A 55911-nucleotide genomic window follows, 5' to 3' on the forward strand; every position below is an offset into this window, starting at 1 on the left:
TGGGCATTTCGTGGGGCGGCTTCAACTGCCTGCAGGTGGCGTCTAAGCAGCCGCCGGCGCTGAAGGCGGCCATCAGTCTCTGTTCGACGGTCGACCGCTATGCCGACGACATCCACTACAAGGGCGGCTGCCTGCTGATCGAGAATTTCGGCTGGGCCTCGACCATGCTGTCCTATTCGTCAAGGCCGCCGGATCCGTTGCTGGCCGGCGACAACAGATGGCGCGACCTGTGGCTGACCAGGCTGGAGAACCAGCCATTCCTGGCACCGCTGTGGCTGAAGCACCAGCATCGCGATGCCTATTGGAGGCGCGGCTCGATCTGCGAGGACTATTCCGCCATCCATGCCGCGGTGCTGTCGATCGGCGGCTGGCATGATGGCTATCGCAATACGATTTCCCATCTCGCCGTCAATATCGAGGCGCCGGTCAAGGGCATCGTCGGCCCGTGGATCCACAAATACCCGCATTACGCCGCGCCCGAACCGCGCATCGGCTTCCTGCAGGAGGCCTTGCGCTGGTGGGACCGCTGGCTGAAGGACATCGACACCGGCGTCGAGGCCGACCCCGCCTACCGCGCCTATGTCATGGACAGCGTGCGTCCGGCACGCTGGCATCCCGAGCGGCCGGGCCGCTGGGTCGCTGAATCGGAATGGCCGTCACCCAACATCAAGACGCAAGAGGTTGAGCTTATCGCTGAAGGCAACCACGCTATCGTCGCTTCGCCGCAAAGCTGCGGCCTCGCCGGCGGCGAATATTTCCCCTTCACCTTCGGCCCGGAACTGCCGGGTGACCAGCGCCCCGACGATGCGCTGTCGGTGTGCTTCGACCAGCCGGTGCTGACCGAAACGGTCGACATTGTCGGTGCTCCCGAAGTTGTGGTCAGCGTCTCGTCGGACCGGCGCCAGGCGAACATCGCGGTTCGGCTGTGCGACGTCCATCCGGACGGGGCATCGGAGCTGATCTCGTACGGCGTGCTCAACCTGACGCATCGCAACTCGCACGAATTTCCCGAAGCGCTGGTGCCCGGCGAAACCGTCAGCGCCCGGGTGGTGCTCGACCAATGCGCCTATCGCGTGCCGGCCGGCCATCGCTTGCGCGTTGCCGTTTCGAACGCCTACTGGCCGATGATCTGGCCGTCGCCGGAGCCGGTCCGGCTCGAATTGTCGGCCGCGACATTGATGCTGCCGGTACGCCCGCCGGCGACAGGCGACGAGGTCACCTTCCCCGCTCCCGAAGGTGCTGCGCCCTGGGCAACGGAGACGCTTCGGCCCGCCAATTCCGAGCGTCATGTCGATCGCGACGAAAAGACCGGAATGATTACGCTTTCCATCGTCGACGATTTCGGTGAGGTGCGCGACCTGGAGCATGGCCTCGCCAATGGCAGCATCGCCAGAGAGACATGGGCGATCCATCCCGACAATCCGCTGTCAGCCTCGGGCAAGACGCATTGGACCCAGACGCTGTCGCGAAATGGATGGTCGGTGCGCACCGAAACCTTCGCCGAAATGCGGTCCGACGCGCAAAGCTTCGTGGTTAGCGCCAGAATCGAAGCCTACGAAGGCGAAAAACTGGTCTTCGAGCGCAACTTCGAGGAGAAAATCCCGCGCGCACTGCTTTGAGCGCTTATAGCGATTGGTCCAATTGCGACGCACGATTTACGCCACGGCATGTCGCATTCGGTCTTGCTTACCGCTTTCCCTTACGGTCATTATTCTCCCGATAGAAATGAGAAAAACGACCATAAGGTCGGACCAGCAGAGTGAGGAACTCAACATGTCAAACGAACTGGAATATCTGAGCCGGCGCGTTGCGTCCGGCAAGCTGAGCCGTCGCGATTTTCTCGGCCGGGCAGCAGCGCTTGGCGTCACCGCAACCATCGCCAATTCGCTGCTATCCAGCGCTTCCCGCGCGGCGGGTCCGGTCAAGGGCGGCACGCTCAAGGCCGGCCTGGTCGGTGGCGAGTCCACCAACAGCCTCGATCCGGCGCTGTTTATGACGCAGGTGCCGTTCGCCTTCGGCAAGATGTGGGGCGAACTGATCGTCGAACTGTCTCCCGAAGGCAAGCTCGAGAACCGCATCGCCGAGGAGATCGGCTCGTCGGACGACGCCAAGACCTGGACGCTGAAGATCCGCGATGGCGTCGAGTTCCACAACGGCAAGAAGGTGACCGCAGAGGACGTGGCCGCCACCCTCGAACGCCATTCGGACGAGAAGTCAAAGTCCGGTGCGCTCGGTTATATGAAAGGCATCGAGAGCATCAAGGCCAGCGGCAAGGAAGTGGTGCTGACGCTGAAGGAGCCGAATGCCGACCTGCCCTACCTGCTTAGCGACTATCACCTGATCATTCAGCCGAATGGCGGCAAGGACAAGGCCGATGCCGGCATCTCGGCGGGTCCTTACAAGGTCACCACCAACGAGCCCGGCGTGCGCCATGGCGGCGAGCGCTTCGCCAATTATTGGCAGGGCGACAAGATGGGCCATGCCGACCAGATAGAGATCATCGTCATCAACGACGCCACGGCGCGCACGGCCGCCCTGCAGGGCGGCCAGGTCCACATGATCAACCGCGTCGAGCCGAAGATCGTCGATCTGATCAAGCGCGTGCCCGGCGTCACCATCCGCAACCATTCGGGACCCGGCCACTACGTCTTCATCATGCACTGCAACACCGCGCCGTTCGACAACAACGATTTGCGGATGGCGTTGAAGCTGGCGATCGACCGCGAGGAGATGCTGAACAAGGTGCTGCGTGGCTATGGCTCGCTCGGCAACGACTTCCCGATCAATGCATCGTACCCGCTATTCACCGAAATCGAGCAGCGCAAATACGATCCCGACAAGGCCAAGTTCCACTACAAGAAGTCGGGCCATGACGGTGCCGTCCTGCTCCGGACGTCGGACGTCGCCTTCCCCGGTGCCGTCGATGCTGCACAGCTGTTCCAGCAGAGTGCTGCCAAGGCCGGCATCACGCTGGAGATCAAGCGCGAGCCGGGCGACGGCTATTGGTCGGAAGTCTGGAACAAGCAGCCCTTCTGCGCCTCCTACTGGGGCGGCCGGTCGACGCAGGACCAGATGTACTCGACTGCCTATCTGTCGACGGCCGACTGGAACGACACACGGTTCAAGCGTCCGGATTTCGACAAGATGGTGCTGGCGGCTCGCGCCGAGCTCGACGAGGCCAAGCGCAAGGCAATGTACCACGACATGGCTGTGATGGTGCGCGACGAGGGCGGCCTGATCCTGCCGATGTTCAATCAGTTTATCGACGCGACGGGCGCCAAGGTTGCCGGGTGGGTGGATGATCCGCATCAGGAGTTGATGAACGGATATGCTCTGGCGAAGTGCTGGCTCGAAGCCTGAGCCCGGCCTTGCGGATATGTCCTCACCCATCGTGAAACTGGTGGCCCAGCGCATTGCGCTGGGCATTCTGCTGCTGTTGGCCGTTTCGGTCCTGATCTTCGCCGGCACCCAGATCCTGCCCGGCGACGTCGCGCAAGCCATCCTAGGACAGTCGGCGACACCGGAGTCGCTCGCCAATCTGCGCGAGCAGCTCGGCCTCAATGATCCCGCTTACATCCGTTATTTTCGCTGGCTCGGCGGCATTCTGACCGGTGATCTCGGCACGGCGATGTCGAGCGGTCAGGATATCGCAACCTCTATCAAGGGAAGGCTGTGGAACACGCTGTTCCTCGCCTTCTGGGCGGCGGTCGTCGCGGTGCCGCTGGCGATCATCCTCGGGCTGATCGCGGTGCGCTACCGCAATGGCTGGGTCGACAAGCTGATCTCGGGACTGGCGCTGGCCTCGACGTCCTTCCCGGAATTCTTCGTCGGCTATGTGCTCGTCTTTTTCTTCGCGGTGCAACATCAATGGTTTCCCGCCATTTCCACTGTCTATGACGGGATGCCTTTCGGCGAACGCATTCAGGCCATCGCACTGCCGGCGGCGGCGCTGACCCTGGTGGTGCTAGCCCATATGATGCGCATGACGCGCGCCGCGATCCTCAATGTCATGCAGTCGGCCTATGTCGAAACCGCCGAACTCAAGGGGCTTTCGGCCTTCGCGGTCATCCGCAGGCATGCCTTCCCCAATGCCATTGCGCCGATCATCAACGTCGTGATGCTCAATCTCGCTTACCTGATCGTCGGCGTCGTCGTGGTCGAAGTTATCTTTGTCTATCCAGGCATGGGCCAATACCTCGTCGACCACGTCACCAAGCGTGACGTGCCGGTGGTGCAGGCGGTCGGGCTGATCTTCGCCGCCGTCTACATCAGCCTGAACATCATCGCGGACATAGCGGCGATCATCGCCAATCCGCGCCTCAGACATCCGAAATGAGGGGGGCGGGTATGCTCGTCATCAAACGCATCCCCATCCCGGCATTGGTCGGCATCGTGCTGACGGCGCTGTTCGTGCTGGCAGCAATTTTTGCGCCGTGGATCGCGCCGCATGGCAATGCCGAGATCGTCAGCGACGTCCCTTGGGAACCGATGTCGGCGGCGCATTGGCTGGGCACCGACAATCTCGGCCGCGATCTGTTGTCGCGCATGATCTACGGCGCCCGAATCACCCTGTTCATCGCGGTGCTGGCGACCGCGCTGTCGTTCTCGCTCGGTGCCATCCTCGGCTTCTCGGCCGCGGTGTTCGGCGGCTGGTTCGACACGCTTCTGTCGCGTCTCGTCGATCTCCTGATGTCGATCCCGACATTGATCATGGCCCTTGTCGTGCTGTCGGTGCTGCCATCCAATCTGGTGACGCTGATCCTGGTCATGGGCGTTCTGGATTCGACCCGCGTCTACCGCCTGTCGAGGGCGGTCGCCGTCGACATCAACGTCATGGATTATGTCGAGGCGGCCAAATTGCGCGGCGAAGGCAGCGGCTGGATCATCTTCCGCGAGATCCTGCCCAATGCGCTGTCGCCGCTGGTTTCGGAACTCGGCCTGCGCTTCATCTATGCCGTACTGTTCCTGTCGACGCTGTCCTTCCTCGGCCTTGGCGTGCAGCCGCCTAGCGCCGATTGGGGCGGCATGGTCAAGGAAAACAAGGACGGCATCGTCTTCGGCATAGGCGCCGCCCTCATTCCGGCGGCGGCGATCGCAGCGCTGGCGATTTCCGTCAATCTCGTCGCCGACTGGGTGCTCAACCGCACGACAAGCCTGAAGGGAGGACGCGGGTAATGGCTGACAAGCAACCGAAGCCCGGGCAACCGAAGCCCGGGCAACCGAAGTCCGGCGTGCTGCTCGACATTCGCAATCTGCGCATCGAGGCCACGGTATACCCGCCGGGTGAGGCGCCGAAGAACATCGTGCTGGTGCACGATGTCTCGCTGACGCTGGAGAAGGGCAAGGTGCTTGGCCTGATCGGCGAGTCCGGCGCCGGCAAATCGACCATCGGCCTGTCGTCGATGGGCTACGGCCGCGGCGGCGTGCGCATCACCGGCGGCGAGGTCATCCTCAATGGCCGCGACATCCTGAAGGGCGGCAACGAAGGATTTCGCAAATTGCGCGGCCGCGAGGTCTGCTATGTCGCGCAATCGGCGGCAGCCGCCTTCAATCCGGCGCACAGGCTGATGGACCAGGTGGTCGAGGCAGCACTCCTGCACGGCACGGCGACGCGGGCCGAAGCCGAAAAGCGCGCCGTGGCGCTGTTCAAGAAGCTCAGCCTGCCGAACCCCGAAAGCATCGGCGAGCGCTTCCCCCACCAGGTCTCGGGCGGTCAGCTGCAGCGCGTGATGACGGCAATGGCGCTGTGCTCGGAACCCGACCTGATCGTCTTCGACGAGCCGACCACGGCGCTCGACGTGACGACGCAGATCGACGTCTTGGCGGCGATCAAGGATGCCATCCGCGACACGCATGTCGCGGCGCTCTACATCACTCACGACCTTGCCGTCGTCGCCCAGGTCTCGGACGAGATCATGGTGCTGCGCCACGGCCGGCTGGTCGAATGGGGCGGCACCCGCCAGATCATCAAGGAGCCGCGCCAGGAATACACCAACGCGCTGGTTTCGGTGCATGAGATCGAACACCAGGAGCAGAAGCCTGGCACGAGCCCGTTCCTGTCGGTCAAGAACATCACCGCCGCCTATGGCCGCAGTCACATCAAGGTGCTGAAGAACGTCTCGATCGATATTTTCCCCGGCCAGACGCTGGCGGTGGTCGGCGAGTCCGGCTCCGGCAAATCGACACTGGCGCGCGCCATCACCGGCCTCTTGCCGCCCGAACAAGGCACCGTCACCTTCGACGGACGGCCGCTCGCCAACCGGCTTGCCGACCGGCCGAAAGAGGATCTTCGCCAACTGCAGATGATCTACCAGATGGCCGACGTGGCGATGAACCCGCGCCAGACGGTCGGCACCATCATCGGCCGGCCGCTGGAATTCTATTTCGGTCTGCGCGGAAGGCAACGTGACGCCCGTGTCGCGGAACTGCTCGACAAGATCGAAATGGGCAAAGGCTATGTCGACCGCTATCCGGCCGAGCTTTCGGGCGGCCAGAAGCAGCGCGTCTGCATCGCCCGCTCGCTCGCCGCAAAGCCGAAGCTGATCATCTGCGACGAGGTGACCTCGGCGCTCGATCCGCTGGTCGCCCACGGCATACTGGAGCTGCTCCTCGGGCTGCAGAAAGAGGAAAACGTCGCCTATCTGTTCATCACCCACGACCTGGCCACGGTCAAGTCGATCGCCGATTCAATCGCCGTGATGTATCGCGGCGAAGTGGTGCGCTACGGCGCCAAGAGCACCGTGCTGACGCCACCCTTCGATGCCTACACCGATCTTTTGCTATCGTCGGTGCCAGAAATGGAGATCGGCTGGCTAGAGAAAGCGATCAAGGGACGGCGCATGGCCAGCGCGGGGAACTAGCGGGCCGCCCTTTGCGCCCGACGATCCTGTCCGGGCGTGGATTGAACGGCAGGCCCGCCCTGACTTTTCCGATTAAGCCGCATGGAGGCGCCCTTGGCGCTCAACACAAAACTATTGCTCATCATCCTCGACGGCGTGCCTTACCGGAACTGGCGACGGCTGATGGGCAATCTCGAAGGCTGGGTGCAATCAGGCGAAGCCCGCGTGTGGAAGATGCGCTCCGTGCTGCCGTCGACCTCGGCATCCTGCTATGCCTCGATCCACACCGGCGTGCCGCCTCAAGTGCACGGCATCCTGTCGAACGAGAACCGGTTTCGCGTCGAACAGCCGGACATCTTTTCCGAAGTCAGCAGGGCCGGCGGCAAGACCGGTGCGGTCACCCACTCCTACTGGTCCGAATTCTTTCGGGCCTATCCGTTCGACCTGGTCGAGGACATGGAGTTCGACCAGCCGGGCAGGCCGATCAGCCATGGCCGGTTCCACACCATGACCGGCTACAATGCCAGGAACCAGATGACGCCGAGCGACGTCGACCTGTTCGCGACGTTGACCATGCTGACCAGGCGCTACGGCATCGACTACGGCATCCTGCACAGCTGCACGCTGGACTCGATGGGCCACCGCTTCGGCCATGACTGCCACGAGATGGATCATGCCGTCTATGCAATGGACGCCATGCTCGCCGGCTTTCTGCCGCGCTGGCGGGAAGCCGGCTACGAGGTGATCGTCACCGCCGATCATGGCCAGACCGATCGCGGCCATCATGGCGGCCACGACGAGGAGATGCAGGATTTCGCACTTTACTACTTCGGATCCGGCGAGGGTCCGGAAGCCAATACGCTGCTCGATCAGCTGCAGCTCGCGCCGACGGTGCTTGTGCGCCTCGGCGTGCCGGTGCCGGCGACGATGAAGGCCGAGCCATTCCTGAGCTGAGCGCGCGCCCTCTTCTCCCTCTGGCAACGCTCCCGCTCTTCAGTTAGCCTCCGCAAATATACGGGCGGATGCGGTGAACCTTTTTGGGCCGATCAGCGACAGAGCAGGCAGGAGCCAGGCGGCTCGACCGGCGATGACGGCCGCGGAGACCGATCGCGCGCTTGTCGAGCGGGTCGCGAAAGGTGACCGTGCCGCCGTGCGGCTCCTGTTCATGCGCCACCACGCGCGGGTCTACCGCTTCGTGGCACGCCAGACGGGATCGGAACTGATGGCCGACGATATCGCGAACGAGGTGTTCCTCGAACTCTGGCGGCAGGCACCGGCCTTCGAGGGGCGCTCGGAGGTCTCGACATGGCTGCTCGGCATTGCCCGCTTCAAGGCGCTGTCCCTGCTGCGCAAGAAGAAGGAAGACTGGATCGACGACGATGACGCGGCCCGGGTCGCCGACGGCGCCGACACGCCGGAAGTCGTGACGATGAAGGAAGACAAGGCCGCCGCCTTGCGACGCTTTATCGATGCCATGCCGGAAGAGCACCGCACGGTGATCGACCTTGCCTATTATCACGGGCAATCGGTGAGCGAGATCGGCGAGGTACTCGGCATCCCGGTCGCAACGGTCAAGACCAGGATGTTCTACGCCCGCAAGAAACTCGGCGAAGCCCTCAAGGCCGCCGGTTACGACAGGGGGTGGCCATGAGCGCCGCTGAAAAAATGTCACGCCGCGACGAAATGGAAATGCTGCTGCCGTTTTATCTGAACGGCTCGCTGGAGGGCACCGAGCTCGAAGCCATCGAGGAATGGCTGGCGAGCGATCCGGCGGCGATGGCCGCACTAGGCGAGGCCGAGGCCGAATTCTCCGGCACCGCTGCCGCAAACGAGGCAATCCGCCCGCCGGCCGATGCGCTCAGCCGCTTTGCCAAGGCGCTCGACGCCGAGGCCGGCCCGTCCCGCGCGCCTGCGGCATCGTCCTGGCTGGCGCAAGCCTGGAGCCGCTTCATGGCGGTGCCGGTCGGCGTCGCCTGGGCCGCGGCCGCGGTGCTGCTGGCCCTGGTCGTCGCGCAATCCTTTGTGCAGACCGGCAACAGAGGTGGCGATTTCGAGATTGCCGGATCGGAAGACGACCTGGCCAAAATGCCGTTTGCACTTGTGAAGTTCAAACCGGATGCGAAGCTGTCCGACATCATCGCTTTTCTCGACCAGAACCAATTGAAGATCGCCGGCGGGCCGACCGCCGACGGTGTCTTCCGCCTCGGCGTTCCGGCCAAGACCGCCGCCGACTATCAGAAGCTGCTTGGCCTTATTGCCGCCCAGCCTTTCACCGAAGCTGCGCTGGAGGGAAGGAAACCGGCTGATGGCGGCTAAGGCGGTCATTCGATTGACGGCAGCGATGACAATCTTCGCCGCGTCCGCAATGGCGCAGACCAATGACCCGAACCTCACCCAGGCTGAGATCGACTGCCTGAACCGGGGAAATGCTGCCAACGCCGACTGCGCCAAGGATGGCGGCGCCGTGAAGGATGGCGGCAAAGCGCTGGCTCCTGGAATAACGGGCGCGGTGTTTCTTCCGGACTTGATTGTCGACCTGTTCCCCAATCCTGCCGTAGTCACCGAGGCGCCTATACCTCCTGGCAATACTGCAACCCCACCCGCCGTCGCGCCGGCAATACAGGCTGCCGCGCCGGGCGGTCCGGTCGTAGCACCCACCGATCTTGTCGCAACCGAGCCGCCGCGCGCCGTGATCGGCGATTTCGTGCCCGACGAGGTGCTGGTCACGGTCAATGGCGATGCCGGCGCGGTCCAGCAGATCGCGGCCTCGTTCGGCCTCGAGATACGCTCGCAGCGGCAGTCGCGGCTGCTCGGCAACACGCTGGTGCGCTTCGGCATTCCCGATGGCCGCCCGGTCGGCGTCGTGCTGGCGCAACTTGCCGCCGACGGCCGTACTTTGCGGCGTGAGGCCAACCATGTCTACTCGCTGCAGCAGGCGGCCAGCATCGTCAATTATGCGTTCGAGCGCATTGCGCTCGATGCCGACAAAGCCAGCGGCGAGAATGTGCGCGTCGGCGTCATCGACACCGGCATCGATGACGGCAATCCGGCGCTCTCCGGCGTCATCGCCGGGCAGTTCGATGCCATGCCCGACGTGCCGATCAAGGCGCGCGACCACGGCACTTCGGTCGATGGACTGATTGCCGGCACCGGCGCGTTCAAAGGCATGGCGCCGGGTGCCAGGATCTATCACGCCCGCGCCTTCGAGGGCGGCAAGTCGACCATGGACGTCATCCTTTCGGCGCTCGACTGGGCGGCGGAGCAGGATGTCCGCATCATCAATATGAGCTTCGTCGGTCCGAAGAACGACCTGCTCGGCATCGCCTGCCGCAATGCGCGCGCGTTTGGCATCGTGCTGGTTGCGGCCGCCGGCAATAACGGACCGAAGGCGCCCTATGGTTATCCGGCCGCCTTCGACGGCGTGATGGCGGTGACGGCCACCGATGCCAAGGACGGGCTGATGCCGCAGGCCAATCGCGGCGCCTATGTCTTCATCTCCGCTCCCGGCGTCGAGATGGTGGCGCCGAGCGGCGCCGGCTCGGACGTGGTGACCGGGACGTCCTTCGCCGCAGCGATCGTGACCGGCGCCGTCGCCAACCTGTTCCATGCCGCACCCGACCGTTCGGCCGACTGGGTCGAGAAAGCACTTGCCGCCACCGCCAGGGATCTCGGCCCCAAGGGGCGGGACAATGATTTCGGCTTTGGCCTGCTGAATACCAAGGCGGCCGAGGCGGCGAAGGAATAGCCCGCTCAAGTCGCGTTTTGCTGAGGACGTAGCAGAAAATAGAATGCGGCGATGTGCGTTATCATCAGCAGCGGTACGTAGATGATCGGGATCGCGTAGGTGGTGCCCAGTTCGCCTGCGCGTGCAGGAAGGCCGATCTGGACGGCATGGTAATAGTCGACGATGAGGTCGACCGTCCCTGCGACATTGAAGGCGACGACCAACGGCCAGAAGAGCGGGCGTATCCTCACCGTGAGCAGCGCCAGCATGGCCAGCACGCCAGTCGCGAAATCGCCGTAGGCGGCGAATACGGCGAAGTCGGTGGGCAGATTGGGGCTTACGACACCTGGAACCATGAAGACGAGCCCGAAGAAGCGGAAGCTGTGCAGCGTAGCGATGGCGCGTTGCGCCGCGACCCGGTCCATCGACCTGAGCCACGGCAAACCGTACGCGCCGAAGCAAAGCAGCCACGCGACATAGCCGAGAGCAAGATGGGTTTGGAACACCATTTCCGTGGACATTTGGCCTTCTCTCAACAGTTGATTCACGCGGCTTTAAGCCCGCTACCGCAATTCGACTATCCGGTGTAATCACAACAACCTATGAAGCAGAACTACACAGTCCGACATGGTGCGCTGGAGGGCGTCGAGGCGTTCCTGGCCGTCGCCAGGCGCCTCAGTTTCCGCCGTGCCGCCGCCGATCTCGGCGTGACGCCATCCGCCGTGAGCCAGACGGTGCGCGCGCTGGAAGCCCGCCTGGGCACGGCGCTGTTCGTCCGCACGACGCGGAGCGTTGGTTTAACCGAGCCTGGCCAGCGGTTCCTCGACCGTGCCGGCCCGGCGTTCGAAGAGCTTGTCGCGGCCGGCGAGGCCGCCCGCGATATCGGCCAGCGGCCGACCGGTCTGCTGCGCCTGTCTGTGCCCCGCGCTATCGTGCCGCTGATGTTGGAGCCGCTGATCGCGTCGTTCTGCCAAGCCTATCCTGAGATCGAACTGGAGATCGCCGTGAGCGACCAGATGGTCGATCTCGCGACCGGCGGGTTCGATGCCGGCATCCGCCTCGGCCAGCTCATCGCCGCCGACATGGTCGCGGTGCGGCTGACAGCGCCGTTCTCGTTCGTGGTCGTCGGCAGCCCTGACTATTTTGAGCGCCACGGCCGTCCCGAGCGTGTCGACGACTTGCGCCACCACGCCTGCTTACGCTTGCGCCGCTCGAATGGCAGCATCGCGCCCTGGTCGTTCATCGACGGCAACGGCGCGATCGAAGCGGTCGTCTCAGGCCCGCTGATCGCGCACGACTATTCGACGTTGGTCGGGGCTGCGATGCGGGGCGTCGGGCTGGCGCAGACACCGCGACCACTCGCCGAAGGTCTGATAGCCGAAGGAAAACTCCAGTCGGTGCTGGACAGCGTCGCCACGACGACGCCGGGTGTCTTCCTTTATCATCCCGGCAAGCGCCAAGTCCTGCCGAAGCTGCGCGCCTTCATCGATCACCTCAAATCCGCGGCCTGAGACCAGGACGCACCCGCTGGTGCTGGCCAACAGCCGCCAAGAGTCGACCTCGGCCGTTCAGAGTGATTGCCTCTAGGCCGGCGCGCCGGCGACCGATCCCCTGACCACCAGGTCGACCGGCCAGACTTCGCCGCGAGCGCCCTCCTCCAGGCCGGAAATCCGCGCCGCCAGCCGTTCGGCGATGCGCGCGCCGGCGAGGCGGATCGACGAACGCGTCGTCGACAGCGGCACCGAAAAATTTTCCGGCTTCAGCCAGGGAAAGACGTCGTCATGGGCGATCAGCGACAGGTCGCCCGGAATGGTCAGGCCGAGATCGCGCACCGCGCGCACCACGCCGAGCGCCATGATCAGGCTGGAGCAGGCGATCGCCGTCGGCGCGTCACTTTGTTCCAGCAAGCGCCGGGCGGCGCGGTAGCCGTTCTCCTCGGTCATGGTGAGCGAACAGACATGCTGATCACGAAGCACCAGGCCGCTCGCCGCAAGCGCGCGGCGCACGCCGCGCTCGCGATGGATGGCGAAGGTCTCGCGATCGTCGCCGTTGATCAGCGCCAGACGCCTATGACCGAGCTGAACGAGTAGCCGCGCCGCCTCGTGGAAGGCGCCCTCATTGTCGATGTCGGTGAACGGATAGTCGAAATCGAAGCCTTCGCTGCGGCCATGGACGATGAAAGGAATGCCGAGCGTATTGACCAGCGCCACCCGCCGGTCGGCCGGCCTCGGCGACGAGATATAGACCGCGTCGACCTGCCGGTTGGCGACAATGCGGCGGTACGTCGTCTCCTGGTCGTCGGCATCGGCCGGTGACAGCACCAGGTCGAGCTCGTGCGAACGCGCATAGTCGCCGAGGCCGGACAGGAACTCGACGAAATGCGGGTCGATGTCGACGGTCGTCCCCGTCGGCAGAACATAGCCGATCATGCCGGTCTTGCCGGTCGCCAGCCGACGGGCGCTCGGATTGGGGCGATAGCCGTGACGCTTGGCGGCATCGACCACCCGCCGGCGCGTTTCCTCGTTGACTTCGGGGTAGCCGTTCAATGCGCGGCTCACCGTAGTCTGCGAAAGCGCCAGCATGTGGGAGAGCTGCTTGAGGTTCACCGGAGGCCTCCAAACCTCAAAGCGCTTTTAATCTGAATCGAGCTGGCCGCTACGAACCGCGTTGCCGAGCGCACTGACCATACGCACGGTTCGGACCGGTTTGAAGCCGAATTTGCTGCTGCACCGCCAGAAAACTGTGCTGCAGCGCACTTTTGCCGGCACTCGGCCGCAGAAATTAAATCGATTAGTCTGGCTTTCTCTTGACTCCGGATCAATTCAGTGGCGTGATCAAAATCACCAAAGCGCTTTGGAAGACTCTACGAAAGGTTGCAGTTCCTTTCCGACTGAGTCACAGTCCTGCAGCGCCGGCGGACGGAATGGAGGTTTCGTTCGGTGTTTGTCACCACTGGGAGGGAATACCGATGAAGAAAATGCTTCTGCTGGGCGCTGCGTTTGCCACGCTTGCGCTCGCCATGCCGGCGCAAGCCGAATTGAAGTTCAAGCCGGGCGAAGATCCCCGTTTCAACTGGGCGAACTACGAAGAGCTCAAGAAAGTCGACCTCAAGGGCGAGACGCTGACGATCTTCGGACCGTGGCGCGGCGAGGACGAAGGGCTTATCCGCACCGTCCTCGATTACTTCTCCGAAGCCACCGGCGCCGAGATCAAGTACTCCTCGTCGGAGAATTACGAGCAGCAGATCGTCATCGACACGCAGGCCGGCAGCCCGCCCAACATTGCCGTGCTGCCGCAGCCGGGCCTGATCCAGGATCTGGCATCGAAGGGCCTTTTGACGCCGCTCGGCGACGACACGGCCAACTGGGTCAAGGACAATTACGGCGCCGGCCAATCCTGGGTCGACCTCGGCACGTTCAAGGACAAGGACGGCAAGCCCGGCTTCTTCGCCTTTCCGTATAAGGCCGACGTGAAGTCGCTGGTCTGGTACTCGCCGGACAATTTCGAGGAAGCGGGCTACAAGGTGCCGAAGACGCAGGAAGAGCTTGCCGAGCTCGAAAAGAAGATCATCGCCGACGGCGGCACGCCATGGTGCATCGGGCTTGGTTCGGGCGGCGCCACCGGCTGGCCGGCGACCGACTGGGTCGAAGACATCATGCTGCGCACCCAGACGCCCGAGACCTACGACAAATGGGTGAAGAACGAAATTCCGTTCAACGATCCGGCAGTGGTCAACGCCATCGACATTTTCGGCAAGATCGCGACCGACGACAAGATGGTCGAGGGCGGCGCCAAGGCGGTTGCGGCGACCGATTTCCGTGACAGCCCGAAGGGCCTCTTCTCGGTGCCGCCGAAATGCTATCTGCACCACCAGGCATCGTTCATCCCGACCTTCTTCCCGCAAGGCACCAAGATCGGCGAGGATGCCGACTTCTTCTATTACCCGCCCTACGCCTCCAAGCCCGAGCTCGGCACTCCGGTGCTCGGCGCCGGCACGCTGGCCATGATCACTAAAGATAGCAAGAGTGCCCGCGCGTTCATCGAATTCCTGAAGCTGCCGCTCGCTCATGAGATCTGGATGGCACAGGGCGGCTTCGTGACGCCGTTCAAGTCGGTCAACAAGGACGCCTATGCTAGCGACGCGCTGAAGAAGCAGGGCGAGATCCTGGCCAACGCCTCGACCTTCCGCTTCGACGGGTCCGACCTGATGCCGGGCAAGATCGGCGCCGGTGCGTTCTGGACCGGCATGATCGACCTGGTCGGCGGCAAGTCCGCCCAGGACGTCGCCACTGACATCCAGAAAAGCTGGGACGCGATCAAGTAAGCGGCCGGCTTGAGTTCCCAATGTGATGTGGTCCGGGCCTCAAACGGCCCGGACCTTATCCGGTGCTTGGCGTCGCGTCGATTGTCGTGAGTACAACGCATTCCGGCATGACGCGCGCCCAGTGACCTGCTTTCCGGCTGGTCGCGCTCCAGACAACTGAATCGGCGCATGATCCCGTCGCCAAAGCCATTCTCGACTGGCGGATCCGTGCGCAGGGGGAGGGACCCATGGCGGCTCAGATTTTTTCGGCGATATTCGTCATCATCATCGGCGTGGGCGGCTGCGTCGCCTATTTCTGGGGCGCCAACAAGGCACTCGACACGATCTTTCCGGCACGCGGCGTTTCCGGCAAGGCGGCGATTAACAATCTGCGCCGGCAGGGGGTGATCCGACCCTGGCTCTTCGTCGGCCCGGCGATGATCATCCTCACCATCTACCTGATCTACCCGGTGGTGGAGACGCTGAGGCTGTCGTTCCTCGATCGCGGCGGCGCCCATTTCGTCGGCTTGGCCAACTATCAATGGGCGTTCGGCGACCGCGAGTTCCGCAACTCGATCCTCAACAACATCATCTGGCTGGCGGTGGTGCCGGCCGCCTGCACCTTCCTCGGGCTGATCATCGCCGTGCTCACCGACAAGATCTGGTGGGGCACCATCGCCAAGAGCCTGATCTTCCTGCCGCTGGCGATCTCGTTCGTCGGCGCCAGCGTCATCTGGAAATTCATCTACGAATATCGCGGCGACGGGCAGACGCAGATCGGTCTGCTCAACGCCATCATCCAGTATTTCGGCGGCCAGCCGCAGGTCTGGATCTCGCTGCCGTTCTGGAACAACTTCTTCCTGATGGTCATCCTGATCTGGATCCAGACCGGCTTTGCCATGGTCATCCTGTCGTCGGCCTTGCGCGGCATTCCGGAAGAGACGCTGGAAGCCGCCGTCATCGACGGCGCCAACCCTTTCCAGATCTTCTGGAAGATCATGGTGCCGCAGATCTGGGGCACCATCGCCGTGGTCTGGACCACCATCACCATCCTGGTGCTGAAGGTTTTCGACATCGTGCTGACCATGACCAACGGCCAGTGGAACAGCCAGGTGTTGGCCAATCTGATGTTCGACTGGATGTTCCGCGGCGGCGGCGATTTCGGCCGCGGCGCCACCATCGCCATCATCATCATGATCGCGGTCATTCCGATCATGGTCTGGAACATCCGCCAGGCGAACAAAGAGACGGAAGGGCATTGAGATGGCCGCGTCGACCGGAAAGTCCTTTGTCAGCCGTTTCGGCGTCCACATCGCCGTCTTCATCTTCGTTGCGATCTGGACGATCCCGACGCTCGGCATTCTGGTCTCGTCGCTGCGCGACAAGGATCAGATCATCGCTTCGGGCTGGTGGAACTCGTTCACCAGTTCCAGCCAGACGGAAGCCGGCCGGCTGCCGCCAGCCTCGGCGCAGGTCGAGAAGGAGGGCAAGTTCGTCCTGCAAGGCAATATCTTCGGCGACGGCCCGGCCCGCAACATCAGCGCCTTCGGCGTCAAGTCGGCCGCGCCGACGCAATATCCCGCCGGCACGACAGCCGATCTCGGCGACGGCGTCACCCTGCAGCTCAATGCCGACGGCAGTTTCGTCATGACCTCGCCGAAGGCTTTCGAAAGCGAACGCGGCCAGCGCGTCTATTACGCCTCGTCGGCGCCGCCGAAATTCACCACCGACAATTACGACACGGTGCTGTTTTCGGAAGGCATCGGCCGCTCCTTCATGAACTCGCTGACCGTCACCATTCCGGCGACCGTCATCCCGATCCTGATCGCCGCGTTCGCCGCCTACGCGCTGGCCTGGATGCGCTTTCCCGGCCGGGCGCTGCTCATCGCCGTCATCATCGGCCTCCTGGTCGTGCCGCTGCAGATGTCGCTGATCCCGCTGTTGAAGCTCTATAACGGCGTCGGCAGCTTCTTCGGCGTGCCGTCGAAGACCTATCTCGGCATCTGGCTGGCGCATACCGGCTTCGGTCTGCCTTTCGCCATCTATCTGTTGAGGAGCTATATCGCCGGCCTGCCACGCGAGATCATGGAGTCGGCGCGTATCGACGGCGCCAGCGATTTCGAGATCTTCGTCAAGATCGTGCTGCCATTATCGTTCCCGGTGCTGGCCTCGTTCGCCATCTTCCAGTTTCTCTGGGTGTGGAACGATCTGCTGGTGGCGATGGTTTTCCTTGGTACCGAGGGCGACCAGATCGTGCTGACCGCCAAGCTCAATGCGTTGCTCGGCTCGCGCGGCGGCGACTGGGAGATCCTGACGACATCGGCCTTCGTCACCATCATCGTGCCGCTGATCGTGTTCTTCTCGCTGCAGCGCTATTTCGTCCGCGGGCTGCTTGCCGGCTCGGTGAAAGGAGGTTGAGATCATGCAATCCGCTTTGAAGGCCACCCCGAAGCCAGATCTCGCTATAGATCGCGACTGGTGGCGAGGTGCCGTGATCTACCAGATCTACCCGCGCAGCTATCAGGATTCGAACGGCGACGGCATCGGCGACCTCAGGGGCATGATCGGCCGGTTGGCCTACATCGCCTCGCTCGGTGTCGACGCCATCTGGATCTCGCCATTCTTCAAATCGCCGATGAAGGATTTTGGCTACGACGTGTCGGATTATTGCGATGTCGATCCGATGTTCGGCACGCTGGCCGACTTCGACGCGCTGACCGCAGAGGCGCATCGGCTTGGCCTCAAGGTGATGATCGACGAGGTGCTCTCGCACACCGCCGACATCCATCCCTGGTTCAAGGAGAGCCGCTCGAGCCGGAGCAATCCAAAAGCCGACTGGTATGTCTGGGCGGATGCCAAGCCGGACGGCACGCCACCCAATAACTGGCTGTCGATCTTCGGCGGCTCGGCCTGGCAGTGGGACACCAGCCGCCAGCAATATTACCTGCATAATTTCCTGGCCGAGCAGCCCGACCTCAATTTCCACAGCCGCGCGGTCCAGGACGCGCTGCTCGACGTCACCCGCTTCTGGCTGGAGCGCGGCGTCGACGGCTTCCGCCTCGATACCATCAATTTCTATTTCCACAGCCAAGGCCTGGAAGACAATCCGCCGCTGCCACCCGAGCAGCGCAACGACCAGACGGCGCCGGCCGTCAACCCCTACAACTACCAGGACCATCTCTACGACAAGAGCCGGCCTGAAAACCTCGGCTTCCTCGAACGCTTCCGCGCCTTGCTCGACGAATACCCGGCGACGGCCGCGGTTGGCGAGGTCGGCGATTCGCAGCGTGGGCTGGAAGTGGTGGCGGCCTATACGGCCGGCGGCAAGCGCGTGCATATGTGTTACTCCTTCGACTTCCTGGCGCCGGAGAAGATCAGCGCGGCAAAGGTACGCTCGGTGCTGGAAACCTTCGGCAAGGTGGCCAGCGACGGCTGGTCGTGCTGGGCCTTCTCCAACCATGACGTGATGCGTCCCGCCTCTCGCTGGGCAGCCGGCGAGCCCGACCCGACCGCCTACCTCAAGGTCATCTCGGCGCTGCTGATGTCGTTGCGCGGCTCGGTCTGCATCTATCAAGGCGAGGAGCTCGGGCTCAGCGAGGCCGAGCTCAGCTTCGAGGATCTGCAGGACCCATACGGCATCCGCTTCTGGCCTGAATTCAAGGGACGCGACGGCTGCCGTACGCCGATGGTTTGGGACGGCGCCGCCCGCAATGGCGGCTTCTCGACGGCAAAGCCCTGGCTGCCGGTGCCCAGCAAGCACCTTGCGCAAGCCGTCAATGTGCAGCAAGGCGACGACGGCTCGCTGCTCGAGCACTACCGGCGCTTCCTGGCTTTCCGCCGCGCCCATCCGGCACTGGCCAAGGGTGATATCGAGTTCATCGAAAGCGAGGGCGACACCGTCGCCTTCACCCGCCGTGAAAGCAACGAGCAGATCGTCTGCGCCTTCAATCTCGGAGCAAAGCCGGCCGAAGTCGATCTTGGCGGCCGCTCATTGCAGCCCTTGCCGGGACACGGGTTTTCGGGACAGACTGGCGCCGGCACTATCCGCCTCGGCGGCTACGGCGCCTGGTTCGGGCGTATCGACTGAATTCAAGGAAGAACTGGAGGGTACACCATGGCCGATGTCACGCTAAGGCAAGTGAGGAAATCATATGGCAATCTCAACATTCTGCACGGCGTCGACCTCGACATAAAGTCGGGCGAATTCATCGTCTTCGTCGGCCCCTCGGGTTGCGGCAAGTCGACCTTGCTGCGCTGCATCGCCGGGCTGGAGGAGATCACCTCGGGCGAGCTCAAGATCGACGGCGAGATCGTCAACGACGTGCCGCCGTCAAAGCGCGGCATCGCCATGGTGTTCCAGTCCTATGCGCTTTATCCGCACATGACCGTCTACGACAACATGGCCTTCTCGATGAAGATCGGCAAGGAAAGCAAGGCCGAGATCGACAAGCGGGTGCGCCAGGCGGCCGAGATCCTGCAGCTGACCAAATATCTCGACCGTCTGCCCAAGGCGATGTCGGGCGGCCAGCGCCAGCGCGTCGCCATCGGTCGCGCCATCGTGCGCAATCCCAAGGTCTTCCTGTTCGACGAGCCGCTATCCAACCTCGACGCGGCGCTGCGTGTCGCCACCCGCATCGAGATCGCCAAGCTCAAGGAGTCGATGCCGGCCACAACGATGATCTACGTCACCCACGACCAGGTCGAGGCGATGACGCTGGCCGACCGCATCGTAGTGCTGAAGGAAGGCCATATCGAACAGGTCGGCACGCCGATGGAGCTCTACAAGCGGCCCGGCAATCTGTTCGTCGCCCAGTTCATCGGCTCGCCGGCGATGAACATCCTGCCGGCGACGATCGACAAGACCGGCAACCCGACGGTCGTCAGCCATGTCGGCGGCCGCAAGGCAACGGTGCCGATCGCAACGCCTGCGTCGGCGAAAGGTGCTGCGGTGAGCTTCGGGGTGCGGCCGGAGGATCTGATGATTGCCACCGGCGCCGACTATTTGTTCGAAGGGACGGTCGATTACGTCGAGCAGCTCGGCGAGGTCCAGCTCGTCTATGTCGACATCGGCCGCGCCGACCTGCCGCTGGTGACCAAGCTGCCGGGCAATGTCGAGGTCAAGCGCGGAGCGACGCTGCGGGTGACGGCGGACGCCGGCGACCTGCATATTTTCGACGCGGACGGGCGCTCTTTCGCGCTCCATGAAGCAGAAGCAAAGGCGGCTTGAAGCAGGCGTTCTTCCGCCATGCAAAAAACAAGAGCGGCGGGCCGGGCCCGCCGCTCTTGTCTGGAATTCCAGTTCGGCCGTTAGAGCGGTTCATCGTTTCACGGAACGCCGAACCGCTCTACCTCTTTGTTTTGACGCAATTCCGGACGGAAAACCGTTTCACACTTTTCCTGGAATTGCTCTAGTTGTTGCCGAAGAGGTTGCGGTCGGCGCCCTGAGGCGCGGACTTGGGCACATCGCCAGACGAATTCAGCAGCTTGTAGACCGGCGAGTTGCTGTCACGCACCGAATACGTCTGCGTCTTGTCGACGTTGACGGTCGACTGCTTGTTGATGTCGGTCCCGCCAACATTGTCGTTGCGGGCATAAGCGCTGCCGGCGGCAATCAAGAGAGCGGCGGCAGTAAGAACAATCTTTTTCATTTGGATACTCCTGGATTTTCGAATCAAACGGCGGGCATGCCGCCGCCTTGATGGTGGGATCGGCTGTTAGTTGTTGCCGAAGAGGTTACGGTCGGCGCCCTGGACAACCGGCTGCTTTTCAGCCTGGTCCGACGTCTTGACGGAAGCCGTGTAGGAGCTGTCGACCGAGACAGCAGGCTGGTTGGCTCCGTTGGAACCAAAGTTGTCGCTGCCCGCGAAGGCGCTGCCGGTGATGGCCAAAACGGCGGCGGCAGCAAGAACGATCTTTTTCATCTTAATACTCCTGAATTTTTCAGATCCCCGGACGGCGGATATGCCCGCCGCCCTGATGCTGGGATCGGCTGTTATTTGTTGCCGAAGAGGTTACGGTCGGCGCCCTGGACAGGCTGCTGGTCAGCATGAGCCGGCTTCTGAATGGAAGCCGTATACGAGCTGTCGACCGAAGCGGCAGGCTGGTTCGCACCCTTGGAACCAAAGTTGTCGCTGCCAGCGAAGGCGCTGCCGGTGATGGCCAAAACGGCGACGGCGGCAAGAGCGATCTTTTTCATTTTAGTACTCCAGTATCTCAGTTTTTCCGTCCGTCCAGCGGCGTGTCTTGGGAGGAATTCGCGTCGTTCGGACAGCCCCGATGTGGGAAAGGCGATGGCCAGTTTCCAATCACGAAGTTGTTTGGTGTGGACCAAGAATCTACACCTTGAAATTGTGCCAGAGATTCCCTCCGCCACAATTTTATTGCTAAATATCACGTAGATAGCCCATAGTATCGGTCTGGCTGCAAGGTGACTTGGGAGGCAGCGTTCACAGCGTCCTGCACGCATTGTCAACAGAAACGAACCGTTCGGTTCGATTTTTTAAACCGATAAAAGTCGCAGCCGAGGTTCTTTGTCGAATCGTTAACCATTTCGGCCAAACGTGGCGTCGCCGTTCTGCCTGTTTTCGGCCTGTTTATGCCGGGCAGCGAAGGCAGCAACCGGGCAAGCAGAACCGGGTCAGACCCCGTAGCGTTCGGTGCGGATGAGTGCCGCAGGCACACCGGCATCGATCAGTGCCTCGGCGGCGGCCGTCACGAATGCGTTCGAGCCGCAGACAAAGGCGAGCTTCGGCGGCGCGGGCAGCCTCGTCATGGCTTGCACCATCATCGCGGCGTCGACCCGCCGCGCATGATCTGCCGGACGGCGGGCCGGCTCGCGCGTCAGCGTCAGCACCAGGTCGAAGCCATCCCGGCGCTCGGCGAGGTCGATCAACTCGTCGCGAAAGATCACCTCGTCCCAGACCCGCGCCGAAAACACCAAGGCGGCGGCGACCAGCGATCCCCGCATCGCCCGGTGACGGACCATCGACATCAGCGGCACCACGCCCGACCCGCCGCCGACGAGCAGGAGCGGTCCGCCATCGCCGTCGGACCAGACGAAATGGCCGCCGAGCGGCCCGCGCAACTCGACCTCGTCGCCCACCGCCGCGATGTCGTGAAAGAATGGCGAGACCTCGCCGTCCTCGAGTTTTTCAATCGCCAGCTCGATGGTCTCGCCGGTCTCCGGCGCCGAGGCGATGGAGTAGGAGCGGCGCGCCTGATAGCCGTCAGGTGCCGTCAGCCTGACGTCGACATGCTGTCCGGCCCGGTAGGCGAAGGGCCGCGAGGGCTGCAGGAAAAAGCTGGTGACGCGCCGCGTGCGCTTTTGGATGCGGGTGATGGTGACCGTCTGCCAGGGCGACTGCGCCGTCGGTGCGTCGCTCATGGATCGTTCGTGTAGCGCTGCTCGCGCCACGGATCGCCATAGATATGATAGCCTCGCAACTCCCAGAAACCCGGCTCGTCACGCTCTGTGAACTGCAGCCCGTTCAGCCATTTGGCCGATTTCCAGAAATAGAGATGCGGAACGAGCAGCCGGGCCGGGCCGCCATGATCGGGGGTGATCGGCTTGCCCTCGTAAAGCAGTGCCACCATCGCCTTGCCGCCGGTGAGATCCTTCGTTGGCACATTGGTGGAATAGCCGTCGAAACCCAGCGCCAGCGTGAAGGCGGTGGGCGGCTCGATGCCGGCGTCGGCAAGGATGTCGTCGACCAGCACGCCCTGCCACGCGGTGTCGAACTTGGTCCATGCGGTGACGCAATGGATGTCGCGCGTCATCTTGGTCAAGGGCAGCGCGTTGAACTCGGCCCAGTTCCACTTCTTGATCGGCCGCGGCCCGTGCTTAAGCGTAAACGACCAATCCTCGGTGCGGACATGCGGCGTCGGGCCGGCCGACAGGACCGGGAAACCTTGCTCGAGATATTGCCCCGGCGGGATACGTGCATCCGTATCCGTCGGCGGCTTTCGTCCGGAAGAGAAGCCTCGGGTAACCATCGAGAATATCCGTTTGCGCAAGGTCCAATCGACCTTTGTCAGTTTTCTCGAAGACGCGTGCGCGGGCAACCGAAATCTTGGCTCCGGCCTGGCGGCAATGCTCTACATCGATCTTGGCAGCGCGGCGCCCGCTTCAGCCACTGGCGAAGGGGACGGCGACGAACATCTGGGCGTCGCCACGCTCGACAAGCAGCAGCACCGATTTCTTGCCAGATTTGGCAGCCTGCACAATCGCCTGGTTAGCCTGCCTGGCGTTCCTCACCGGATGCTGGTCGACGGCGACGATGATGTCGCCGGGCTGGATGCCGGAAGCCGATGCCGCCTTGTTCGGGTCGACGCGCTCGACCAGCGCGCCGTGCTGGTTGCCTGCCAGGTTCATTGCCTGGCGCACATCCGGGGTGACGTCCATCAGGCCGAGACCGAGCGCCGGTGCGCGAAGGCCCTGCTCCGTCGACGGCTGACGCCGATCGCCGGTCACCGATCCCGTTGCCATGTCGTCTTCGTTGCGCCCGACCTCGACGGAGATCTGCAGGCTTTGCCCCTGGCGCCAGACATTGAGGGTTTCCCTCGTGCCGGGCGCAACGTCGGCGACGGTGCGCGACAGATCCCTTGGATCCTTTATGTCGCGGCCGGCGAAACTGGTAATGACGTCGCCGGTCTCGATGCCGGCTTTGGCGGCCGGCGATCCGTCGCTGACCTGCGCGACCAGCACGCCGGCTGCGTGATCGAGGCCGATGGCGCTCGCCATGTCAGGCGTCACCGGCTGGATCTGGACGCCGAGATAACCGTACTGGATGGAGCCGCCCTTCATCAGCTTGGCGACGACCTTTTGCGCCTGGTCCGAGGGGATGGCGAAGCCGACGCCGACGCTGCCGCCATTCGGCGAAAAGATCGCCGTGTTGATGCCGACGACATTGCCGTTCACATCCGTTAGCGGGCCGCCGGAATTGCCCCGGTTGATCGGTGCGTCGATCTGGATGAAGTCGTCAAACGGCCCGCTATGCAGGTCGCGGCCGCGCGCCGAGACGATGCCGGCCGTGACCGTAGTGCCAAGGCCGAAAGGATTGCCGAACGCGAGCACCTGGTCGCCCGGCATGAGCTTGTCGGAATCGCCCCATTTGATGATCGGCAAGGGCTTGCCGGCTTTGACCATGAGCACGGCAAGATCGTTCTTGGCGTCATGACCGATCAATTTGGCGGGAAGCTCGGTGCCGTCGTCGAGCGTCACCTTGATCGACTGGGCGCCGTCGACGACGTGATTGTTGGTGACGATGGTGCCGTCGGCGCCGACGATGAAGCCTGAGCCGAGGGCCTCGGTGCGCGGCGCCTGTTCCGGCGGTGTCTTGGGGGCGGGCTGTCCCTGGTCATCGAAGAAATGGCGGAAATAGTCGTCGAAAGGCGAGGTTCCGCCAAAGGGAGAGGCGTCGCTCATGGTGTCCGGCTGTTGTACTTTCATGACCGTCGCGATGGTCACCACTGCCGGTTTGTCGGCCGCCACGACCGGAGCGAACGAACCGCTGGGCGCCGTCATTCCGGTGACAGGTGGGGTCACTGTTGCCGCCAGGACATCATTCAGCCTGGGAGCGAGGGGCAGGGCGAAGGGGCTGACGATCAGCGCGGCGCCCAGCAGAGCGGCGACGCGATGTCTGCGAAGGGTCTGGATTGGTGACATGGCCGTTGTCCGGGCGAGAGATTGATCGGGCGCCGCAGCGTTCCGTCACCGGAATGCTCTATCGGCGTGTCGGCCTTGCCTGTCTCGCCTGGCACGGCGGCCGACCGGATCGACAGCCCCGCATCTAGGGCGCCGATCGTGGTTTCCAGATAATATTACGAAGATTTAATTTCCGGCTGGCAGCCGCCTTGCCGGGCTGGCGCCGAAACCCGAAAACAAAAACCCGCCTTGCTGCGGGTCGTTGGGGCGAATCAGCACCATACCCAGATTACTAGCATAGCTGCCGGCACAAAGCAAGAACAAAATAGCTGCGCAAGACAAATCGCTTCAGATTTGCGCCGCCTCAGCCGAGGCCTCCTATTCGCCTTTCCGGTCGGTCCGGCTGAGATAGGTGGTGGCGATCTCGCGCATCCGCCTGCCGTCGAAGCTCGGTCCATGGCCGCCATGGCCGATCCGGATCGGCAGCTCGAGCAGGCGCTGCATCGTGCGGCGATAGGCGGCACGATCCGAATCCGGCAGGTCGTCGATCAGCATGGCGTCGTAGATGGCGTCGCCGGCGAAGAACAGGCCGTCAGCCTCGTCGAACAGCGCGATCGAATCCGGAGAGTGGCCGGGCAGATGCAGGACGCGGAATTGGCGGTCGCCGAGGTCGATCCTATCGCCCTCGTCCAGGGTCCGGGCCAGAGGCGCCGGCTGAATCCTGTAATCGGCCGCCTTCCAGCCCTTTGCCGGCAGCCTGGAGACGGCGCCTTCCAGATCATGGAACATGTAGGCGTAGGTCACCGCTTCATCCATGCTGTCGAACTGTGCGGCGCTGTGGCGCGGCCCTGCCCGCAACGGAAACTCGTGCAGCGAGCCGACATGATCGAGATGGATATGCGTGGCGACGACGAGCAGCGGCTTGCCGGACGGCGTGTCGATCTGCGGCGCCAGCGGGCAGATCCCCATGCCGGTGTCGACCAGCAGGTCGACATCGCGGCCGCGCAGATGCCAGATGTTGGCGCGCACGAATTCGTGCACGAAGGGCTCGGTCAGCATCGTCGTCTTGGCGTCGACGATGGTTTTGCTGAACCAGCTGTCCATCAGATCAAGGCCGGCATCAGACGAACGGCTTGCCGACCTTGTACTTTTGCGGGACCAGCCGCTTCAGATAGGCCATCCCCGCATCGGACAGCCGGTTGACATCCGGCAGCATGAAATCATCCGGCATATGGCGCGTCTTGCCGGCGACGTTCTTCAGCGGCACCTTCTTCAGCACGGTTTTCTTGCCGTCATATTGCAGCGCCACCGAACCGCCCCCCTCGTCGGCCACCGTGACCGCGAAGGCACCGGCATCGAAGGCCTCCTGCGCGTCCACCGCGCTGATGGCGCCGACATAGCCGCGCGGCATATAGCCGAGCGCATCGACGCGCGCCCGCTTGCCCGGCAATCCTTCGGCGAGCGCGCGCTCCAAGGCTGCCGGCAGGTCGCTGCCCGACAGCTTGACGTTGCCGTGCTGGTCGCGCTCCAGCCTTTCCGGCGGCACCAGGCTTTCGACCAGCGCTTTGCCGTCGGCGGTGCTGACGCCTTCGGAGACGGCAACGATGCAGCGCTTGTGGCGGTCGAGCGTTGCACGAACGTCGTCGATGAAGCCCGCCGCGGAGAACGGCCGCTCCGGCACGTAGACGAGATGCGGGCCGCTGTCCTGATCGAGCTGCCAGGCCGCGGACGCGGCCGTCAGGAAACCGGCATGCCGCCCCATGACGATGCCGACATAGATGCCCGGCAGAGCGCGGAAATCGAGATCGACCGAAAGGAATGCTCCAGCGACGAACTCGGCCGCCGACATGAAGCCGGGCGTGTGATCGTTCTCCTCGAGATCGTTGTCGATGGTTTTCGGCGCGTGGACGAAGGCGATCTTGCCGCCGGCGGCGTCGGTGAGGATCTGCTGCGTGCCCGAGGTGTCGTTGCCGCCGATATAGATGAAGGCATCGGCGCCGGCGTTCTTCAAGCCGTTGAGGATGAGGTCGCAATAGGCGGCATCCGGCTTGTCGCGCGTCGAACCAAGCGCGGCGCTCGGTGTCGCCGCGATCAGCCGCAGGCGGTCCTCGGGGATGGCGGAAAGATCGACGTAATTGCCGTCACGAATTCCGCGCACGCCGTGGATGGAACCAAGCACCTTGGCGCCGGGATGCCGCTTGCGGATTTCGAGCGTGGCGCCCACCACGGTCTGGTTGATGACGGCGGTCGGGCCGCCGCCTTGCGCGATGACAAAAGTTCCGGCCATTGTTCACGTCTCCCGGGCGGTGAAAATCGCAGGCACATTCGCCTGTCTTGCGGCATCGCGCAACGGCAGAGGCAGTGGGTCAGTTTGAAATCGGGCCACTCTTCGCCTGCAGCGCGATAGGATCCGTTTCGATGAGCCGAAGTGACCTGACCATACTCGCCGTCTGCGCCTTGTATTTGAGAAAGTGCGACGTGGTCAGGTGGGCCTCATAGGCCGCCTGATCGGCGTAGCATTCGATCACGCGCACCTTTTCAGGCGTGCCTTTTACTGCCACCGCATGAAGGAAAAGCACGCCCGGCTCGACGCGTACAGAAGCCTCAATCTCTTCGGCAAGCAGGGCCCTGTAGCTGCCGATCTGCTTAGGATCGATTTCCAGTTCGGCTATCCTGACAATCGGCATCAATTGCTTTCTTGCTTCTTGCAGGGACCACGCATGGTCGGCTTCTCCGCTTCGCTCGCCTCGATCAGTGCAACGATGTCGCGATCTCCCAAAACTTGTCAGTCACACGAGTGGACATGGCTGGGCAAGGCGAAGCGTCGCATGAATTCGCACAAAATGTAGTACATGGGTGTGCAGCGCTAGCCGGCAGAGTAATCGCTCGAGCCTTGGCCGCCGGTCAGACGACGACGACCGGATTCTTCTTGGAGACGCGGCTGTAGAGGTCGATGATGTCCTGGTTGATCAGGCGCACGCAGCCCGACGACATCGCCTGGCCGATGCTCCACCATTCGGGCGAGCCGTGGATGCGATAGCCGGTGTCGCTGCCGTTCTGATAGATGTAGAGGGCACGCGCGCCGAGCGGATTGTCGAGGCCGCCCGGCTGTCCGCTTTGCCATTTCACCAGTTCCGGCCTGCGGGCGATCATCTCGGGCGGCGGGGTCCAGACCGGCCATTCCTTGCCGTACTGGATGTTGGCGCGGCCGGACCAGCGGAACCCGTCCTTGCCGATGCCGACGCCGTAACGGATCGCATCGCCGCCGGGCTGCACCAGATAGAGCAGCCGTTCCTGCGAGTGAACGACGATGGTGCCGGGTTGCTCGCCGGTCGGATCGACGACGATCTGGCGGCGGAACTCCGGCTTGACCTTGAGATAGGGCACTTCCGGCACATTGAAGCCACCGTCGGTGAGCGAAGCGTACATCACGTCGGGGCTGGTGATGTTCTTGTCGACGCTGATACTCGGACGGATGGGCCGGATCGAGCCGGTGGTGACGTCGTCGAGCTGGAGCGACGGCAGATCCAGCGTCTGGCTGCAGCCGGCGATGCCGAGCAGCGCCAGCGCACCGGCGCCGGACAGCACCGTGCGACGGGAAAGCTGTATTTCGGTTTCGATTGCGTCGCCATTGTGCGGCAGCGACAGACCGTGCGGCAACTCACGCATTTACCCAAACCCTACGCTATCGGCGGGAAACACGGTCCGGCCGGATAGCAGGCATTTTCACCAATCATGGTTGAAAAAGCGTGAAGGCCGGCCGCCTGGCATTAACGAGAGGCTTTTTCGATTTTGCCTCTTTACATCTTCGCGAGGCCAAGGATTTATCCTCTTCTTTGAGCTCAAGGAGAAGAAAATGTCCTTCGAAAACTGGGCCGCTTTTGCCGCCGCCTCGGCAGTCCTTCTGGTCATTCCAGGTCCGACCATCCTGCTGGTGGTGTCCTATGCGCTCGGCCAGGGCTGGCGCATCGCGCTGCCGATGGCAGTCGGCGTGGCGCTCGGCGACTTCACCGCGATGACATTGTCGATGCTGGGCATCGGCGCGCTGCTGGCGGCGTCGGCCACCGTGTTTACCGTGCTGAAGGTGATCGGCGCCGGCTATCTGATCTATCTCGGCATCAAGCTGTTTCGCGCCGGCGGCGCGCTCCGGGCCGAACCGCGCACCGATGCGGTGTCATCGGCGAAAATGACGGCGCACGCCTGGCTGGTTACCGCGCTCAATCCGAAAAGCATCACCTTTTTCGTCGCCTTCCTGCCGCAGTTCCTCGACCGGCATGCGGATTTCTGGACACAGATGCTGATCTTCGAGACGACCTTCCTGGCGCTCGCCTTCGCCAATGCCTTCGGTTATGCGCTGATCGCGGCAAGGGCGCGCAACGTGGTGCGCAATCCAAAGGCGATCCGCATCTTCAACCGCACCGGCGGCACGCTGCTGGTCAGCGCCGGGATCGCGACAGTGGCGATGCGCTCGGGCAACTGAGGACAGACCATGGCGGTGAGCGATGCATTCGGCCTGACACTGTCTGGCGCGACGGAGGCCGGGCTCTCGTCCTACAGCCGGGCTGTTCGCGAATTGCAGTGCTTCATCGGCGATCCGGTCGGTTCCATTGACCGGGCAATCGCCGAAGATCCCGGCTTCGTCATGGCGCATGTGTTCAAGGGTTATCTCTTTGGCCTTGCCACAGAGCGCGAAGCGACGGCGGTGGCCAAGGCATGTCACGAGGCGGCGTTGCCGCTTGCCGCGACGACACGCGAGCAGGCGCATGTCGCCGCCCTTGGCCACCTTGCGGAGGGACGCTGGCACGAGGCCGCCCGCGTGCTGGAGGATATCGCCATCGAGTTTCCGCTCGATGCGCTGGCGCTGCAGACCGGCCACCAGATCGACTTCTTCACCGGCAATGCGCGCATGCTGCGCGACCGCATCGGTCGCGCGCTGCCGTCCTGGCACAGCGACATGCCGGGCTATCACGCCATACTCGGCATGCAGGCCTTTGGCCTGGAGGAAATGGGCGATTACGCGCGCGCCGAAAAACTTGGCCGCACGGCGGTCGATATCGAGCCGCGCGACGGCTGGGCCCAGCATGCGGTGGCCCATGTCATGGAGATGCAGAGCCGGCAGAAGGACGGCATTCTGTGGATGCGCGCCAATCCCGAAGCGTGGACGCGGGAAAGCTTCCTGCAGGTGCATAATTGGTGGCATCTGGCGCTGTTCCATTATGATCTCGGCGAGACCGACGAGGTGCTGGCGCTCTACGACGGGCCGATCTATGGCGAGCGCTCGACGCTGGCGCTCAACATGGTCGATGCCTCGGCGATCCTGTGGCGGCTGCATCTCGGCGGCGTCGATGTCGGCGAGCGCTGGACGGCACTCGCCGCCAACTGGTTGCCCAAGGCGAGCGCCGGCCATTATGCCTTCAATGACGCCCACGCGATGATGGCGTTTGTCGGCGCCGGCCTCGAAGCGCCGGCCCGCGGCTTGCTCGAGGCGCAGCGCGAGGCGATGCGCGGCAAGGACGACAACGCTGCTTTCACCAGGGATGTCGGCCATCCCCTGACGCTCGCCATCAAGGCGTTCGGCGAGGGCAATTATGCCGGGACGATCCGCTTGATCCGGCCGATCCGGGCAATCGCCCATCGCTTCGGCGGCAGCCACGCCCAACGCGACGTCATCGACCTGACGCTGATCGAAGCGGCATTGCGTTCCGGTGATGGCGCGCTGGCGAGGGCGCTTGCGGCGGAACGCGCGCTGGCACGGCCGGACAGCCCGTTGTCGGCACTGTTTTCACGGCGTGCAACCGCTCTCGCGGCGAATTGACCAAGGCCACATCTTGCCTTAAAAACTGCCCCGGCCAGATTTTTTCGAGCGTCGAAAAAATCTTCGCGTGTTGACCGGGGTGCGTTTCCGGCGGCACGATTGCCGGGATATCTTCGCCGCCCGTGTCACAGGACTGGGCAGGGAAGCAAGAAAGACCGTCGCCGCCAGGCATGACGGACATGGGAGGAAACATGTATCTCGGCCTCGATCTCGGCACGTCGGGCGTCAAGGCGCTGCTGATCGATGCAAGGCAGAGCATCGTCGGTTCCGGCCATGCACCGCTCGACGTGTCGCGCCCGCATCCCGGCTGGTCCGAGCAGAACCCGGCCGACTGGATCCGCGCCTGCGAAGCGGCGGTCGGCGAGCTGCGGTCAATGCATGCGAAGGAACTCGCGGCGGTCAAAGGCATCGGCCTTTCCGGCCATATGCATGGCGCCACTCTGCTCGATGCCGCCGATCAGGTGCTGCGCCCCTGCATCCTATGGAACGATACACGCAGCCACGCCGAGGCGGCCGCGCTCGACGCCGACCCGCGCTTTCGCAAGCTAACCGGCAACATCGTCTTTCCCGGTTTCACCGCGCCAAAGCTGGCCTGGGTCAAGAACAACGAACCGGCTGTTTTCGCCAAGGTGGCAAAGGTCCTGCTGCCGAAGGACTTTTTGCGGCTCTGGCTCGCCGGCGAGCATATTTCGGAAATGTCGGATTCGGCTGGCACGTCGTGGCTCGATGTCGGCAAACGAGCCTGGTCCGCCGAACTGCTCGCCGCCACATCGCTCGACGAAAGCCAGATGCCGTCGCTGGTCGAAGGCACGGCCAAGGCCGGTGCCTTGCGCGCCGAACTGGCCGCGAAATGGGGCATGCAGGCGGGCATCCCGATCGCCGGCGGTGCCGGCGACAATGCGGCTTCGGCCTGCGGCATGGGCACGGTCGGCGCCGGGCAGGCGTTCGTCTCGCTCGGCACGTCCGGCGTGCTTTTCGCCGCCAACGCGTCGTATCTGCCCAACCCGGAAAGCGCCGTGCACACATTCTGCCACGCACTGCCCGGCACCTGGCACCAGATGGGCGTCATCCTGTCGGCAACCGATTCGCTCAACTGGCTGTCGGGGATCGCTGGAAAAAGCGCCGGCGAGTTGACCGCCGAACTCGGCGATGCGCTGCAGGCGCCGGCCGGTGTCTCCTTCCTGCCGTACCTGTCAGGCGAGCGGACGCCTCACAATGATTCCGTCATTCGGGGCGCGTTTACCGGGCTTGCCCACGAATCCGGCCGCGCGGCGCTGACCCAGGCCGTGCTCGAAGGCGTCGCTTTCGCTTTCCGCGACAGCCTCGAAGCTCTGGCCAAAGCCGGCACGACGCTGACCCGGGTGACGGCGATCGGCGGCGGCTCGCGCTCGCGCTATTGGCTGAAGGCCATCGCCACAGCGCTTGGCCTGCCAGTCGATATTCCAGCCGACGGCGATTTCGGCGCTGCCTTTGGCGCGGCCCGACTTGGCCTGATCGCGGCGACCGGTGCCGATCCGCGCGCCGTCTGCGCGGCGCCGGCGACCGACGCCACGGTGGAACCGGTCGCCGCACTAAGCGATGTCTATGCGGATGCCTATCAGCGCTACCGGGCGCTTTATCCGGCGATCAGGGCTGTAACCGCGTGAGCCGGCGCTTACCCCCGTCTGGCCTGCCCTCTTTGCCACCACTTGGCATCTCTCCCTCAAGGGTGGAGATCAGCAGCATCGACGGCTATGCCAGTCTTGCAAGATCGGTGATTGGCGAAGGCGGAAAGGCCAGCCAATCTCCCCCCTTGAGGGGGAGATGCCCGGCAGGGCAGAGGGGGGTGCTTGGCCCCCGCTTTGCCGAGATTTCCTCACTGTGCCGGCACCTTGTCGAGAAAGCCGGTGACGCTTTTCAGCCGGCCATTTTCGATGACGCCGATATCGGTGCCTTCGATGACGGATTCGGTGCCGTCCGGCCCGAGGTTCCAGGAGAAACGGATGGTATCGGCGAAGCCGTCCGGCTTGCCTTTCAGCGAGAACCTGAAGCCGGCAAAGCGCTGCTGCACGCCGTCGATCAGCGCCGCGATGCCGTCATGGCCGTCGCCCCGCATGATCGGATCGCGATAGCCGACGTCCTCGGTGAAGGTCGCCTCGAGCAAGGCTTTTCTGCGCGCGGCGTCGCTCTCGTTCCAGGCGGCGATGTAGTTTTCGGCAATGGTGTTGAGATCGGTCATGGTCTGTCTCCTTCGTTGGGTGGCTTTGACATGAGCCTTTTCGACCAGCGTCAGCGCGAAACCAATTACGCCTGAGGTAATCAGGCCGAACCATGCGAGAGGAAAAGAACATGAGCAGCGGTTTTTTCGGCGACATCCAACAGATCAAATACGAGGGACCGGATTCGACCAATCCGCTGGCCTACCGGTTCTACAATCCCGACGAGATCGTCGCCGGCAAGCGGCTGGAAGACCATCTGCGCTTTGCCGTCGCTTATTGGCATTCCTTTGCCTGGCCGGGCGGCGATCCGTTCGGCGGTCAGACGTTCGACCGGCCATGGTTCCCCAAGGCCGGCGGTACCGACACCATGGAGCTGGCCAAACTCAAGGCCGACGTCGCCTTCGAGATGTTTTCGCTGCTGGGTGCGCCTTATTTCTGCTTCCACGATGCTGACGTGCGGCCGGAGGGCCGGGACTTTTCCGAAAGTGCGGCGCGGCTCGACGAGATCGCCGATTACTTCTCGGGAAAGATGAAGCAGACCGGCGTCAAGCTGCTGTGGGGCACGGCCAACCTGTTCTCCAACCGCCGCTTCATGTCGGGCGCCGCCACCAATCCCGATCCGGACGTCTTTGCCTATTCGGCGGCGACGGTGAAACACTGCATCGACGTCACCAAGCGTCTGAACGGCGAGAACTACGTGCTGTGGGGCGGCCGCGAGGGCTATGAGACGCTGCTCAACACCGACCTTGCCCGCGAGCAGGAACAGGCCGGCCGTTTCCTCAATCTGGTCGTCGATTACAAGCACAGGATCGGCTTCGAAGGCACCATCCTGATCGAGCCGAAGCCGCAGGAGCCAACCAAGCACCAGTATGATTACGACGTCGCCACCGTCTATGGCTTCCTCAAGCGTTTCGGACTGGAGAACGAGGTCAAGCTCAACATCGAGCAGGGCCACGCCATCCTGGCCGGCCATTCGTTCGAGCATGAACTGGCGCTGGCCAACGCGCTCGGCATTTTCGGTTCGATCGACATGAACCGCAACGACTACCAGTCGGGCTGGGACACCGACCAGTTCCCCAATAATGTGCCGGAGATGGCTCTGGCCTACTACCAGGTGCTGCAGGCCGGCGGCTTTAAGACCGGCGGCACCAATTTCGACGCCAAGCTCAGGCGCCAGTCGCTCGATCCGCAGGATCTGCTGATCGGCCATATCGGGGGCATGGATTGTTGCGCCCGCGGCCTCAAGGCAGCGGCACGCATGGTCGAGGACAAGGCGCTGTCCGCCCCGCTCGCCGAGCGCTATGCCGGCTGGGATTCGACCGAGGCCAAGGCGATGCTTGCCGGCAAGCGTACGCTCGAGGAGGTCGCTGAGCGCGTCGTCAAGGAGAAGATCGAGCCGCAGCCCAGATCCGGCCGCCAAGAGCTACTCGAGAACATCGTCAACCGGTACGTCTGAGGCGTACCCGGTTCGCGGCCGCATTGTTCGAACGGCCGCGGATAAAGGCGGCTTTCCGCGGGGCTGAAACCAACAAGGTTTGCCCCGTGCGAAACTTCGCCCTGCTTGCTGACCGGGCCTGGCATTTGCCTTAGCCGTGATCGAAGCCTCTCAGGTAGGCGCAGAACATGTCGGCCATGGCGTCGGCGTAGGCTTCAATCTCCGCGGGGGTTCGGGGCAACTCCGAGAACTGCTTCCCCACCGTGCTGAGCGTCGTCATGACCAGATCGCCGGCCAATTCGCGAGTCGCTTGCGCGGCGTTGGGCAACGCTTCCTGCATGAAGAGCTGGATGGTGCGGTCTCCGGACGCCCTTGCCGTCTGCGCCTCGGGCGCGTCGCGGTAAAGCGGTGCGGCGTCGTCGAGCGCCACACGCACAGCAGCCTCGTCACACTCCGAGCGGAGGAAGGCGTGGACCAGGTCGCGCAGCCGGTCAAGCGGCGGTTTCCTGATATCCTCGAGGATATCGCGCAGCAAACTGGTCGTCTGCCGCCATTCGTCGCTCTGGAGCCGGAACAGGATCGCCGCCTTGTTCGGAAAATACTGATACAGCGATCCGACACTGACGCCGGCCTTCTCGGCCACCCGCGCCGTGGTGAAGCGCTGCGCGCCTTCTTTCGCCAAAACCTGAACAGCAGCCTGCAAAATCGCAGCGACGAGCTCCGTCGAGCGGGCCTGCCTCGGCTGTTTTCGCGAGGAAATCCGCGGACTTCGGTGATCGCTCATTGAGAGCCGCGCCAATGCGATTAGTGAATGCGAATGATTAGTCGTATTTTGAGTGCCGCACAAGAACGCATTCAATTCCGACTGGAGACCGATATGACCACACTGACGACAACGCCGCTCGCGCCCCTGCTGGACCGCCTGTTCGAGGAAGCCGCTGCCGCAACGAGCCCCGCGGTGGCGGAACTCTCCGCCGAGGAGCGGAGCCGCCTCATTCGAAGCAAGACCGAATACCTCGATTTCTATGGGCGGCTAAAGGACCTCTGGCTTCCCGTCTCGCGAGAGACCGGCATGCTGCTCTACATGCTGGCACGAGGCAGCGGCGCAAGGACGATCGTTGAATTTGGAACCTCGTTCGGCATCTCGACCCTGCACCTTGCCGCAGCCTTGCGGGACAATGGCGGCGGCCGCCTGATCACCAGCGAGTTCGAGCCATCCAAGGTCGCGCGCGCGAGGAGTAACCTGACAGCAGGCGGTCTCATTGACATGGTGGAAATCCGCGAAGGAGACGCGCTGCAAACATTAAGCGTCGATCTTCCCGAAAGCGTCGACCTGCTTCTGCTCGACGGCGCCAAAGCGCTCTATCCCGAGATCTTGAGTCTGGTTGAAAGCCGCCTCAGGCCGGGCGCCTTCGTCGTTGCCGACAACGCAGATCTTTGCCCCGAATACCTCGAGCGGGTGCGCTCGACCGGGAGTGGCTACATGTCCACGCCGTTCGGCGAGGATGTTGAACTGTCGATGCGGCTTGGCTGAAGCACTGCCTGACCTGCCGGAACGATCGTGCCCAAGATGGGCGGCGGCGGACAAAACTTTGCCCGGCATCGCCCATCAATCGCCTCGCTCTTGCCTTCAAACAGCCGTCACGAACCTCCTATAGTGTGGTTCGTGGCGGGATTCAGAAAGAAGGAGGCGAAACGATATGCAGCACGAACGCGAAATCGACGCCCTGCTCTCATCTGGCGAGGCTGGATCGATCATCGACCGGCTGATGGCGCTGCCGCACCCGAAACAAGGTGCGCTGAGTGCAAACGAATGGGATCGCGCGGTCGCCAGCCGCTTCGAGACCCATCTTGCGAGACAGATGCGCTCGCAGATCGACGGCAGCAGCGACCGCCAGGACGCTGCCTGATCTACCTTTGTCTATGCATGTCGTTATCCCAAAACCGCTCCGCACCCTCGGGTCAAGCCCGTGGCCAAGCTTTTGGGCGACATGCATTATCCCCGACGCAGCCTGACCGGCGCTTCGCCGAACGCTCTTGAAAACGCTCTGGAAAATGCCGCGGCGGACGAAAACCCCGTTCGCCCGGCAATGTCCGCCATGGCGATGCGCGTGTCGACCACCAGCCGGCGCGCGGCGCCGAGGCGCAGCCTGAGGTAATAAGCGCCGGGCGTTTCGCCGATCGACTTGCGAAAGATGCTTTCCAGCGTCCGTGCCGTCACCCCGGCGCGCTTTGCCACGGCGGCGATAGTCAGCGGCTGGTCGACATGCGCTTCCATCAGCCGAATGGCTTGCGCCAGCCTGGGATCGTAGCCGTCGAGACGGCCGAGCGAGACCAGCGGTTGCGCGTCCGTCGCGGCGCGCGCCTGATCGTAGATGAAGACGCTCGCGACATCTAGCGCCACGGCCATGCCGAGCCGCGTGCGAATCAGATGCAGCATCAGGTCGAAGGTCGGCGAGGCGCCGCCGGTGGTGAACACGGGGCCATCGATGACGTAGCGGTCGGGGCGCACGTCGACGCCGGGAAAGGCCGACGAGAAATCCTCCATGTCCTCCCAGTGGGTGGTGGCGCTGCGCCCCTCCAGCAGACCCGCGCGGGCAACCAGCCAGGTGCCGGCCTCGACGCCGCCGCAGGCGCGTGCCGCGCGCGCCGCCCGGCGCAGTCCGGACAGCAGGGCCGATGTGGCGTAGTTCTGCGTGCCGAAGCCGGCGACGACGACCAGCATATCGGTTGTGTCAGCCGCATCGAAGCGGCCGCTGACCGCCACCGGCAGGCCGCATGTGGTGACCGGCGCTTCGCCTGTCACCGAGACCAGCCTGAAATCGAACAGCGTCTCACCGGCAATGCGGTTGGCGGCGCGCAACGGATCGACGGCCGACGCGACGCACATGATCGACGAGCCGGAGAACACCAGCAGCGTCACCTTGAGCGGCAAACGCTCGGCACGAAAGATCGTCGGTTTTTCGTTTTTGATCACATGACCTTCGTAAAACGCAAAACAGTTTCCGGCAAGTCAGGCATTCTTGCCCTACGTTCTATTGGGAGAGAGTCCGATGCCGTTAGCGATGAACCGTGAGGTTTTCATTACCTGTGCCGTGACCGGGTCCGGCGGTTCGCAGGATCGCAGCCCGCATGTGCCGCGCTCGCCCAGAGAGATCGCCGATTCGGCCATCGAGGCGGCAAAGGCGGGTGCGGCAATCGTGCACTGCCACGTGCGCGATCCCGAAACCGGCAAGCCTAGGCGCGACGTGCATCTCTATCGCGAAGTAACCGAGCGCATCCGCGCGGCAGACGTCGACGTGGTGCTGAACCTGACCGCCGGCATGGGCGGTGACATGGTATTCGGCCCGCCGGAGAAGCCGCTGCCGCTGAACGAAAAAGGCACGGACATGGGCGGCGCGAGCAACCGCATGGAACATGTGCGCCAGTGCCTGCCGGAAATCTGCACGCTCGATTGCGGCACCATGAATTTCGCCGAGGCCGATTATGTCATGACCAATACGCCCGGCATGCTGCGTGCCATGGGCGGCATGATGACGGCGCTCGGCGTCAAGCCGGAGATCGAGGCCTTCGACACCGGGCATCTGTGGTTCGCCAAGCAATTGGTCGAGGAAGAAGTGCTGAAGCCGGACGCGCTGGTGCAATTGTGCATGGGCGTGCCGTGGGGCGCGCCGGACGACCTCAACACCTTCATGGCCATGGTCAACAATGTACCGTCGACCTGGAACTGGTCGGCCTTTGCCATTGGCCGCAACCAGATGGCCTATGTCGCGGCCGCGGTGCTGGCTGGCGGCAATGTCCGCGTCGGACTGGAGGATAATCTCTGGCTCGACAAGGGCGTGCTGGCGACCAATGCGCAGCTGGTCGAGCGGGCGGTCAGCATCGTGTCGAATATGGGCGCCAGGGTCATCGGCCCGGAAGAAGTCCGCAAGAAGCTGAACCTGACGAAGCGCGCACCGCTTTGAAAAGCCGGTAGCCGGTTGGGAGGAGCCGCCGATGAAGACCGTGAAATTCACCGCCATGAAGGACGGCGACCGCGAGGACTATGCCTTCCTCACCGAGCACGAGATCGACTATGCGGCAAAGACCGGCGAGCGGCTGCTCGACGCGCTCGTCCAGCTTGATGCGGGCCTCTCGGGCTACAAGATCACCCGGCTCGGCCATTCACTGCAAGCGGCAACACGGGCCTGGCGCGACGGCGCCGACACCGACTGGATTGCCTGCGCCTTGCTGCACGATATCGGCGACATCTACGCGCCCTATAACCACGACGAGTATGCGGCGTCGATCCTGAAGCCTTTTGTGCGCGAGCAATGCACCTGGGTGGTGGAGAAGCACGGCGATTTCCAGCGCCTCTATTACGCCCACCACCTCGGCGGCAATCCACACGCCCGCGACCGTTTCGCCGGGCACATCTACTTCGACGATTGCGATGAGTTTTGCGAACGCTGGGATCAGTCGAGCTTCGACCCGGATTACGAGACATTGCCGATCGATTTCTTCCGGCCCTTCGTGCTCGAAGTGTTCGCGCGCAAGGCCTATGACGCATCCGTGATCCGTGCCGGCGAGCGCGTCGCCCTCACCGACCCGGCAACAGCCAGGACAAGAACCGGAGCTTCCGCATGAGCATCATCAACAAGGCGGCCGCCATCGGCGGCGGCGTCATCGGCGCCGGCTGGGTGGCGCGGCTGCTGCTCAACGGCATCGAAGTGTCGATCTTCGATCCCGATCCCGAGGCGTCACGCAAGGTCGGCGAGGTGATGAAGGGCGCACGCCGCGCCTACAAGCAGATGCTGCCCGGCGGCCTGCCGAAAGAGGGCAAGCTTACCTTCGCCAAGACGATCGCCGAGGCGGTGGCCGACGCCGACTTCATCCAGGAAAGCGTGCCGGAGCGGCTCGACCTGAAGCACCGCGTGCTGGCCGAGATCGACCTTTATGCACCGGCCAACGCCATTATCGGCTCCTCCACCTCCGGCATCAAACCGACCGACATGCAGGTGGCGATGAAGAAGCACCCGGAGCGGCTGGTCGTCGGCCATCCGTTCAACCCCGTCTATCTGCTGCCGCTGGTCGAAATCGTCGGCGGCGAACAGACCTTTCCCGAGGCGATCGAAGTCGCCAAGGAGATGTATGCCTCGATCGGCATGAAGCCGGTGGTGATCCGCAAGGAGATCGAAGGGTTCGTCGGCGACCGGCTGCTCGAAGCGGCCTGGCGCGAGGCGCTGTGGCTGGTCAAGGACGGCATCTGCACGGTCGAGGAGCTCGACGACATCATGCGCTACGGCTTCGGCCTGCGCTGGGCGCAGATGGGCATGTTCCAGGTCTATCGCGTCGCCGGCGGCGAGGCTGGCATGCGCCACTTCATGGCGCAGTTCGGCCCGTGCCTGAAATGGCCGTGGACCAAGCTGATGGACGTGCCGGAGTTCAACGATGAGCTGGTCGAGCTGATCGCGACCCAGTCGGACGATCAGGCGCACGGTCTGTCGATCCGCGAGCTCGAAAAGATCCGCGACGACAATCTGGTCGCCATCATGGAGGCACTGTCGAAGCAGAACAAAGGCAAAGGCTGGGGCGCCGGCGCCCTGCACAAGGACTACACCAGGCAGCTGGCCAAGCTCGCGGCCAAGAAGCCCACCACCTCCAAGGCGGCCGAAAAGGCCAAGGCTGAAAAGCCGAAGAAAAGGAAGAAAGGCTGAGACCATGGATTTTGGTCTTTCGGAGGAGCAGAAGCTCATCGTCGAGACGACGCGGGCCTTCGTCGAGAACGAGCTTTACCCGCATGAGCGCGAGGTTGAACGCACCGGCGTGCTGCGCCGCGAGCTGATCGAGGAGATCAAGGCCAAGGCGATCGGAGCCGGCCTCTATGCCGCCAACATGCCGGCCGACGTCGGCGGCGCCGGGCTCGATACGGTGACCTGGCTGCTCTATGAAAAGGAACTCGGCCGCGCCAATTACGCGCTGCATTGGACCTGCGTGGCGCGGCCTTCGAACATCCTCCTTGCCGGCACGCCGGAGCAGCGCGAAAAATATCTGTTTCCCTGCATTCGCGGCGAGAAATGGGATTGCCTGGCAATGACCGAGCCGGGCGCCGGCTCCGATCTGCGCGGCATGAAGGCAACCGCCGTGCAAGACGGCGACGACTGGGTGCTGAACGGCACCAAGCATTTCATCAGCCATGCGGATCTCGCCGATTTCGCCATCGTCTTCATGGCCTCGGGTGAGGAAGAGTCTTCGCGTGGAAAACGCAAGAAGATCACCGCCTTTTTCGTCGACAAGGGCACCAAGGGTTTCACCGTGCGCGACGGCTACCGCAACGTCTCGCATCGCGGCTACACCAACGCCATCCTCGAATTCGACGATTGCCGGTTGCCGGCGAGCCAGGTTCTGGGCGAGGTCCACAAGGGCTTCGAGGTCGCCAATTCCTGGCTCGGCGCAACGCGCCTGCAGGTCGGCGCCACCTGCCTTGGCCGTGCCGAGCGGGCGCTTGGCCATGCCATCGAATACGCCGCGCAGCGCCAGCAATTCGGCCAGCCGATCGGCAAATTCCAGGGCGTGTCGTTCAAGCTCGCCGACATGGCGACCGAGCTGAAGGCCGCCGACCTGATGGTGTTCGAAGCCGGCTGGAAGTACGATCAGGGCACCGTCACCGACCAGGACATGGCCATGGCCAAACTGAAGGCCACCGAAATGCTCGCCTTTGTCGCCGACGAGGCGATCCAGATCCATGGCGGCATGGGGCTGATGGACGATTTGCCGCTCGAGCGCATCTGGCGCGACGCCCGCGTCGAGCGCATCTGGGAAGGCACTTCGGAAATCCAGCGCCACATCATCTCCCGGGCGCTGCTGCGCCCGTTCGGGGGCTAGAGCATGATCCCAAAAAGTGGAAACCGGTTTTTGGAAAAGATCATGCTCCAACGAAAAGATGACGATGCACAAACTTGAACGTCTTTTGCGCCCACGAACGATCGCGGTCTTCGGTGGCGCGCAGGCTGCCGCCGTCGTCGCGCAATCGATCAAGATGGGCTTTGCCGGCGAGATCTGGCCGGTGCATCCGAGCAAGGCCGAGGTCGCCGGCCGCAAGGCCTATCGCTCGGTGGCCGAATTGCCCGGTGCGCCGGATGCCGCTTTCGTCGGCGTCAACCGGCACTTGACCATCGAAGTGGTCAAGGCACTGGCCGAGCGCGGCGCCGGCGGTGCGGTCTGCTTCGCCGCCGGCTTCCTCGAAACCGAGGCCTATGACGAGGACGGCGAGCGGCTGCAGGCCGAGCTGGTCGCGGCGGCGGGCCAAATGCCAATCATCGGGCCGAACTGCTACGGGCTCATCAACTATGCCGACGGCGCGCTTTTGTGGCCCGACCAGCATGGCGGCATCAGGCTGCCAGAAGACGGTCGCGGCGTTGCCATCATCACCCAGTCGTCGAACATCGCCATCAATATGACGATGCAGAAGCGCGGCCTGCCGATCGCCTTTCTGATGACCGCCGGCAACCAGGCGCAGACCGGGCTTTCCGAAATGGCGCTCGGCCTGATCGAGGACGACCGTGTCACCGCGCTCGGCTTGCATATCGAGGCTTTCGATTCGGTAGCCGGCTTCGAAAGGCTGGCGGCACGGGCGCGCGAGCTGAAAAAGCCTGTCATCGCCATGAAGGTCGGCCGCTCCGAGCAGGCGCGGCAGGCGACCGTTTCCCATACCGCGTCGCTGGCCGGCTCGGACGCAGCGTCCGGCGCCTTCCTGAAGCGGCTCGGCATCGCTCGCATCGATTCGATCCCGGCCTTCATCGAGGCGCTCAAGCTGCTGCACGTCACCGGCCCCCTGCCCGGCTACCGGCTGTCGTCGATGAGCTGTTCGGGCGGCGAGGCGTCGGTGATGGCCGACAGCGCCGAAGGCCGCTGGGTGACGTTTCCGCCACTCACCCCCGAGCACCGCGCGCATGTCAAATCGACGCTCGGGCCGCTGGTCGCGGTGGCCAACCCGCTCGACTACCACACCTTCATCTGGAACAACGAGCCGGCGATGACCGCCACCTTCACCGCGATGGTGTCGGGCGGCTTCGACCTCAACATGCTGGTGCTCGATTTCCCGCGCCCCGACCGCTGCTCGGACACCGACTGGTGGGCGACGCTGCGCGCCTTCGAAGTGGCGCTGAAGACCAACAGCGCGCAAGGCGCGATCGTCTCCTCGCTGCCGGAGAACCTGCCCGAGGAATACACTGCCGGCCTGATGGCGCGGGGCATGGTGCCGCTGTTCGGCATCTCCGAAGCCATGGACGCCGCCCAGGCGGCGGCCTTCATCGGCTGGGCCTGGCGCGAGCCGCAGGCGCAGCCGATCGACACTTCGGCGTCCGGCGCGCCGGCCGGCGACCATGTCACGCCGGACGAGGCCGAGGCGAAGGCGCGGCTCATCGAGGCCGGGCTCCCCGTGCCGAAGGGCGAGCGCGCCGGCAACGCGGTCGAAGCTGTCATCTCCTCGATGGCGCTCGGCTTCCCGGTGGCGCTGAAGGCCCTTGGCGTCATCCACAAGTCCGAGCTCGACGCGGTCCGGCTCAATTTGAGGGATGCCGAATCCGTCAGCACCGCCGCCCACGATCTCGGCCCGCTCGGCACGGGCCTTTATGTCGAGCGCATGGTGCGCGACGGCGTCGCCGAGCTGCTCGTCGGCTTCACCCGCGACCCGATGTTCGGCGCGGTGATGACGCTCGGCACCGGCGGCGTGCTGGTCGAGCTGTTGCGCGACAGCGTCACGCTGATGCTGCCGGCGACCCGCGACGATATCGAGGCCGCTTTGCGCGGGCTGAAACTGTTCCCGCTGCTCGACGGCTATCGCGGTCGGCCGAAGGCCGATGTCGCAGCGGCAATCGATGCGATATCGGGCATTGCCGCTTTCGTGCAGCAAAACGCCGGCGAGATCGAGGAACTCGACATCAATCCGCTGATCGTCTGCACCGAAGGCAAGGGCGCCTGGATCGCCGATGCGCTGCTGGTGCTTGGAGACAAGAAGAATGTCTGAAATCATTTCGACCCGCCGCGAAGGCGCTGTCCTCGAAGTCACGCTCGACCGGCCCAAGGCCAATGCCATCGACCTGAAGACGTCGCGGCTGATGGGCGAGACTTTCAAGGCGTTTCGCGACGATCCCGACTTGCGCGTCGCCATCGTCAAGACCGCCGGTGACAAGTTCTTCTGCGCCGGCTGGGACCTGAAGTCCGCAGCCGGCGGCGACGCGGTCGACGGCGACTATGGCGTCGGCGGCTTCGGCGGGCTGCAGGAACTGCGCGACCTCAACAAGCCGGTGATCGCCTGCGTCAACGGCATGGCGGTCGGCGGCGGCTTCGAACTGGCGCTATCCTGCGACCTCATCTATGCATCGGATCACTCCTCCTTCGCCCTGCCCGAAATCCGTGCCGGCACGCTGGCCGATGCGGCGACGATCAAGCTGCCGAAGCGCATCCCCTACCATGTCGCCATGGACCTTCTGCTCACCGGCCGCTGGATGGATGTCGCCGAGGCGCATCGCTGGGGCCTGGTCAACGAGGTGCTGCCCAAGGAAAGACTGGAGGACCGCGTCTGGGAAATCGCGCGGCTGCTCGCCAGCGGCCCGCCGCTGGTCTTCGCCGCGATCAAGGAGACGGCCCGGGTCGCAGAATCGCTGACGTTCCAGGACGCGATGAACCGGGTGACGCGCCGGCAACTGTCGACGGTTGACGCACTCTACGGCTCGGAGGACAATCTCGAGGGCTTTCGCGCCTTTGCCGAGAAGCGCGATCCGGTGTGGAAGGGGAAGTAGTGGTATTGCAGGAATGATGGCGCTCACCCCCCTCTGTCCTGCCGGACATCTCCCCCTCAAGGGGGGAGATTGGATGTCATCATCGCTTTCGCCAATTGTCGACGCCGGAGAAAAGGCGGTTTCGCCGAAGCTGCCGATCTCCCCACTTGAGGGGGAGATGGCCGGCAGGCCAGAGGGGGGTGTTCACGCGGATTCATTGCGATCCATTCAGCGCCCATGACCGACTACAAAACCCTCATCGACGCCGAGACCTGGGCCTTCATCGAGCGGACTAACTCCTATTATCCGCCCGATACGATCGACTACACCGTCGCCGAGCAGCGCCAGATCTATAACCGGATGTGCCGCGAGTTCTTTGCCGGCTATCCCCAAGGCGTCACGGCGGAAACCACCGCCATTGCCACACCTTGGCACATTCCGATCCGCGTCTACCGCGCCCCGGCGCCGGAAGCGGCGGCGATGGTGCTTTATTTCCATGGCGGCGGTTTTATCCTCGGCGGGCTCGACAGCCATGACGACCTCTGCGCCGAGCTTTGCAGCCGCACTGGCTACGAAGTGGTTTCGGTCGACTACCGGCTGGCACCTGAACACCTTCATCCGGCCGCCTTCGACGATGCCATCAGCGCCTTCGAATGGGCGACGGCGACTTACGAGCGTCCTGTCCTGCTCTGCGGCGACAGTGCCGGCGGCAATCTCGCCGCCGCTGTCAGTCACGCAACGCGCGGCCATGCGCGCAAGCCGATCGGCCAGATTCTGGTCTATCCCGGCCTTGGCGGCGACAGCTCCGCCGGTTCCTACGTCACCCACGCGGAAGCGCCGATGCTTACCGCGCGCGACCTCGTTTTCTACAGGGACATCAGGACCGGTGGCGAGGATCGCACCGGCGATCTCACTCTGTGGCCGCTCGCCGACGCCGAGTTCGCCAATCTGCCGCCCACCGTCGTGATCACCGCCGAATGCGACCCGCTGTCGTCGGACGGCGAAGCCTATCGCGACCGCATCGTTGCCGCGGGCGGGCGCGCCTGGTGGCTCGAGGAGCCGGGGTTGGTGCATGGCTATTTGCGCGCCAGGCACACGGCCGGCCGCGCCCGCTCGAGCTTTACCCGGATTGTCGATGCGGTAGCGGTTTTGGGAAGGGGCGAGTGGATATGGTGAGGGATGTCTTCCCGACCAGAACGGGCCTTTGTCGGCCGGTACAGCTCTATTTGCGGCGGCGTCGCCGGCCGGAAACCTGCTTCAGCCAAGGTCCTAAATGAAAGCCGCTCATCAGCAGGTACATCGGGACCATGCCGCCCAGCGGTGACGCCTCTTGCCCGGTCGAGCACATCATGTCCGGCGCGCCGCCGAGAAGCGTCAGCAGCGCCATGGTTGCGAAGGTCGGCGCGGCCGCAAAGGACAGCCAATCGGCTGCACTATGGCCGGCCGGGGTCGCATCGCCGGTGGATCCGCCTGCATGAATCTCGCTCATGTCCGTAGTCCTACATAGCGAGCGGGATGCGGTCGAACCGTGCATCCCGCTCCATCCATTTGCCCTAGCCGCATTTCCGCGACGCCAAAGACGTTCTATTCGGTGCGGTTCCGGAACGCGGCCTCTCCGGCGTCCGACACCTCGACCCACTTTTTGTCGGGAACGGCTTCGGCGCCGTAATTGTCGTGCCAGTTCCACCACTTGTACGTCGGCGTCTGCGGATAGCCCTCGGGCGAATCCTCCCAAACCTCCTGGCGGCCGAGCGGCGACAGGTCGAGATAGCTCCATACGGTCCCCATCGCCTCGTCGCCGCGGTTGTTGATGAAGTAGGTACGGAACACGCGATCGCCATCGCGGATGAACACGTTATGGCCGTGCCATTCGTCAACGCCGAAGTCGGCATCGAAGCTGTCGGTGATGGTGTACCAGGGCATCTTCCAGTCCATCCGCGCCTTCAGCCGCGCAATGTCGGCCTGCGGTGCGCGCGAGGCGTAGGCAAGCGTGGTGTCGCGGGCGTTCAGATGGGCAAGATTGCCGACCTGGTCCGCCCCCAGCGAGCAGCCGCGGCAAGCGTGGTCGGGCCAGCCGAATACGCCGGGCTCGAAGAAAGCGCGGTAGACGATCAGTTGACGGCGGCCCTCGAACAGGTCGAGCAGGCTCACCTTTCCGTCAGGCCCTTCGAACGTATAGGTCTTCTCCACCGCCATCCACGGCATCCGCCGGCGCTCGGCGGCCAGTGCGTCGCGAGCCCGGGTCACGGTCTTCTCCTTCACGAGCAACTGCTGGCGCGCGGCCTCCCACGCGTCAGGCGAAACGACCGGTGGTGTCTTCATCGCGAGCCGCGTCGTCTGCTCGCCTGTGCCATTCTGATGTGCCGTCATTGTGCATCTCCCTTGCTGGTTTGTCGCCGCAGGCGCGACGGGTTGGGTCGTGAGCCAGGATAGGGGCGATAGCGGATTGGCGAGAGTGACAAGTGTGACGCGATTCCGACGGGTCCGCTGATCACGGCCAATTTCGCCGCCGGCGACGCCCCTGCGCTCATTCGTGCCCGGACTGCTGAATGGGCCGAGCGCCGGCCAGATAGCGGTCATTGTCAAACGGCTCGGCCTGGTTGCTATCCGGACTCCACAGCTGCCGGTGGGTTCGGGTAAGATCGCCGAGGTAGACATGCAGCGCACCCGATCGCGCACCGCTCGTATTCGCAACCGCATGAACGGTATTTGACGCCATGTGCACCACGGCAGGCGCTGCGATGTCCTGCCTTTCGGGAACATCGAGTTCGCTGCCGGCAACGGGATAGATGAAGTTCGTCTCGCTGCCCTTGTAGATGCCGATCAAGGCATCCATCAGGTGGTTGTGAGGCGGGTACTGCAGGCCGGGCGACAGAGTGATGTGATAGATCGTCAGGTTCGGACTCGCATGCAGAAGCACCTCGTCGTCGTCTTCTTCGTGAGCGAGTGTTCCCGATGCGTGAAAGCGGTTGGTGTAGTCGCCCAGGACCGTCCTTACCGCTTCGAGGGGATCTGGCCCTTTCGCTGCATTGACGATATCATCGGCAACGGCGTAGAGGGGCGAGTTGGCGGGTAAAGGCATATCAGTTATCCTCCCTGAGATGCTCAGATTATCAATCTGAGATGCTCACGCTAGCGAATGCTGATGCCAGCGTCAACGGGACAGCCAGACGGACAGAATATGAAAACGACGAAGTTGACCGCCGAACCGGCGAGGCCGGCCACGGTCGAGGCGACAGCACTGTCAGCCGCCGACGTCCTTCGCAGGGAACAGGCATATGAGCAGCTGAGGAACGACATCATTGCCTGCGTGTTGCGCCCCGGCGAAGCGCTGACGGAGAAACAGATCGGTGATCGATACCAGATCAAAAAGGCGACCATCCGCGCGGCCTTGGCCCGCCTGATGCAGGAAGGACTGGTCAGGAGCGAGCCGCGCCGCGGCTACGTCGTTGCAACGCTCAGCCTGCGGGATGTCAACGAGATCTTCGATGTCCGCAGCTTGATCGAGCCGGAAGTGTTCAGGGTGGCGGCATCGAACATGACCGAGCGCGGGCTCGAGGATGTCAGGCTGGCAGCGCAAAAAGTGCTGAAGCCGGAGACGTTGCGCAGTCACGTCGCATTCCTTGCGGCCGACCGTGCCTTTCGTCTGGCCCTTGCGGAGCTCTCGGGAAATTTACGACTGGCGCATCTCCTGGACCAGATACTCGACCAGTCGGCGCGGGTTCTCCACCTCGGCTTCAAGTCCCGCGACTTCACCCAGTTGATCATCGGCCAGCAAAAGGAGCTGGTCCTTGCCTGCGAGGCAGGCGAGGTTTCCGCCATCGTCAAACTTGCCCGTTCGCAGTGCCTGTCTCTCAAGAAGCAGGTGCTCGAGGCTTTGCTTGCCGGTTCCAAGCTTCAAGACGTCAATTTGCAGCCCTTCGCCTAGAGCGGTTCCGGTTCTCCTGGAACCGGCAACCCGCTCTAACCATCTGTCTTGCCGCATTTATGCGGACGCCAAATGATTCCATTTGGCTGCAAAATGCTCTAAGGGAAGTTGGCCATTCGGTGCAATCGCCACCTTGGCGCAACGGCTGTCCCCGGCCTTGTTTTATGCCACAATCCGCGCGGCCGCCCGTCCGGCACTGCGGCCGGAAAAGATGCAGCCGCCAAGAAACGTGCCTTCGAGCGCTGCATAGCCGTGCATGCCGCCGCCGCCGAAACCGGCGGCCTCGCCCGCTGCGTACAGCCCCTCGACTGGTTGGCCGCCGGCGCCCAGCACGCGGCTGTCGAGGTCAGTCTCCAGCCCACCGAGCGTCTTGCGGGTCAGGATGCTGAGCCTGACGGCAATCAGCGGGCCATTGGCGGGATCGAGCAGCTTGTGCGGTCTTGCGGTGCGGATCAGCCGGTCGCCGAGATAGGCTCGCGCGCCGCGCAACGCAGTAATCTGCATGTCCTTGGAGAACGGATTGTCGAGCTGCCGGTCGCGGGCGCGGATTTCGCGCTCAACCTGCGCCAGTTCGAGCAGCGGCTCGCCGCCGGCCACTGCGTTCATGCGGGCGACCAGCGCCGGCAAATCAGGCTCGACGATGAAATCCTCGCCCTTCTCCATGAACGCCTTGACCGGCGCGGGCACGCCGCTGGTGGCGCGGCCGAGCACCTGGCGCCAGCTCTTCCCCGTCAGATCGGGGTTCTGCTCGGAGCCCGACAGCGCGAACTCCTTCTGGATGATCTTTTTGGTCAGGATGAACCAGGAATGATCGAAGCCGGTGCTCATGATGTGGCTGAGCGTGGCCAACGTGTCGAAGCCGGGATAGAGCGGGACCGGCAGGCGCTTGCCGCGCGCATCGAGCCACAGCGATGACGGGCCGGGCAGGATGCGGATCGCATGATCGGTCCAGATCGGTGCCCAGTTCCTGACGCCCTCGACATAGTGCCACATGCGGTCGCGGTTGATCAGCCGGCCGCCGGCGGCTTCGGCGATCGCCAGCATGCGGCCGTCGACATGATCGGGAACGCCAGTGATCATGCGTTTCGGCGGCGCGCCCATCCGCTTCGGCCAATTCTCCCGGACCAGCTGGTGATTGGCACCGATGCCGCCGGAGGCGACGATGACGGCCTGCGCCTTCAGCTCGAAATCGCCGGTGATCTCGCGCGAGCTCTTGCGGCCGCGCTCGGCATCGCTCGCCGCCAATAGGTCGCCGCGCACGCCGTCGACGACGCCGCCCGTCCGCGTCAATTCGTTGACCCGGTGACGGAATTTGAAGCGGATCAGCCCGCGTTTCTCGGCCTCGCGCACGCGCTGCACGAACGGCTCGAGCACGCCAGGGCCGGTGCCCCAGGTGATGTGGAAGCGCGGCACCGAATTGCCGTGGCCGACGGCATTGCCGCCGCCGCGCTCGGCCCAGCCGACCACCGGAAAGAATTTCAAGCCGCGCTGCATGAGCCAGGAGCGCTTCTCGCCGGCGGCGAAGCCGAGATAGGCCTCGGCCCAGCGGCGCGGCCAGAGATCTTCCGTGCGGTCGAAGGCTGCGGTGCCCAGCCAGTCCTCGAGCGCCAGCTCATACGAATCGCGGATGCGCATGCGCCGTTGTTCGGGCGAATCGACGAGGAAGATGCCGCCGAGCGACCAGAATGCCTGGCCGCCAAGCGACTGCTCCGGCTCCTGCTCGACAATGATGGCCTTCTTGCCGGCCGCAGACAGTTCGGCCGCCGCGACAAGGCCGGCAAGGCCGGCGCCGACAATGATCACATCCGCATCGTCGGACATCTATTTGGCCATGATCTCGTCCAAAAACCGGTCCCGTTGTGGGATCATGGCCGGCCTAGACTGTTTCCCAGCCTTCCTTCTCGCCGGCGCGGAAGATGGCATCGATGACCTTCTGGTTGAGCACCGATTCTTCCAGAGTGAAGACGCGGTCCTTGCCGCCCTGCGCAGCCCGCGCGAAGGCCTCGACTTCCAGCCGGTATTGCTGCGTGCCGGGAAAGCGGAACACCTGCGCCTCGCTGTGGTTCTGGTTGTGCAGCTCGACGCGGTGATGGTCGTAGAGCCCGGCGTTGAACGGTGAGAACACCTCGATGAAGCCCTTCTCGCCGTGGAAGACCATCACCTGGCGTGCCGCCATCTGCGTCGACAGGTAAAACGACAGCTCGAAGTCGCCGAAATCGGCGCGGATCGAGGAATAGATGTCGGTGCCGAACGTCTTGTCGCGCTCGATCGTCGCCTGGACGCGCAGCGGCTCCTTGCCGGTCGAAAAGCGTGTCGACACTGTCGGGTAGACACCGATGTCGGGCAGCGCGCCGCCGCCGAGATCGAGCTTGTTGCGCATGTTGTTGGGGTCGACATTGTAATAGGAGAACGCGCCCTGGACATGGCGCAGCCGGCCGATGGCGCCGTTGGCGATCAGCTCGCGCACCTTGATCCATTGCGGATGGTAGACGACCATGAAGGCTTCGCAGACCAGCACCTTCCTGGCATCGCGCAGCTTGATCAGCGGCGGAATGTCCTTGGCATCGAGCGCCAGCGGTTTTTCGACCAGAACATGCTTGCCGGCCTCGATCGCCTTGGCCGTCCATTCGACATGCTGCGAGGTCGGCAGCGGAATGTAGACGCCGTCGATGTCACTGGAGGCGAGCAGCTCCTCATAGGAGCCGAACGCGTGGCGCGCACCGAAGCGTTCGCCCAGCGCCCGCGCTTTCGACAGATCGCGGCTGGCAATCGCGGACAGCACGCCGTTCTCCGCCTCGACGATTGCCGGCAAAAGCTGCTCGCGGCCGATCTTGGCCGTCGACAAAACACCCCATCGGAACATCAGATTTCTCCTCTCGATTGCAGGCCTGGAGGTTTGCCTGAAATCGGCGGAAAAGCCAATGCGGGAGCATGGCGGCGAACAGGGCGATCATCTGCGGCTTGTCCGGATGCCGGCGCTGCCCTTGCGGAACCCCGGTCCTGCAAAGACTATCCCCGCTTGCCGGTCAGCGTCATGTCGAAGTCGACGACGTTGGAATAAATCGGCGTGCCGACATCCATGCCGTAGCGCGACCGCAGCACCTTGCCGGTGACGTGGAATTTTATCGTGCCCGCCTTGAGGCCGCCGAGATCGGCGGTGAATTTTTCCTGAAAGGTCTTGCCGCGCGCCGTCAGCCTGCCGGTAACCAGGGCTGACGTGTCGCCGGTCCGTTTGACGCTGGTCGAACGGAACTGGATCTCCGGATTGTCGGCCGCGTCGAACACCGCGTCCGAGCGAAGAAAGGCATCGATGCGGCTTTGGCCGGTACCGACGCTTTCGGGGAAGATGGTGAAATTGACCTGGGACCGGCCGACATCGCTGTTGTCGATCAGGATACTGCCCTTGAAGCGGGCGAAGGCGCCGTCGAGCCCGCCGCCGCCGAGCTTGCCGATGGAGAAGTGGATGCTGGAACTCCCCGGGCGGATGATGTAGCTGCCGGCCGCGTCGCCGAGGGCAACGGCGGCGAAAACAGGCATGGCAAAACAAGCGGCGGCGGCCGCAAATCCGAAGATGCGCGCGTACATGGAAATGGTCCTCTTGGCAGGCAACGCTTTCTTGCGTCCTCGCCCCATCAACGAATGAGCCGTCCGCTCTATTCCCTGTCGTGATGTGACGAAGCCGTGATCATGCGCGTCAGCACGGTATCCCTCAGCCAGAAATGATGGCGCAGCGCTGCGGCGAGATGCAAAGCGACAAGTCCGATGCCGGCATAGGCGAGATACCAGTGCGTCGCTGCCCAGAAGCTTTCTGCCGTGTCCGATTCACCGAGCGGCAGATTGGGCATGACGAACAGATTGAACGGCACGCTCGGGATCTCCAGCACCGAGACCGAGACCAGCGCCCAGCCGGACAACGGCAGAGCGAGCTGAAACGCATAAAGCGCGAGATGGACCAGCGGCGCCGCACGGCGCTCGAAAGGCCCGACCGAGCGCGGCAGCGGCGGGGCCGGTCTGCCTAGGCGCCAGGCGATGCGCAGGATGACCAGTCCAAGCAGCAGGAAGCCGAAGGATTTATGCAGCTGGATCAGCTCGAAGGCGGTGCGCTGGCTGGACAGCCGCACCATGACGAAGCCGAGCACGAACTGGCCGATAAAGAGCGCCGCGATCAGCCAGTGAAGGATGATCGCCGTCCAGCCGTAGCCGGCCGTCTGGTTTTTGGGCAGTGCTGACATGGTCGGTGAACGAATGCCAGGTCGGCTTTCTTCCACCTCTCCCTTGTGGGGAGGGTTGGCTTACTCGCCGACCTTGAAAAAATCGACAAAGGCCCTGAGCGCCGGCCGCATCTGGCGGCGGCTGGGGTAATAGACGAAGAAGCCGTCGAAGCGCGGGCACCAGTCCTCCAGCACGCGAACGAGCTTGCCGGCGGCGAGCGCGTCGCGGACATAGTCCTCGAACACGAAGGCGAGCCCGGCGCCGTCGACTGCGGCGTTGGCAATCAGATGGTCCTCGTCGAGGATCAGCGGCCCTTGCACCGGTATCTCGATCTCCTCGCCGTTTTGCTCGAATTCCCAGCGGTAGAGAATGCCGCTGGAGAAGCGGAAGCGGATGCAGCGGTGAGCGGCGAGATCGCGCGGATGCTGCGGCTTGGGCATGGTCTCGAAGTAGGCTGGCGCGCCGACCACCGCGCCGCGAAGGTCTGGTCCGATACGCACCGCGATCATGTCGCGCTGCAGGCTCTCGCCCAGTCGCACACCGGCATCGAAGCCGCCCTCGACCACATCGGTGAAGCGGTCCTCGATGACGATCTCCAGCACGATGTCGGGATAGGCAGCAGCAAAGGCGCTGAGCCTTGGCGTCAGCGCCAGATGGGCGGCGGTTCGCGGCACCGTCAGCCTGAGATTGCCCGCCGGCCGGTCGCGCGCCTCAATCGCCGATTCCAGCGCCAGGTCGATTTCCGACAGCGCCGGCCTGAGGCGCTCGAGCAGTTGCGCGCCCTCCTCGGTCGGAGCGACGCTGCGCGTGCTGCGCGCCAGAAGGCGCACGCCGAGGCGCGCTTCGAGGCTGGACACCGCGTGGCTGACCGCCGATGGCGCGATTGCCAGTTCCTTGGCGGCGCCGCGAAAACTGCCGCATTGGGCGACCATTGCCAGTACCGCGAGCTGTGAAAGATGGGTTCGCTTCATTGATCTATTTCTTGGAACAGCCCGTGCAAATGAGAGCCGATTATCGAACTCGGCGCAAGACGCTATCTCTGCGGCATCACAACCATCACAACAAGGAGACACGTGATGCAAACCCGCAAGCTTGGCAATAAACTTGACGTCTACCCGGTCGGCCTCGGCTGCATGGGGATGAGCTTTGCCTATGGTGGCCAGCCGGAGGCGGAGGCGATTGCCACGCTGCGCCATGCCGTCGAGATCGGGGTCAATTTCTTCGACACGGCCGAGGTCTATGGCCCTTACGAGAACGAAATCCTGGTCGGCAAGGCGCTGAAGCCGGTGCGTGACAAGGTGACGATCGCAACCAAATTCGGCTTCAAGATCCTCGAAGAAGGCAGCGGCATGGAGCGCATGGCCGGTGTCGATAGCCGCCCGGAGCATGTCAAGGCGGTGGCCGAAGCGTCATTGAAGCGGTTGGATACGGAGGTGATCGATCTCTATTACCAGCACCGCGTCGACCCCAACGTGCCGATCGAGGATACGGTCGGCGCCATGGCCGAGCTGGTGCGCGAGGGCAAGGTGCGGGCGCTCGGCCTGTCGGAGGCGAGTGCGGCGACCATCCGCCGGGCGCATGCCGTGCACCCGATCGCCGCCGTGCAGAGCGAGTATTCACTGTGGAGCCGCGATCCGGAGGGGGAAGTGTTTGCCGTCTGCCGCGAGCTCGGCATCGGCTTTGTCCCGTATAGCCCGCTCGGCCGCGGCCTGCTCACCGGCACGATCGCCAAGCCCGATGTTCTCGGCGCCGACGACTGGCGCCGCGGGTTGCCGCGCTTCCAGGCCGACGCCATGGCGGCCAATGCGGCGGTCGTCGCCGTGCTGGAAAAGATGGCCGCCGGGAAGGGCGTGACGCCGGCGCAGCTGGCGCTCGCCTGGGTGCTGCATCAGGGCGACTTCATTGTCCCGATCCCTGGTGCCCGCAAGATCCGACATCTCGAACAGAATACGGCGGCAGCCGATATCGTACTGAGCCAGGCCGAGGTGGCATCCATCGGCGACGCCCTGTCGCCGGAAAAGGTGGTCGGCAAGCGCTATACCGAGGAGCTGCTGGCGCTGGTCAACGGGTGAACGGCAATCGACGGCGCAATCGAAACGGGGCGTTTCGGCACCCCTTTTTGACTAATACGGTGCGATGCAAAGCGTTGTGAGACCTCGGCGCGAGGCACCCCCTCTGTCCTGCCGGACATCTCCCCCTCAAGGGGGGAGATTGGCAGTTCCCGCGCCCTCCCCGCCCTTCCGGCGCCGGTGATTGGCGAAAGCCGAGGCGACATCCGATCTCCCCCCTTGAGGGGGAGATGCCCGGCAGGGCAGAGGGGGGGTGCCTCGCGCCGACATTTCCTACCAAGGCACGACACTGATCTCCGGCCAGTTCTCCCTGGCACGCGCGCCCTTCATCTCGTGCGTCTGCCGATTATCCAGTGCACGGTTCGGGGTAACGCGAAACGAGAAGATGTCGTCGAGCCCGAACGGCGCCACGAGCGCGAGTTGCCCATCGATGCCGAATCTAACGCCGACCGCATGGGTTTTCGAAGCGAAATAGGACAGCGCCTCGGCGGACGACGACAGTCTGGGATAGGAACCGCCAAAGCGCGCCTCAAACCACAGATGCACCCGCGCCTGGTTGCGCACTTCGACCGGCAGCGTCAGTCCTTCGAACTGCTTCGCCGCCCGGCGGATGACCGTGTCCTCGGCTTCATAGGACAGATCGCTCTCATCGAAATAGAACAGGTCGACATCCCGGATGCCGTACCCCGAGGGCTTTCCGGTCAGGTGATTCCAGACGCTGTTGTAAAGCGCGCCGGACACGACCAGCCAGTCCCGCAGGTCAAGCGCCCGCACTCGCGACAGCGTCTCGCCAATCAGCGGATCGGCCGAGACGATATCGAGAAAGGCTGCACGCTGTTCCTCAAAGGGCAGCCCTGAATAGCGCAAATGGTCCATCGCCCTTTGGACGGCGATTCGTCACCTGCCGGCAACCCCTCTAGGTCCTCAGCGCGCCATGCGTTGTGCAATTATCGGAAAGGGCGTCGTGACGCCCATTTCTGCAGGCTAGTTTCCCTCCCGCCCAAGGCTCATTGTTCGGTCGGTCTCGGACCAGAAGACTGGCTCCTCGATTGACGGCCATTCTTCGCCATACACAAAGCCTTCGATCGCATCTAGCTTTCCTTCAATCTCATCGAAGAACAGCACCATGCCGCAAAGAAGCTGGTCAGGTCCAACGCACGCTACCCGAAGCGAACTGAACACTCGACTCTCAAAGCGCAATTCCGGGGGAACCGATGAGGGAGTGACTCTGGTCATGAATCCTACAGGATCGCGGCTGCGTACTTTGACTTTCAGCGCACGCATCATGTCAGGAGAAACGCCGGCGGAACGGCAGAACTCCTTGACGAAAAACACTTCCAGCGGGGTCAGGTGCATTTAGCTCAGCGGCAGAACGGACAGCGTTTCATTGGCGCTTGTACATCACGTCCGTCCGGATGACGTACTTGCGCCCCGACAGCACCTCGTCGCCGCGATGCTCGATCGGATGGTAGAACGCCAGTGCCATTCCTTTCTTCGGCTTCACCAGAAGACTGCTACCGGCATAGCCCGGCATCTCGCCGCGAAACGAGGTTCCTCCCCCTTCAAATCCATCTGATAGATAAATCATGAACGTGAACTGACTGCGCTCCAAGGCGTGGCGCTCGAAATAGCCGTCATGGTGCCAATCGAACTTCTGGCCCGGCCCATAGCGATAGAAACGGAAACGCTCATTCAGCCCGGTCAAGCGCCAGTCGCCGAGACCACGATAGAGCAGAGGCCGCGCCCGTGCGAAGAGCAAATCCGCAAGGTCCTCGTCATCGAAGACAACCCGGTCGTTATTGCGAAGCTCCTTCAGGACGGTGGCGCCGCCGGAGCTGTTCACCTTGGCCGCCTCGAAACCGCGCCGTTCACTGTCAGCGATCAGATCGGCGCATTCCTGGTCATCCAAGAAGCCGTCGATCGTCCCGATGTGAGTTGCCAGCCAGGTGATGGAGAGTTTGCTGGTGTGAACCATCATCGCATC

Annotated in this window: 57 protein-coding genes (1 of these 57 cut by a window edge); 31 read left to right on the forward strand and 26 right to left on the reverse strand. The window is 63.6% G+C overall.

What is annotated here, in order from left to right:
• The 9 genes from NKI52_RS04515 to NKI52_RS04555 all read left to right on the forward strand — a co-directional run.
• Positions 1-1619 carry the 3' portion of a CocE/NonD family hydrolase gene (locus NKI52_RS04515; RefSeq protein ID WP_352568401.1) on the forward strand. 364 nt of this gene lie to the left of the window's left edge, so 1619 of the gene's 1983 nt are visible here — the last part of the coding sequence; its start codon lies off the left edge, out of view; the stop codon is at positions 1617-1619.
• Between the two features lie 154 nt (positions 1620-1773).
• Entirely contained in the window at positions 1774-3360 is a 1587-nt protein-coding gene (locus NKI52_RS04520; RefSeq protein ID WP_023676219.1) for an ABC transporter substrate-binding protein, read from the forward strand.
• A gap of 16 nt (positions 3361-3376) precedes the next feature.
• Positions 3377-4336, forward strand: a complete 960-nt coding sequence (locus NKI52_RS04525; protein WP_023676218.1) for an ABC transporter permease — start codon at positions 3377-3379, stop codon at positions 4334-4336.
• An 11-nt stretch (positions 4337-4347) separates the two neighbouring features.
• Entirely contained in the window at positions 4348-5175 is an 828-nt protein-coding gene (locus NKI52_RS04530) for an ABC transporter permease (protein ID WP_023676217.1), read from the forward strand.
• Positions 5175-6860 (forward strand): ABC transporter ATP-binding protein, encoded by a 1686-nt coding sequence (locus NKI52_RS04535; RefSeq protein WP_023676216.1) that lies wholly within the window; start codon positions 5175-5177, stop codon positions 6858-6860. Before NKI52_RS04530 ends, NKI52_RS04535 begins: the two co-directional genes overlap by 1 nt.
• Before the next feature lie 93 nt (positions 6861-6953).
• Positions 6954-7793 (forward strand): alkaline phosphatase family protein, encoded by an 840-nt coding sequence (locus tag NKI52_RS04540; RefSeq protein WP_084641081.1) that lies wholly within the window; start codon positions 6954-6956, stop codon positions 7791-7793.
• A gap of 133 nt (positions 7794-7926) precedes the next feature.
• Positions 7927-8490, forward strand: a complete 564-nt coding sequence (locus tag NKI52_RS04545) for a sigma-70 family RNA polymerase sigma factor (RefSeq protein WP_023676214.1) — start codon at positions 7927-7929, stop codon at positions 8488-8490.
• The gene (locus tag NKI52_RS04550) at positions 8487-9155 is read left to right on the forward strand and encodes an anti-sigma factor (RefSeq protein ID WP_352568403.1); all 669 of its coding nucleotides are present in this window, start codon (positions 8487-8489) and stop codon (positions 9153-9155) included. The genes NKI52_RS04545 and NKI52_RS04550 overlap by 4 nt, the downstream gene beginning before the upstream one ends.
• On the forward strand, positions 9145-10584 hold the full coding sequence (locus NKI52_RS04555; protein ID WP_023680216.1) for a S8 family serine peptidase: 1440 nt from the start codon (positions 9145-9147) through the stop codon (positions 10582-10584). The genes NKI52_RS04550 and NKI52_RS04555 overlap by 11 nt, the downstream gene beginning before the upstream one ends.
• Positions 10585-10589: 5 nt before the next feature.
• On the opposite strand, the gene NKI52_RS04560 is transcribed toward NKI52_RS04555, so the two are convergent.
• A complete protein-coding gene (locus tag NKI52_RS04560) occupies positions 10590-11084 on the reverse strand; it encodes a DUF8737 domain-containing protein (protein ID WP_352697176.1) in 495 nt (164 codons plus the stop codon).
• A gap of 81 nt (positions 11085-11165) precedes the next feature.
• Here NKI52_RS04560 and NKI52_RS04565 point away from each other — a divergent pair, with 81 nt between their 5' ends.
• Complete coding sequence (locus NKI52_RS04565; RefSeq protein ID WP_023680218.1) at positions 11166-12074, forward strand: LysR family transcriptional regulator; 909 nt, start codon at positions 11166-11168, stop codon at positions 12072-12074.
• A 72-nt stretch (positions 12075-12146) separates the two neighbouring features.
• Here the strand turns inward: NKI52_RS04565 and NKI52_RS04570 are convergent, their stop codons facing one another.
• On the reverse strand, positions 12147-13169 hold the full coding sequence (locus tag NKI52_RS04570; protein WP_031213013.1) for a substrate-binding domain-containing protein: 1023 nt from the start codon (positions 13167-13169) through the stop codon (positions 12147-12149).
• Positions 13170-13531: 362 nt separating this feature from the next.
• On the opposite strand from NKI52_RS04570, the gene NKI52_RS04575 reads away from it, so the two are divergent.
• From NKI52_RS04575 to NKI52_RS04600, 6 genes are all read left to right on the forward strand, one after another.
• The gene (locus NKI52_RS04575; protein ID WP_352452249.1) at positions 13532-14887 is read left to right on the forward strand and encodes an ABC transporter substrate-binding protein; all 1356 of its coding nucleotides are present in this window, start codon (positions 13532-13534) and stop codon (positions 14885-14887) included.
• A gap of 227 nt (positions 14888-15114) precedes the next feature.
• Complete coding sequence (locus NKI52_RS04580) at positions 15115-16128, forward strand: carbohydrate ABC transporter permease (RefSeq protein WP_023680221.1); 1014 nt, start codon at positions 15115-15117, stop codon at positions 16126-16128.
• Between the two features lies 1 nt (position 16129).
• Entirely contained in the window at positions 16130-17284 is a 1155-nt protein-coding gene (locus NKI52_RS04585; RefSeq protein ID WP_023680222.1) for a carbohydrate ABC transporter permease, read from the forward strand.
• 4 nt (positions 17285-17288) lie between these two features.
• Complete coding sequence (gene bglA / locus NKI52_RS04590; RefSeq protein WP_352697178.1) at positions 17289-18953, forward strand: beta-galactosidase BglA; 1665 nt, start codon at positions 17289-17291, stop codon at positions 18951-18953.
• Positions 18954-18980: 27 nt separating this feature from the next.
• Entirely contained in the window at positions 18981-20093 is a 1113-nt protein-coding gene (locus tag NKI52_RS04595; RefSeq protein ID WP_352697180.1) for an ABC transporter ATP-binding protein, read from the forward strand.
• Positions 20090-20278 carry a hypothetical protein gene (locus NKI52_RS04600; RefSeq protein ID WP_352697182.1) on the forward strand — a complete coding sequence of 63 codons (189 nt, stop codon included), beginning with the start codon at positions 20090-20092 and terminating at the stop codon, positions 20276-20278. Before NKI52_RS04595 ends, NKI52_RS04600 begins: the two co-directional genes overlap by 4 nt.
• Here the strand turns inward: NKI52_RS04600 and NKI52_RS04605 are convergent.
• The 10 genes from NKI52_RS04605 to NKI52_RS04650 all read right to left on the reverse strand — a co-directional run bounded on the left by NKI52_RS04605 (position 20275) and on the right by NKI52_RS04650 (position 28178).
• Positions 20275-20514, reverse strand: coding sequence for a DUF680 domain-containing protein (locus NKI52_RS04605; RefSeq protein ID WP_352590877.1), 240 nt, complete (start codon positions 20512-20514; stop codon positions 20275-20277). The genes NKI52_RS04600 and NKI52_RS04605 overlap by 4 nt on opposite strands.
• Before the next feature lie 66 nt (positions 20515-20580).
• Positions 20581-20787 (reverse strand): DUF680 domain-containing protein, encoded by a 207-nt coding sequence (locus tag NKI52_RS04610; protein WP_023680226.1) that lies wholly within the window; start codon positions 20785-20787, stop codon positions 20581-20583.
• A gap of 71 nt (positions 20788-20858) precedes the next feature.
• Entirely contained in the window at positions 20859-21062 is a 204-nt protein-coding gene (locus NKI52_RS04615) for a DUF680 domain-containing protein (protein ID WP_352697184.1), read from the reverse strand.
• A 441-nt stretch (positions 21063-21503) separates the two neighbouring features.
• Positions 21504-22250 (reverse strand): FAD-binding oxidoreductase, encoded by a 747-nt coding sequence (locus tag NKI52_RS04620; protein ID WP_352697186.1) that lies wholly within the window; start codon positions 22248-22250, stop codon positions 21504-21506.
• Entirely contained in the window at positions 22247-22858 is a 612-nt protein-coding gene (locus NKI52_RS04625) for a molybdopterin-dependent oxidoreductase (RefSeq protein ID WP_023680229.1), read from the reverse strand. Before NKI52_RS04625 ends, NKI52_RS04620 begins: the two co-directional genes overlap by 4 nt.
• Before the next feature lie 133 nt (positions 22859-22991).
• Positions 22992-24530, reverse strand: a complete 1539-nt coding sequence (locus tag NKI52_RS04630) for a DegQ family serine endoprotease (protein WP_352576266.1) — start codon at positions 24528-24530, stop codon at positions 22992-22994.
• Between the two features lie 357 nt (positions 24531-24887).
• Positions 24888-25613: an MBL fold metallo-hydrolase gene (locus NKI52_RS04635; RefSeq protein ID WP_352590860.1), complete on the reverse strand. Its 726-nt coding sequence runs from the start codon at positions 25611-25613 to the stop codon at positions 24888-24890.
• 16 nt (positions 25614-25629) lie between these two features.
• A complete protein-coding gene (locus NKI52_RS04640; RefSeq protein WP_023680232.1) occupies positions 25630-26796 on the reverse strand; it encodes a diphosphate--fructose-6-phosphate 1-phosphotransferase in 1167 nt (388 codons plus the stop codon).
• A 79-nt stretch (positions 26797-26875) separates the two neighbouring features.
• Positions 26876-27196, reverse strand: coding sequence for a putative quinol monooxygenase (locus tag NKI52_RS04645; protein WP_023680233.1), 321 nt, complete (start codon positions 27194-27196; stop codon positions 26876-26878).
• Positions 27197-27413: 217 nt separating this feature from the next.
• On the reverse strand, positions 27414-28178 hold the full coding sequence (locus tag NKI52_RS04650; protein WP_352619396.1) for a L,D-transpeptidase: 765 nt from the start codon (positions 28176-28178) through the stop codon (positions 27414-27416).
• A gap of 187 nt (positions 28179-28365) precedes the next feature.
• Between NKI52_RS04650 and NKI52_RS04655 the strand changes: the two genes are divergently transcribed.
• The 3 genes from NKI52_RS04655 (at position 28366) to xylB (ending at position 31970) form a co-directional block, all read left to right on the forward strand.
• Entirely contained in the window at positions 28366-28989 is a 624-nt protein-coding gene (locus NKI52_RS04655) for a LysE family translocator (protein ID WP_352697189.1), read from the forward strand.
• 9 nt (positions 28990-28998) lie between these two features.
• On the forward strand, positions 28999-30324 hold the full coding sequence (locus tag NKI52_RS04660; RefSeq protein ID WP_352697191.1) for a tetratricopeptide repeat protein: 1326 nt from the start codon (positions 28999-29001) through the stop codon (positions 30322-30324).
• A 191-nt stretch (positions 30325-30515) separates the two neighbouring features.
• Positions 30516-31970 carry a xylulokinase gene (gene xylB, locus NKI52_RS04665; RefSeq protein ID WP_352697431.1) on the forward strand — a complete coding sequence of 485 codons (1455 nt, stop codon included), beginning with the start codon at positions 30516-30518 and terminating at the stop codon, positions 31968-31970.
• 209 nt (positions 31971-32179) lie between these two features.
• Here xylB and NKI52_RS04670 read toward each other — a convergent pair whose 3' ends face one another.
• A complete protein-coding gene (locus NKI52_RS04670) occupies positions 32180-32542 on the reverse strand; it encodes a nuclear transport factor 2 family protein (protein ID WP_352451610.1) in 363 nt (120 codons plus the stop codon).
• Positions 32543-32652: 110 nt separating this feature from the next.
• Here NKI52_RS04670 and xylA point away from each other — a divergent pair, with 110 nt between their 5' ends.
• A complete protein-coding gene (xylA, locus tag NKI52_RS04675; protein ID WP_352568437.1) occupies positions 32653-33978 on the forward strand; it encodes a xylose isomerase in 1326 nt (441 codons plus the stop codon).
• Between the two features lie 130 nt (positions 33979-34108).
• Here xylA and NKI52_RS04680 read toward each other — a convergent pair whose 3' ends face one another.
• On the reverse strand, positions 34109-34741 hold the full coding sequence (locus NKI52_RS04680; RefSeq protein WP_352697192.1) for a TetR/AcrR family transcriptional regulator: 633 nt from the start codon (positions 34739-34741) through the stop codon (positions 34109-34111).
• 93 nt (positions 34742-34834) lie between these two features.
• Here NKI52_RS04680 and NKI52_RS04685 point away from each other — a divergent pair, with 93 nt between their 5' ends.
• Together NKI52_RS04685 and NKI52_RS04690 are read left to right on the forward strand one after the other, a co-directional pair.
• The gene (locus NKI52_RS04685; RefSeq protein WP_352576282.1) at positions 34835-35491 is read left to right on the forward strand and encodes an O-methyltransferase; all 657 of its coding nucleotides are present in this window, start codon (positions 34835-34837) and stop codon (positions 35489-35491) included.
• A 166-nt stretch (positions 35492-35657) separates the two neighbouring features.
• Complete coding sequence (locus NKI52_RS04690; protein WP_023680243.1) at positions 35658-35867, forward strand: hypothetical protein; 210 nt, start codon at positions 35658-35660, stop codon at positions 35865-35867.
• 86 nt (positions 35868-35953) lie between these two features.
• On the opposite strand, the gene NKI52_RS04695 is transcribed toward NKI52_RS04690, so the two are convergent.
• On the reverse strand, positions 35954-36934 hold the full coding sequence (locus NKI52_RS04695) for a GlxA family transcriptional regulator (RefSeq protein ID WP_352697195.1): 981 nt from the start codon (positions 36932-36934) through the stop codon (positions 35954-35956).
• A 76-nt stretch (positions 36935-37010) separates the two neighbouring features.
• Here NKI52_RS04695 and bcoG point away from each other — a divergent pair, with 76 nt between their 5' ends.
• The 7 genes from bcoG to NKI52_RS04730 all read left to right on the forward strand — a co-directional run bounded on the left by bcoG (position 37011) and on the right by NKI52_RS04730 (position 44894).
• A complete protein-coding gene (gene bcoG / locus NKI52_RS04700) occupies positions 37011-37922 on the forward strand; it encodes a 3-dehydrocarnitine:acetyl-CoA trimethylamine transferase BcoG (RefSeq protein WP_352697197.1) in 912 nt (303 codons plus the stop codon).
• 31 nt (positions 37923-37953) lie between these two features.
• Positions 37954-38583 carry an HD domain-containing protein gene (locus tag NKI52_RS04705; protein ID WP_352697199.1) on the forward strand — a complete coding sequence of 210 codons (630 nt, stop codon included), beginning with the start codon at positions 37954-37956 and terminating at the stop codon, positions 38581-38583.
• A complete protein-coding gene (locus NKI52_RS04710) occupies positions 38580-39653 on the forward strand; it encodes a 3-hydroxyacyl-CoA dehydrogenase NAD-binding domain-containing protein (protein WP_352697201.1) in 1074 nt (357 codons plus the stop codon). Before NKI52_RS04705 ends, NKI52_RS04710 begins: the two co-directional genes overlap by 4 nt.
• Before the next feature lie 4 nt (positions 39654-39657).
• The gene (locus NKI52_RS04715; RefSeq protein WP_352697203.1) at positions 39658-40821 is read left to right on the forward strand and encodes an acyl-CoA dehydrogenase family protein; all 1164 of its coding nucleotides are present in this window, start codon (positions 39658-39660) and stop codon (positions 40819-40821) included.
• 64 nt (positions 40822-40885) lie between these two features.
• Positions 40886-42964, forward strand: coding sequence for an acetate--CoA ligase family protein (locus NKI52_RS04720; RefSeq protein ID WP_352697205.1), 2079 nt, complete (start codon positions 40886-40888; stop codon positions 42962-42964).
• Entirely contained in the window at positions 42957-43739 is a 783-nt protein-coding gene (locus NKI52_RS04725) for a carnitinyl-CoA dehydratase (protein ID WP_352697207.1), read from the forward strand. Before NKI52_RS04720 ends, NKI52_RS04725 begins: the two co-directional genes overlap by 8 nt.
• A gap of 216 nt (positions 43740-43955) precedes the next feature.
• Positions 43956-44894: an alpha/beta hydrolase gene (locus NKI52_RS04730; RefSeq protein ID WP_352697209.1), complete on the forward strand. Its 939-nt coding sequence runs from the start codon at positions 43956-43958 to the stop codon at positions 44892-44894.
• Positions 44895-44940: 46 nt separating this feature from the next.
• On the opposite strand, the gene NKI52_RS04735 is transcribed toward NKI52_RS04730, so the two are convergent.
• The 3 genes from NKI52_RS04735 to NKI52_RS04745 all read right to left on the reverse strand — a co-directional run bounded on the left by NKI52_RS04735 (position 44941) and on the right by NKI52_RS04745 (position 46800).
• Entirely contained in the window at positions 44941-45207 is a 267-nt protein-coding gene (locus NKI52_RS04735; protein ID WP_352464611.1) for a hypothetical protein, read from the reverse strand.
• Positions 45208-45302: 95 nt separating this feature from the next.
• A complete protein-coding gene (locus tag NKI52_RS04740) occupies positions 45303-46088 on the reverse strand; it encodes a DUF899 domain-containing protein (protein ID WP_023677589.1) in 786 nt (261 codons plus the stop codon).
• 157 nt (positions 46089-46245) lie between these two features.
• Positions 46246-46800, reverse strand: coding sequence for an autotransporter (locus NKI52_RS04745; RefSeq protein ID WP_352568452.1), 555 nt, complete (start codon positions 46798-46800; stop codon positions 46246-46248).
• A 99-nt stretch (positions 46801-46899) separates the two neighbouring features.
• Here NKI52_RS04745 and NKI52_RS04750 point away from each other — a divergent pair, with 99 nt between their 5' ends.
• Positions 46900-47646, forward strand: coding sequence for a GntR family transcriptional regulator (locus tag NKI52_RS04750; protein ID WP_352568454.1), 747 nt, complete (start codon positions 46900-46902; stop codon positions 47644-47646).
• Between the two features lie 162 nt (positions 47647-47808).
• Here the strand turns inward: NKI52_RS04750 and NKI52_RS04755 are convergent, their stop codons facing one another.
• From NKI52_RS04755 to NKI52_RS04775, 5 genes are all read right to left on the reverse strand, one after another.
• Positions 47809-49467 (reverse strand): FAD-binding dehydrogenase, encoded by a 1659-nt coding sequence (locus NKI52_RS04755; protein WP_352568456.1) that lies wholly within the window; start codon positions 49465-49467, stop codon positions 47809-47811.
• A 55-nt stretch (positions 49468-49522) separates the two neighbouring features.
• Complete coding sequence (locus NKI52_RS04760) at positions 49523-50509, reverse strand: Gfo/Idh/MocA family protein (RefSeq protein ID WP_352484691.1); 987 nt, start codon at positions 50507-50509, stop codon at positions 49523-49525.
• A gap of 146 nt (positions 50510-50655) precedes the next feature.
• Positions 50656-51231, reverse strand: a complete 576-nt coding sequence (locus NKI52_RS04765) for a YceI family protein (RefSeq protein WP_352568458.1) — start codon at positions 51229-51231, stop codon at positions 50656-50658.
• Positions 51232-51299: 68 nt separating this feature from the next.
• Positions 51300-51878, reverse strand: a complete 579-nt coding sequence (locus NKI52_RS04770; RefSeq protein WP_352568460.1) for a cytochrome b — start codon at positions 51876-51878, stop codon at positions 51300-51302.
• Between the two features lie 60 nt (positions 51879-51938).
• Positions 51939-52829, reverse strand: a complete 891-nt coding sequence (locus tag NKI52_RS04775; RefSeq protein ID WP_352568462.1) for a LysR family transcriptional regulator — start codon at positions 52827-52829, stop codon at positions 51939-51941.
• Between the two features lie 105 nt (positions 52830-52934).
• Here NKI52_RS04775 and NKI52_RS04780 point away from each other — a divergent pair, with 105 nt between their 5' ends.
• Positions 52935-53930, forward strand: coding sequence for an aldo/keto reductase (locus NKI52_RS04780; RefSeq protein ID WP_352697211.1), 996 nt, complete (start codon positions 52935-52937; stop codon positions 53928-53930).
• A gap of 270 nt (positions 53931-54200) precedes the next feature.
• Here NKI52_RS04780 and NKI52_RS04785 read toward each other — a convergent pair whose 3' ends face one another.
• The 3 genes from NKI52_RS04785 to NKI52_RS04795 all read right to left on the reverse strand — a co-directional run bounded on the left by NKI52_RS04785 (position 54201) and on the right by NKI52_RS04795 (position 55905).
• The gene (locus tag NKI52_RS04785) at positions 54201-54803 is read right to left on the reverse strand and encodes a nucleotidyltransferase family protein (RefSeq protein WP_352697213.1); all 603 of its coding nucleotides are present in this window, start codon (positions 54801-54803) and stop codon (positions 54201-54203) included.
• Positions 54804-54911: 108 nt separating this feature from the next.
• On the reverse strand, positions 54912-55283 hold the full coding sequence (locus NKI52_RS04790) for a hypothetical protein (RefSeq protein ID WP_352568468.1): 372 nt from the start codon (positions 55281-55283) through the stop codon (positions 54912-54914).
• A 28-nt stretch (positions 55284-55311) separates the two neighbouring features.
• Complete coding sequence (locus NKI52_RS04795) at positions 55312-55905, reverse strand: prolyl hydroxylase family protein (RefSeq protein ID WP_352568469.1); 594 nt, start codon at positions 55903-55905, stop codon at positions 55312-55314.
• Positions 55906-55911: the final 6 nt, after the last annotated feature.

Source organism: Mesorhizobium sp. M0590 (genome assembly GCF_040320905.1).
Classification (GTDB): Bacteria; Pseudomonadota; Alphaproteobacteria; order Rhizobiales; family Rhizobiaceae; genus Mesorhizobium.

Bases quoted from the DNA above. Each gene is read 5' to 3' on its own strand.
- NKI52_RS04585 (WP_023680222.1), top strand. From the start codon at position 16,130: ATGGCCGCGTCGACCGGAAAGTCCTTTGTCAGCCGTTTCGGCGTCCAC.
- NKI52_RS04635 (WP_352590860.1), bottom strand. From the start codon at position 25,613: ATGGACAGCTGGTTCAGCAAAACCATCGTCGACGCCAAGACGACGATG.
- NKI52_RS04645 (WP_023680233.1), bottom strand. From the start codon at position 27,196: ATGCCGATTGTCAGGATAGCCGAACTGGAAATCGATCCTAAGCAGATC.
- NKI52_RS04530 (WP_023676217.1), top strand. From the start codon at position 4,348: ATGCTCGTCATCAAACGCATCCCCATCCCGGCATTGGTCGGCATCGTG.
- NKI52_RS04535 (WP_023676216.1), top strand. From the start codon at position 5,175: ATGGCTGACAAGCAACCGAAGCCCGGGCAACCGAAGCCCGGGCAACCG.
- NKI52_RS04745 (WP_352568452.1), bottom strand. From the start codon at position 46,800: ATGCCTTTACCCGCCAACTCGCCCCTCTACGCCGTTGCCGATGATATC.
- NKI52_RS04775 (WP_352568462.1), bottom strand. From the start codon at position 52,829: ATGAAGCGAACCCATCTTTCACAGCTCGCGGTACTGGCAATGGTCGCC.
- NKI52_RS04710 (WP_352697201.1), top strand. From the start codon at position 38,580: ATGAGCATCATCAACAAGGCGGCCGCCATCGGCGGCGGCGTCATCGGC.
- NKI52_RS04565 (WP_023680218.1), top strand. From the start codon at position 11,166: ATGAAGCAGAACTACACAGTCCGACATGGTGCGCTGGAGGGCGTCGAG.
- NKI52_RS04575 (WP_352452249.1), top strand. From the start codon at position 13,532: ATGAAGAAAATGCTTCTGCTGGGCGCTGCGTTTGCCACGCTTGCGCTC.
- NKI52_RS04795 (WP_352568469.1), bottom strand. From the start codon at position 55,905: ATGATGGTTCACACCAGCAAACTCTCCATCACCTGGCTGGCAACTCAC.
- NKI52_RS04680 (WP_352697192.1), bottom strand. From the start codon at position 34,741: ATGAGCGATCACCGAAGTCCGCGGATTTCCTCGCGAAAACAGCCGAGG.
- bglA (WP_352697178.1), top strand. From the start codon at position 17,289: ATGCAATCCGCTTTGAAGGCCACCCCGAAGCCAGATCTCGCTATAGAT.
- NKI52_RS04740 (WP_023677589.1), bottom strand. From the start codon at position 46,088: ATGACGGCACATCAGAATGGCACAGGCGAGCAGACGACGCGGCTCGCG.
- NKI52_RS04785 (WP_352697213.1), bottom strand. From the start codon at position 54,803: ATGGACCATTTGCGCTATTCAGGGCTGCCCTTTGAGGAACAGCGTGCA.
- NKI52_RS04725 (WP_352697207.1), top strand. From the start codon at position 42,957: ATGTCTGAAATCATTTCGACCCGCCGCGAAGGCGCTGTCCTCGAAGTC.
- NKI52_RS04605 (WP_352590877.1), bottom strand. From the start codon at position 20,514: ATGAAAAAGATTGTTCTTACTGCCGCCGCTCTCTTGATTGCCGCCGGC.
- NKI52_RS04730 (WP_352697209.1), top strand. From the start codon at position 43,956: ATGACCGACTACAAAACCCTCATCGACGCCGAGACCTGGGCCTTCATC.
- NKI52_RS04685 (WP_352576282.1), top strand. From the start codon at position 34,835: ATGACCACACTGACGACAACGCCGCTCGCGCCCCTGCTGGACCGCCTG.
- NKI52_RS04640 (WP_023680232.1), bottom strand. From the start codon at position 26,796: ATGGCCGGAACTTTTGTCATCGCGCAAGGCGGCGGCCCGACCGCCGTC.
- NKI52_RS04650 (WP_352619396.1), bottom strand. From the start codon at position 28,178: ATGCGTGAGTTGCCGCACGGTCTGTCGCTGCCGCACAATGGCGACGCA.
- NKI52_RS04780 (WP_352697211.1), top strand. From the start codon at position 52,935: ATGCAAACCCGCAAGCTTGGCAATAAACTTGACGTCTACCCGGTCGGC.
- NKI52_RS04555 (WP_023680216.1), top strand. From the start codon at position 9,145: ATGGCGGCTAAGGCGGTCATTCGATTGACGGCAGCGATGACAATCTTC.
- bcoG (WP_352697197.1), top strand. From the start codon at position 37,011: ATGCCGTTAGCGATGAACCGTGAGGTTTTCATTACCTGTGCCGTGACC.
- NKI52_RS04790 (WP_352568468.1), bottom strand. From the start codon at position 55,283: ATGCACCTGACCCCGCTGGAAGTGTTTTTCGTCAAGGAGTTCTGCCGT.
- NKI52_RS04630 (WP_352576266.1), bottom strand. From the start codon at position 24,530: ATGTCACCAATCCAGACCCTTCGCAGACATCGCGTCGCCGCTCTGCTG.
- NKI52_RS04705 (WP_352697199.1), top strand. From the start codon at position 37,954: ATGAAGACCGTGAAATTCACCGCCATGAAGGACGGCGACCGCGAGGAC.
- NKI52_RS04750 (WP_352568454.1), top strand. From the start codon at position 46,900: ATGAAAACGACGAAGTTGACCGCCGAACCGGCGAGGCCGGCCACGGTC.
- NKI52_RS04525 (WP_023676218.1), top strand. From the start codon at position 3,377: ATGTCCTCACCCATCGTGAAACTGGTGGCCCAGCGCATTGCGCTGGGC.
- NKI52_RS04595 (WP_352697180.1), top strand. From the start codon at position 18,981: ATGGCCGATGTCACGCTAAGGCAAGTGAGGAAATCATATGGCAATCTC.
- NKI52_RS04655 (WP_352697189.1), top strand. From the start codon at position 28,366: ATGTCCTTCGAAAACTGGGCCGCTTTTGCCGCCGCCTCGGCAGTCCTT.
- NKI52_RS04760 (WP_352484691.1), bottom strand. From the start codon at position 50,509: ATGTTCCGATGGGGTGTTTTGTCGACGGCCAAGATCGGCCGCGAGCAG.
- xylA (WP_352568437.1), top strand. From the start codon at position 32,653: ATGAGCAGCGGTTTTTTCGGCGACATCCAACAGATCAAATACGAGGGA.
- NKI52_RS04670 (WP_352451610.1), bottom strand. From the start codon at position 32,542: ATGACCGATCTCAACACCATTGCCGAAAACTACATCGCCGCCTGGAAC.
- NKI52_RS04620 (WP_352697186.1), bottom strand. From the start codon at position 22,250: ATGAGCGACGCACCGACGGCGCAGTCGCCCTGGCAGACGGTCACCATC.
- NKI52_RS04755 (WP_352568456.1), bottom strand. From the start codon at position 49,467: ATGTCCGACGATGCGGATGTGATCATTGTCGGCGCCGGCCTTGCCGGC.
- NKI52_RS04715 (WP_352697203.1), top strand. From the start codon at position 39,658: ATGGATTTTGGTCTTTCGGAGGAGCAGAAGCTCATCGTCGAGACGACG.
- NKI52_RS04580 (WP_023680221.1), top strand. From the start codon at position 15,115: ATGGCGGCTCAGATTTTTTCGGCGATATTCGTCATCATCATCGGCGTG.
- NKI52_RS04660 (WP_352697191.1), top strand. From the start codon at position 28,999: ATGGCGGTGAGCGATGCATTCGGCCTGACACTGTCTGGCGCGACGGAG.
- xylB (WP_352697431.1), top strand. From the start codon at position 30,516: ATGTATCTCGGCCTCGATCTCGGCACGTCGGGCGTCAAGGCGCTGCTG.
- NKI52_RS04735 (WP_352464611.1), bottom strand. From the start codon at position 45,207: ATGAGCGAGATTCATGCAGGCGGATCCACCGGCGATGCGACCCCGGCC.
- NKI52_RS04560 (WP_352697176.1), bottom strand. From the start codon at position 11,084: ATGTCCACGGAAATGGTGTTCCAAACCCATCTTGCTCTCGGCTATGTC.
- NKI52_RS04765 (WP_352568458.1), bottom strand. From the start codon at position 51,231: ATGTACGCGCGCATCTTCGGATTTGCGGCCGCCGCCGCTTGTTTTGCC.
- NKI52_RS04770 (WP_352568460.1), bottom strand. From the start codon at position 51,878: ATGTCAGCACTGCCCAAAAACCAGACGGCCGGCTACGGCTGGACGGCG.
- NKI52_RS04615 (WP_352697184.1), bottom strand. From the start codon at position 21,062: ATGAAAAAGATCGCTCTTGCCGCCGTCGCCGTTTTGGCCATCACCGGC.
- NKI52_RS04545 (WP_023676214.1), top strand. From the start codon at position 7,927: ATGACGGCCGCGGAGACCGATCGCGCGCTTGTCGAGCGGGTCGCGAAA.
- NKI52_RS04550 (WP_352568403.1), top strand. From the start codon at position 8,487: ATGAGCGCCGCTGAAAAAATGTCACGCCGCGACGAAATGGAAATGCTG.
- NKI52_RS04720 (WP_352697205.1), top strand. From the start codon at position 40,886: ATGCACAAACTTGAACGTCTTTTGCGCCCACGAACGATCGCGGTCTTC.
- NKI52_RS04690 (WP_023680243.1), top strand. From the start codon at position 35,658: ATGCAGCACGAACGCGAAATCGACGCCCTGCTCTCATCTGGCGAGGCT.
- NKI52_RS04625 (WP_023680229.1), bottom strand. From the start codon at position 22,858: ATGGTTACCCGAGGCTTCTCTTCCGGACGAAAGCCGCCGACGGATACG.
- NKI52_RS04520 (WP_023676219.1), top strand. From the start codon at position 1,774: ATGTCAAACGAACTGGAATATCTGAGCCGGCGCGTTGCGTCCGGCAAG.
- NKI52_RS04610 (WP_023680226.1), bottom strand. From the start codon at position 20,787: ATGAAAAAGATCGTTCTTGCTGCCGCCGCCGTTTTGGCCATCACCGGC.